This is a genomic window from Bradyrhizobium sp. Bra64 (assembly GCF_024519875.1).
GTDB lineage: Bacteria > Pseudomonadota > Alphaproteobacteria > Rhizobiales > Xanthobacteraceae > Bradyrhizobium > Bradyrhizobium japonicum_G.
In genome coordinates, this window is the sequence record NZ_JALJRD010000008.1 from 164,198 (window position 1) to 219,518 (window position 55,321).

Sequence of the window (55,321 nt, forward strand, 5' to 3'; positions counted from 1 at the left end):
GTGGGGGAGGCAGGACTCGAACCTGCGAAGCCATGAGGCGGCTGATTTACAGTCAGCTCCCTTTGCCACTCGGGACACTCCCCCGCTCGACGGCAGCACAATCGGCCGGACCTTGCCGGCGGACCGAAGACGGCCATGGAACGTGAAGGCCGCGACAGCCCGGATGGGGGCGCGACCGGGCGCGGTTATCGGCGAAGCCGTGGGGTAAAGTCAACCGAGGCGAACGGTTAAAATCGCCTTCGAAGCCACCCAAATTGCCATATTCGGGGACCCATGACACAAGCAAGCCCATGAAGGATCGAAAATTCATCCCCAGGGGGCCCCGTGGAGGGGCTAAGCCCTTCAACAGACCGGGTAAATCGGCCGGCCGGCCGGCTTGGCGCAATCGCGATTCGGACACCGACGGGCGTGTCATCCTCTATGGCTGGCACACGGTCACCATGGCGCTCGCCAATCCCGCGCGACAGATCCGCAAGCTGACCCTGACCGAGAACGCCGCAAGGCGCCTTGCGGACGAAAACATCGAAACCCGCGTCACGCCCGAAATCGTCCGGCCTCAGGAGATCGACCGGCTGCTCTCGCCCGACGCCGTGCACCAGGGCCTGCTTGCCGAGGCAGATGCTCTGCCCTCGCCCGACATCGAGGACTTGGAGCAGGACGGCATGGTGCTGGTGCTCGACCAGATCACCGACCCGCACAATGTCGGCGCGATCCTGCGCTCCGCCGCAGCGTTCGCGGTGAAGGCGATCGTCACCACCGCGCGCCACAGCCCGGAGGCGACCGGCGTGCTGGCCAAGGCCGCCTCAGGCGCGCTGGAGCTGGTGCCCATGGTGACGGTGCAGAATCTCGCCCGCGCGCTCACCGAGCTGAACGAACGCGGCTTCCAGACCGTTGGCCTCGATAGCGAAGGCAGCGCGGACCTCTCCGAGGTCGTCCTGCGCGAGCCACTCGCGCTGGTGCTCGGCGCGGAAGGCAAGGGCTTGCGGCAATTGACCCGCGAGACCTGCAGCGTCGTGGCACGGCTCGACATGCCCGGCGAGATCAAGAGCCTCAACGTCTCTAATGCCGCCGTGCTCTCGCTCTATGTCGGCGCGAGCCGCCTCGGGTTGATGAAGCGGTAGGGCTTTTTCGAGCGAAGTGGATACCGGTTCGCGCAAGGAAAACACGTCAAAGCAAGAATCTCAAACAAAACGCCCGTCCGCATCGCGCGGACGGGCGTTTCGTCATTCAAGCGATCAAGCGATCAGTAGTAGCGGCGCAGCACGCGGTGGCCGCCGTAATACGGCGCATGGCGAGGAGCGTAGCCATAGCGCGGACCGTAGCCGTAGTGCGTGCGCGGCAGATAGCCGGCGCGCGGGCCGTAGCCATAGCGATACGGACGATAGTACGGCCGACGATAGGGATAGGCCCCCGGCGCTGCGACCGCGGCGGCGCGATAGCCATAGCCGTTTCCATAGCCATAGCCGTGGCCGTAGCCGTAATTGGCCGGCGCGACGACCGCGTCTTCACGATAGGTCGGATACGGCGCGAAGGCGCCCGGGCCGGTGTAGGTCGGGCCCTGGTTGACGTAATAATACTGCGTGGTCGGCTCGGCGAGACGCTCATAGGCGCCATAGCCGTAGCCGGCCCCATAGCCGCCGCAACCGGTGTTGCAGCCGGAATAGACCGGGACAATCGGCTGGCACGGATTGAAGCCGCAGGCCGCGGCGGGCGCGGTGGCGACGAACATCACGGCAGCCGCCGCGACCAGTCCCGAAATCATCTGACGCATTACTCTCTCCTGTTGATTTCCGTTTGTTGGATTTTGTCGTTTCTTAACCCGGCGGCTTGCCGGGCATCTCTGCACGCGGCCGCGGCCGAGGACGCCGCGGATGGTCGTTGATCTCGGGCGCGAGGATCACCGGCGGCGGATCGACCGGCACATCCATCTGCGGCGGCAGCGGCGCGGATGACGCGCCCCAGCTCTGGTGATAGCTCTCGGCGGGCTTGGGCAATTTGCGCTTCGCGGGCGGCTCGACCTCGAGCCGGCCATAGCCGGGCCGAAGGCCCATGGTCGGATAATAATGGCCGACGTCCGTGGGCTGCCGCTCCTCGATATAGCGCCCGCCATAGATCGTCGGCTGCACCTGAACGTTCTTCCCCAGGCCCCAGGTCCCCTCGATCACGGCATAGGACGCGTCGATGTTGTTGATGATGATGGGCACACCCGGGCGGCCGGGAACGACGATATCGAAGCCGCCGCCGGCAAACGCCGTCGCTGGCAGTCCGATCACAAAGGCAGCAAGCGCCAGAGCGCGCATGAGAGGATCCCGGTTATCCGGCGACAACCTACCCGACCGCGACGCAGAGAGGGTTAAGGCCTGCTCACCAAATGCCGGTAAGCCTAATGCGCAAGGATCGCACGCCGCTCAAATGCTGCAAAGCGAACTAGCGAAGCATTAACACCGCCGGACTCTCTCGCCGGAACAATGCCGCGTGCTCACATCCGTTTGACCATCCAGCAGTGGAAATCAGCGGGTTTCACCGGAACGTCCGCGGCCCCCGGTATTTAGCCCCCGTCAACAAAACGGGAGCCAGACAACATGAACATCAAACTTCTCGGAGCCACGGCGATTGCGGCGACCATGCTGGCAGGCGCTGCCATGGCGCAGACGGTGACCACCAATCCCGGCCGCTGCGTGGCGCAATTTCCCAACGCCAATTGCCAGAACGCCGGGCCGGGAAATCCGTATGCCGATAGCGGCTATCGCCATCGCCGGGTGTCCTATCGCCAGACCAATGGTGACTGGGATAACGACTGGAACAGGAGCCGCACCGGCTTCTGGCCGACCGACGTCGCAGCCGGCGTGGCCGGCGCCGCAATCGGAACGGCGGGCGCGATCGCAACCGCTCCATTCCGCGGCTGGGACAAAAGCTACGCCTATGACAATTCGTGGGATAATCGCGGCTGGGACAATCGGGGGTGGGACAATCGCACCTACGCCCAGCGCAACGGCTTCGTCTGCACGCCCGGCACCTGGTTCAAGGGCGCAGACGGCCGCCGACACATCTGCCAGTAAGGCGATTTGAACCGAGCGCAACAGATCAGGCGGCCCTCGGGGCCGCCTGATTCTTGTCTATGAGAAGGACCGCGGGTTCTGGCACTTTCCAATCAAGTCTGGTATTGCGGCGCGCACGGGCGGACAGCCCCCGGCGGACGCCGGTCCCTGCCCGCTCCTCCAAGCCTCGCCGGCTTAGCTCAGCGGTAGAGCAGCGGTTTTGTAAACCGAAGGTCGGGGGTTCAATCCCCTCAGCCGGCACCACCGATTTAGCCGACACAACGGCCTTACCAATTGGGGTCGATTTGCCCTCAATAGATAAGGCCGCTTGAGCGGCCTCGGGCCGCCCCGAGGGCGTTCCAATCAATGCCGCCAGCCGTCCCCGGGTCTCCACCGTGTAAGGCTCCCCAGCCTTCCTAGGCATGACCACAACGCTCTCCACCAACTCTCGAAAGCTGGCAGAAATTTGGGGGTCTATCCGATCACCGGCCCCTGAGATTTGCTCCAAGTTCGCCCTGAAGCGCCGAAGCGCGGTCGGGTGCAGATCGTTCGTCGCGACAAATTCGTCGGCAGACGCTAGTTCCTGTTGCAGGCGCGCCTTTTCCAAACGCTGCGCCTGTAGGCGCGTCGCGACTTCACCTGATTCAAGTGTGCCGTTTTCGACGGCGTTAATCAGATTCTCTATTGCCCTCTGGCACGTCGCAATCTTGGCCGCGATTTTCACCTTGTCGCGTCGAGCGTCGGCCGACAGCGCCCGTCGTTCAGCAAGGTAAGCTTCGACGAATTGCCCCATAAGCTTCGGATTGTCGATTTGCGATTGCAGCCGGCTAAGAACAAGGCTCTCAATTTTCTCGATATAATACCTCACCCCGTTGTCGCAGGAACCGCTTTCCCGATTCTGGGTGCATTGGATGCGCGGGCCGGAACGATCGTGCCCCATAAGCGACATACCGGAGCCGCAGGCGCCGCACCGAAGAAGACCGGACAAGAGCCGCTGCGACTTCGGCCGCCTGCGAGCAGCGGGAGTTCCTGCGGCGAGCCTGCGTTCGTGCGCAGCACTGAATAGTTTATCATCGAGTATGCGCAACGCCGGCACGTCCTGTGTGACCCATTCGCTTTCATCGTTGGTGCGAGTCGTCCGCCGGCCCGTCTTTGGGTCTTTGACGGCGCGCCGCTTGTTCCAGACCACGCGCCCAACGAAACGTTCGTTGAGAAGGAGACCCTGCCCCCGCGCTGTGCTCCCGTTGATGGTGGACGCATTCCACTTGCCGCCGCGCGGAGCTGGAATGTCGTCTGCATTCAATCCTGCGGCTATAACGCGCGGAGACGAACCGGCCACGTACTCTTCGAAGATGCGCTTCACGACCGCGGAAGTCTCAGGGTTGATATCGAGTATTCCGGGCTCTCCCTTCCGCGGCGTATATCCGTACAGATCGCCACCGGGGTTTCGACCTTGGCGCACCACGCCGCCGAGTCCTCGCCTAACCTTCTGGGCAAGCCCCTTCAGGAACAGGGCGCTCATTGTACCTTTCACACCGATGTGCATTTCATTGATCAAGCCATCGGCGAGACTATGAATCTCAATCTCAGCGAAGTTCATCTGCTCGAAAAGTTGAGCGATATCCGATTGGCTCCGCGACAGACGATCTAAATCCTCCGACAAGATGATATCGAACGCACCAGCGTGGGCCTCGCTCACCATCTTGGCGAACTGTGGGCGCCCAAATAGCGAAGCGCCAGAGGCGGCCCGATCGTAAAAATTGCCCGCGACGCTCCAACCCTGCCGTGCTGCGAACTTCTCACAGGCGGCGATTTGATCTTCAATCGACCTGTCGTTTTGCAGGTCCGACGAATAGCGCGAATAGATGGCGACCCGCTTAGTGCATTGTGTTGTCATTTGCAGCACCGGTTGCTTCCAAGTGGTCGATACGCGCTTGATTGCGGGCCAAGGCAACGATGAAACCGCTCAACGCAGCCTCTGTGCCGGCGTCATCCGGCGCTAGCGCAATTTTTTCGGCGAAGAATCCGCGACGGGCAATGTTATCGTTAGCAATTGTCTGCAATTTCTCTCCCCAAAATGGAAAAGCCGCCCGCTAAATCGCTGACGGCTTTTGACGAAAACTCTTACGCGAACGTCTGCATCCGCAAAAACAAGTCCCGCTTGAAATTGTCCACAAAGTCTGGCCCGTCGTCATTCTCCAAGAGAATTTTCAAACCAGCCAGCTTACTCGCGATCGTATCGAACTCCGCCCGGGCAATCATTGCCTCTATGGCGTTCATTTTCTCGAACTGAGGCAGATCAACCTTTTCGTCGTCATGTCCTCTGCTGTTGAAATCATCCAGCAAATGCTTCCGTTGCGCGGCCAGTGCAGTGACGCTTTTCATGCATTCCCCCAATAAACGATTTTCGTTGACGATAAACATAAACCGCGAATCTTATGGGATGTCAACGAAAATCGTTTGTGATAGACGGTAACCAACAATGGGAGACATAAGTGACGCCTGCACAATCCAGAGCCGCCCGGGGACTCGTTGATTGGTCTCAATCGGAATTAGGACAGCGCTCCAATCTAAGCGAAAGCACAGTCCGCGATTTTGAGAAGGGACGCAGAATACCTGGCCCCAACAACCTTGCTGCCATGCGCGTTGCGTTGGAAGGCGCCGGTGTTCTCTTCATCGAAGAGAACGGCGAAGGCCCGGGCGTGCGGTTGAAGAAGGCAAAGACTAGCGGCCTATCTGCCTTAGGTACTTCGCCTTCTTGAGCCCTATCTTAGTAAGCAGGTACGCTGGCTTCCCTCGCTCCCTTTCACCTACCACTTCTAGCAGGCCCAGATCGGCCAGAGCCGCGTATGTCTTGGGGCCGCAACCTTCGGCGCGAAAGAATTGGCCCGCGCCGTGTTCGTACATGTGAGCCAACGCTCGCTCTTGAAGGTGCGGCAACGGGCGCGTCTCTATCGGCCACTCGCTGATCGGCGGGCCGGCCGCGAATTCATAAATGTGCTCCTCGCCATCATCGGTCGACGCATTCCCGCCTTCCAGAAGTTCAAACGCCTTGTCTACGGCCAGCCTGTCCCAGATGGTCCGGCCGTACACTCGCTTCGGCGGCGGCATGTCGCCGGCCGCAACCATCCTATCCCAAATGGCGTGAGACACCCCGACGTAGGTTGCGGCTTGAACGCGGTTGAGCCCGCGTGGCCAGTGGGGAGCGGGAGTCTCTTTCATGTCTCCTGCTTTCGGGATCAAACATTCCCTGCCGCTATCTTTGCCGAAAGCCACTCGTCAAATTTTGGTCTCTATCCACCTTATTCTATTTTCATCTAGCTCAACTCGCTTAGGAAATCGTTTTTCGTCTTCCAGCCGCTGTAGATGACGGCGGCTGAAGGTGAGTCCGCGAGCCGCACTCGGTTCGGCGTAGCCTAAAAGCCTTGTCGGTTTTTCCAAGCGTCCCACTCTCCCAAACTCCCTGTTCGCGGCAGATTGCGCCCTTCATTCTCGATTTCGCTAGCGCCCGGCGTCGGGCAGAAGATTGGGGCGCGAAAGAGTTGGCCGCAAGAGCGTTGGCGTCGCCAAATTCGGTAAATTACCTAGGTTGATCGCGAATTCTGTAGCCGTCTTCGGTACGAGACGCGACGCCTACTTGCCTTCAGCCTGTGGTTGCGAAACAATCCCGCGGGCTGGGGATCATTTTCATGTCAGATATATTACCGCCTAAGCCCGAACGGCGTTGGTACGCCAATGTCGATTCGAAGGTTTACGGGCCTTACAATCGGCCTGCGGTCGCCCAGATGGTCGAGCGTGGCCAGATATTGCCTAGTGACCTAGTTTTCGCAGAGGGCTCCTCCGAATGGATGGAGGCAGCCAAAGAGCCTTCCCTAGCGCCGTTGTTTACGCGCAGCCGGGACCTTGCAGAGCCGCCCGTTCGTCGCAAGCGCCGCGGATGGTCTGGGACCATCATGGCTGGGTTGGTCCTACTCGCACTGGCATGGGTTGCATGGCCTTACTATGCGGTCCTTAGCTTGATGCAAGCGGCCCGCGATGGCGACGTGTCGACGCTCCAGAAACGCGTCGACTGGACCACTTTCCGGCAGGGGTTGCGCGGCGACCTGAATGCACAACTCTTGCAAAACGTTAGAGGCAAGGACGCAAGCAACGCAACGGCCACCGGCTTAGCAGCGGTGCTTGGCCCAGCCGTAATCAATCAAATGATTGATGGTTACGTTACGCCTCAAGTTGTTGCTGCATTGGCTCGGTCAGAAGCCGACAAGTCACCAACAGGGGAGAAGACACCCGAAGGCATCGACAAATCAGCAAGTCTTGTTCGTCGAATACAATGGGATCAGGTCAAATACGCTTTCTTCGCCGGCAGTCCATTCAGTTTCCGGGTCGACGTACTTCCAAAGAATGACCCAGCCATTCATAGCCCTATCGGACTTGAGTTCGCATGGGGCGGAGATTGGCGTCTTACTCATGTCATCCTGCCAGATGACGTGTTCAAATCTGATAAAACTCCATCAAACCTAGCTGGCGCCACTTTATCAACTTCGACCGCGCCAAAGACTGCGGCTATCGATAGTGAGCCCCCTCCGATTACGGTTTCAATGCAGTCGAAGCGCTTCAAGCAAGCCGACGTTAGAAATAACGACTACGAAGCGGCAATCGTGTTTGAGCTCTCCATCGTCAACCGGTCTGGCAAGCAGGTGCGCGCGTTTGACGGCGTACTAACGTTTACCGATCTTCTCGACAACGAAGTTATCTCCAGCAAACTCGCTATTAACGACGTAATCAACAGCGGCTCTACTTACAACTGGACGGGGCAACTAAAGTACAACCAGTTCATGGATGACCACAACAGGTTCAAGAACGAACAGCTCGCGAACCTAAAAACGCGATTCGCAGTACGAAAGATTTTGTTCGCAGATGGCACCTCAAAGACTTTCCAGTAAGATTTTGCTCATTGCGGCCTGCGCCGTCACAGCGACGATACCAGCGCGTGCAATGGAGAACGTAATACGCATGATGACTCCTTCATCTGACGGAACTCTCATTGTTATTGCTGCATCGCAAGACGGCCTGACTATAGCGTCCGATAGCCGTCAGACTCTCGGCCAGGACATCTACTGTGACGACGCAGAGAAGGTATTGGTACCGTCGAAGCCAAACCGCTTCTTGGTTGCCGTAACAGGCCGCCGCGGATTCTATCCGATCGCGATCAACGCGCATGTTCACGACATTTGCGCCTATGTTGCATCTACTCAAAGAGAACTGGACATTGGAGAAATAGCGAGGACGTTCGTTGAGGAGACGGCCCCGGATGTCGACTTAAGAAAGCTGAACGCCAGAGAACTCGCCCAGCGCTGCATTGACGCGCTGATTGCGTACTTCACAACCAACCCATATTGGTCGCCGGCAATATCCGGTCAGGGGTTTAGTTCGTCTGTTGTGATTGCATCATACGATCCGGAAACCGCACAAGCATTCGTGCGCACAATAGAGATTTCCTCAAGCGCCGACCTGAAGCAATTGATAACAACTGACAAGCTAAACGAAGTCTTCGGACTCGACGATATCGCAGAACCAATACTCTGCGGTGAGGGTGATTACCTCCGCTTACACGTGCTTCCAACTATTAACGATCAATCAGTCAGCCAGACGACGAAAGATCAGGTGGGAGACTTCCCGCGCGTCAGTTTTCCAAAAGTGCGCGACGCCACCGTTGAAAACTCTATCTCACTCGCCGGTGACCTTGTTGCTTCGGCATCAAAGATGACCGCCTCAGTTCCGGCCGCGTCTGGAATCGGCGGCCGCACCATTATCTGGCGCATAGGAAGTGATCCACGCCCGTTTAAACTGAAAGGTTAGGCGCTTGCTTATCCTATCGAAACCTAGCCCTGCGTCGGCTTCTTGATAGGATGTCACGTTGTCGCGAGGGGGCGCTTTCATCCAGTTCGCCATGACGGGCTGCGCAGTCGCCCCGCGGGGCACGTAGCTGACCTGCTCCCCTGTTTGCCCTCGTTTATAAGTAGAGTCTGTTCTGGTTCTGCCCCTGAGTGGGGCGGGTTGCAAACTCGGTCGGTGTGAGCCCGTTGAGGCTCGTGCCCGCCACGCGGTGCTACGTGGCGGGGGTCAAGTTCAAATCACATTTGTCATTACATCAACACACCATTTCTAACTATACCCGGCGACCCCAGTACTGCGTAATTAAGCCGCTTTCCTATCTGAACCCGGCACACGCCGCTGTGTGTTGCTCTGTCGCGTCGCGTCTTCAACCCGCTTCACTCGCTCAGCCAAGCTATCGAGCTTGTCAGCGAGCACAGACGTTTGGTTGTTGAACCCTTGAGTCAGAACGCGAACAATTTCGGCGTTGCTGTCCTGCTTAGGAGCGCGTCCGGTATGATTGATGTACGAGAGCGCACCAATCGTAGCCGGGTTAACTGCAGCCGTACGAGTAACAAACTCGCCGCCTGCAAGCTGCGCCGTCACACTGTCGACGCCCCGCGTTCCGTTTGCGACCACGCCACCGCCTGCGTAGCCAAGCAGGCTCTGCGCACCCGAGTCGTTGTTGGCGAAGTTCAACGCGGCCGATACGGCCGAGTTATACGACTCTTGCGGCGTCTTGTTGTCAGCCTGCGTTGTCGCGCCAGCGTCGGGAGCAATTTGAATTATGTTCCCACCATCAACCATCGCTTGAATGGTCTTGGTCACGGTGTCGTAAATATCACCGTAGCCGGTGCCGGACGCATAGAACGCCTTCGCAATCGTTAGAAGGTCTTGTGCATCCTTGGTAACGCTGTTGATCGCGTCTTCGTCCCCGGTCTTTGCCTTTGCAACGTCAGTCGAAAACTTGTTCTGTGCGAACTTCAACTGATCTTCAGGCGATAGCGTCGACAGGTCTCCGGTCTTTACGGAGTCGAGAAAGTCCTGATACGACTTGATGACGGCCTTGTTAGCCTTGTCGACGATGGCCTGTCGATCAGCCGCCAGCTTCTTTTCAAGCTCTACAATCGCGTATCCGCCTGCGTTGAATTCGTCGGCGCGTTGCCGTTGAGCTTCAAGGTCGAATACCTGTAGCTGGCCCTTGATGGTGTCGGTGTTGATACTCGCCTCTTGCGTGGCGTAGTAATATGACCGCTTCTTTTCATCAATTTGTCTTTGAGTGTTCGCGCGGTCTTCGGCTTCTTGCTGCCGCTTCTTTTCCGCTTCTCCGTCATCTCCACCAAACATCTGCGATATGATGCCGATGCCGGTTTCGATGTAGCCAACCGGGCTAGTCGGGTCTTTGATGATATTGTTGATGCCGGCCGACGTGAGGCTTTTACCAAGATCGTTCACGGAACTCTTTAGAACGTCCATGGCGTTCTTGCCGCTCATGATCCCGCTTACGAAATTGTTAGCGAAGGCACCGGCAGCATTCTTGATATCGTCAACAACACCCTTCATGGCGTCTTGCCAACGAATAGTAGCCGCCTCCGCTGAATTCAGCGCAGCCGGAATGTCGTCGCCGTAGATGCCCTTCAGTTGGTTGGCAATCTTCACATCTTCTGCAGAGGCAAACATAAGCTGCTTGCCGCGGTTGATGTCAGATGCGAGCTTTGCCTTTTCCAAGGCTACGGCTGCCGAAGCAGCGGCGTCTTTCAGTTTGGCGAATCTGGCAGCTTGTTCTTCCGTTTCCTTGCCGCCGTTTGCCAATACCGCGGCAGTCTCTGCGGCTTCTGCCCTAAAGCGAGCCAACTGGCCCGAGCCAAGGCCAACAGCCTTTGCGTCCGCTTGCTGTTGCAAGTTGTGCTTCTGCAGCGAGTTTATCGCACGGTCGACAGCGTCGGTATATTCTTGTGTCGCCGCGGTAGCTGTCTTGATTTCGTGTGAAGAGTCCTTACGAAGAAAGTCCGAAATTCCGTTCGTTTGATTTCGGGCTGCAGCAACCGCATTAGGACTCGACAGGCCGGAGGCTAGACGGGATTGAGCATCAGACAATCCGCTTGAAACAGTAGCGGGAGCCGGATTCAGCGCACCGTATACCGCTCTTACGCCAGCGACCCCCGGAATCATATTAGCGGCGGCAGAACCCATCATCTTCAACCCGGCGACAAGCCCCGGAATATCAGAGATGATTTGCCCAATCTTGAGTGCAAAGTTCGTGATCGACGTTACCGCCGAAGCAAGCAACTCAACGATGCCAACCCACACGCGGTGAAGCTCCATCCCGCCTGCAATGATGGTGTCCTGAAATGGAATCCAACGCTCAGACAGAATTTTGACAGCGTCGTCATAGCGGTTCTTAAGCGCTGTCGCGTCGTCTATGTCCTGTTGATTTACAAGCTTCGTTGCCGCGATCTTGTCGGCCGCTTCCTGCATCTGCAGGAAGTAATCACTGTTCTGACGGAACGCTTCAAGCTGATCGGGAGAGGCGAACGTTGATGCAATATCGATTGCAGCAAGCTTCTTGCCCTCGTCTGTCATCTGCTTAAGCAGAGACAACACGGCGCGGTATTTGTCTTCAGTCCCGATCGCATCACTGAATTTGTCAACGCCCGTGTTCGTATCGAGGTTGTCAGCGTCGATATGGGCATCTATCTTTTTCTGAAGATCACTACCGCCCAATTTGTCGGCACTCACCGCATAGAACTTCTTCAGAAGGTCTGTGGCGTCCGAAATCTTTCCGCCTGCATCTTCGAAGCTCTTGCCGACGCGCTGCATGTACTCTGGCGTGACACCAACAGACAGAGCATCCTTGGAAATAGTGCTATACTGCTCTAGCTTCTCGCCGGCAGATGACCACGCAAATTCAATTAGCTTGATTGCGTCCAGCACCAACATGATTGGCCCGGCAACACTGAGCATCGCCGCACCAAACGAGAGCAAGCGGCCGGTCAATCCCAACACGGCGCCACCCGCTAGCCCGGTGAAGCCCGAAAACCCTGCCATCGCTGTACCGGTTGCGGTAACCGCCCCGGCGATGGGCGCGAAGGCCGGTCCTAGCCGGGCGATTGACGCCGCGCCGACCACGGTGGCCACGCCAAGCGCTTGAATGCCCGTCGTGGTGGCCGCGGCTGCGGTGCCGATCGCTGTTACGCCAGTGGCAACGCCAGCGTTCACGAGCCCGCGGAACGCGGGGGACAGCACGTAGGCGGCCTCTGCGGCCTGCTTCAGATGGTTCGCGACGCTCGCGGCCTCAATGCCGGTTTTGTTGAATCCCTGTCTGGCATGGTCATTGGCTGCCCCGACCTCCCCGTACTTCTCTTTGAGAAGCGCGAGATTTTCGTTGTACTTCGCCTGAGTGATCAACCCTTGCGCAAGGGCATCATTGAGTGTGCGCGTCCCGGAGGCTATTTTGGCCTGCGACGCAGCCGCACCGTCGATAGTGTTGGTCAACTTGGCGAGGGCGAATTCCGTGGAAAGGGCTCGCTTCGCATTGATGTCTGTAACCGTTGCAAGCTGTGTGCTTGCATCAGACAGCTTGTTGAGCTTCCCGGTCTGTTCGTCGATACCGGTAGAAGTGGCGCTGATGGTCAAGCGCCTTATAACTTCGTTCGCCACTACTTTTTGTCCTAGTGTACGGCACTTAAAATCAATTGTGCTCGGTGCTTTGAAATAGCCGAATGTATCCCTACGCCGTATCCAATCGAGAACTCGTCACGATGCCGCCTGGGAATGATAGTCAACGCGTCCGCTAGGTGCCGCTTAGTGTCTGCGGCTAGTTTCGCACACTGCGTATCATCAAAGCCGTCGGGGAATTGTTTGATGAAAGAGTCGGCTATGTCGCCGCCGTGTTTTTCCCCTGCCACGTATTGCCAGTATGCAAGCGCAGCCTTCTGTTTTGAGTTCATGAAAAATCCTTCGCGCCAGAAGAGGCGCGGTGAGCCTGTCGACAATGAGTTGTCCACAGGAAGGGCCTGTGAATAGCTGGGATAAGGTTCCGCTATTTGCGGTTGCACGCCGGGAAACGTGTTCCACTGATCGTGACGAATCGGGGGGAACCGCCAGCTTGCGACTGGCGGCCCCGATTTGCCCGCGCAACCCTTCCGGACTGCGGGCCAAACGCTGATGTTAGCAGCAACAGCATTACATTCGGTAAGGCCCGAGAGGTCAAGTCCGGTCTGACTGACGGAGACTGAGCTTGGCTTTGTATAAAGAGAGCAAATACCTGAGCCCAAGTAACGACGCTTCATTCGATGGTGATCATTCGCCCGGTAACGCAGCGCCCTTTGCAGGGATTTACCGTTGTATGGGTTGTCACCGCGAGATCGGAATTGCGACTGGGCATACCCTGCCGCCGCAGGGGCACCACTCTCACACGCCAGCGCAAGGTGCAATTCGCTGGCGCCTGATCGTGTGGGCAGATCACAACCCGAAGTGAGTTGCCGACGAAAAGAGGAGGTCCGGTTCAGCCGGGCTTCCAATCCCCGCGTTAAGTCCCCTGCACAACGCTGACTGTCGTGCCCAGGGTCGACCAAGCGAAAACCGGATCGGTTGGCGCGTCGAGTTCGCCGTACCAGACGGAGCCGCCCTGTCCGCCTGATGCGCTCGCGCCATCAAGGCTGATGCCATCCGTAGCGCTAATCGGCGCGGAACCAAACTTGATCGTGCATGGGTTCACGCCATTCACGACGATACAAAGGTGCTTTCGATCGTTGTTCGCGCCAACCAAAGGAGTCGGCGCTGCCGCTGAAACCGCAAGGGAAGTTGTTTTTATAGAGATGCCCATTTGAGGGGAGTCCTATGAATATGAGTTAGAAATACTTTTTGGACGGGTCGAACTCGTTAGCTTCATCGTCCGGCAGAGACACCTTGCTTGAATCGGTTGGCGTAGCTCCGAGTTGCCCTAGGCAAATTCGCAAAAGATTGTAGCCAGAAACGGGAAGCTCCTCCCCAACGATAATGCGGCCCTGCATTTCTGCGGCGATCGAGACGAATGCGCGGTGCGATCGATTCAGCCACGGCAAATCCTTCGCGAACGTATTCCATGCTTCAATCTGGCCTTTCCCCTTCATCCACTTTGGTGGCGAGCCAAGAGGTTGTGTGACCACCGGTTCGCGTCTCAGCTTGAACCGCTTAGGGTCATGGGCGGTTCGGCCAGTGGCTGCCGCCTTCATGAGCGGTGTTCGTGCCCGTGGCATTGATTTTCCTTGATTTTGAAAAAGTTTGAATTGCGGGAGTGCACGTGTTGGCCCATATCGGTTTTTGGGTTAGTCATTTTGGGCCTTTTTGACCCGCCCCTACCCCTAGGGATTACTCGCGGCGCGCCCCTGTCGGGAGCCCGTTCAAACCAGACAGGGAACGCAGCCGCAGCAAGCCGAGCTACAGGCTCGCTCTTGCTTGCTGTTGGAGCCGCTCAACCTCCGCCGTCTGGGCTTGGTTGGATTCTTCGACGGTAGGCCACCTGACTGGGCGCCTTTGCTCTCGATCACCATACGTTGCCGCAACACTTGCCTTGAGCTTACGTACCGTGCGGGAAACCTTGCTAAGAGTACGAGAGGTGTTGAAGAACAACGATCGCGATCCAGCTACCGGCTTCGGTGTTACAGTCTTATCGACAACCATCGCGAAAGCGTTTTCGCCAGCCGCGCCTTCCTTGCATAGCGTAATCTCCCTGAGACGCGCTCGCGTGATCACTCGAACTGACTGACCGGCGATCGTCTCACGATGCTCTGCGAGGATGTCTGAGCCATGGCTCATAGCCGAGCGGTTGTCCACTTCACACATTCGCGCGAGAACATGGCCATTCTTGCAACGCGCAAGGTCAAGGCGGAACTGAGCGCCGTCGTCATCAATCATCAGTTCAAGCGAATCTTCCGTGCTGCCAACTTCCGTTGAACCTTCGTGATCAACCCAGAAGCCGACACGTAGTTTAGCCACGTTGCCGAAGCACCCGGGCTTGAGCATCACGATATCGCTCTTGTACGGGAACGGCACGTTGAACGCCACGAATTGACCATCGAGAGCGAGGTCATCGACCAGGTCGAATATCGCGTTCATGGCGCCGCCGCATTGGATACGGCAAGCCCGCGCCTCGCTGCGGGCTAAAGCGCGAAGATCGGCGGAATCGATAGTAATCATCAACGAATAACCTGCGGCATATCTGATCGCGAAATGATTCCAGCGTCGACGAAGTCACGCAGGCTGTAGTGGTACCCACCGCATGGATCGCGAGGTGAACCGATGTGCGTGAGAAATACTCTATTCAGGCTGGATACGTTCGTGCCGGTGTTCTCGATTTCATCGAAGTAGCGGTCATATTCCAAGTGTGCTGCATGGAAGGCTAAGAGCGCATTCGCGAACGCTTTGGCCCGCTTGGTCACTTCCGGCCGGGTGGCTTCGCATACCAATCGAGAGCCGATGTTCCGCTCTTTCTGAATTTTGCTATCGAGCTGGCCCAATGCTGTGTTGAGGGTGTTCAACTCTAGGAGCAACGCTTCAAGGCGCGGCATATCGGGCGCGCTATCGGGAAGCAGCGGTTCGCCCAAGATTGCTCGTACCTTGTTTTCTGCAGCATTGCCGTTGCTAGGTGACTCTTGGACGCGAGAGCGAATGGCGGCAGCTTCCGCTACCTTGGCTGTTTTTTTGGCATGCAGGGCATTTCGTTTAGTTTCGAGTTCCGCGATCAGCGGATGGAGTTCAGTGGGTTTGGGAATCTTCATGACTTGCTCAAATTGGATAGAACCTTGGCGACGACGTACCCGCAGTCGCAGATGAATGCCGCGCTATCGTTGGACAGCACATCGCTAATTGATTTGTCGGGCGGGACGCAGATGACCTTGCTCTTTCCATCGTGAAGCCCAATAAGCAGCGTCTGGCCTAGAGGATAGAGTTCCCCCACAGGGCGGCCGGTGCTCCCCTTGTCGCTGAATTCGAAAGCGGCCTTGCCGGCTCTGGAGGGGGCGATGCCTAGCCGGGTTAGCTCCGTGGTTAGTGCGATCTGTATGAGACGCCGGAGCGAGTAGCCGCGGTTCTCGCCGCAACCACGGGACGGCACGTCGCAGGGCTGTAGAGTGATGTGAGAGCGTTGCAGATACCGTTGCAGCGTCGCCAACGGCGTTCCGGTCGCCTTTGCGGCAACGCCGGTCGGGTAAGTTTGCATGAAGTCCTCGTTGTGAGTGTGCATCTGGCCTTTCCAGCAGGCCGAAAAAGAAGCAGCCCGCGAGGGGTCACGGGCTGCTTGGGAGTTGTGGGGCTGTGAGGCTCCTACTTACTTACGGGCTCAAGTCGCATAAAGGGACATCAGGCGGCACACCTCTCCAGAATCAGTGAAAGTTCCTTAGCGGCTTCTTGGACGAGGCGCTTTCCCCTGCGTTCCGCATTCTTTCCGCTGTATCCGAAAGCCTGACCGACCTCCCCAAAGTTGCGAGCGGTAATTGCTATATCGAGAACCTTCCTGTGCGCAGGTTGCATATTGTCGTTAGCCGCCACGGCTCGTTCCATTGCGATCAAGCGTTCTAGCGGGTCGAGAAGCTGGCGGTCTGGCGGTCGGTGAAAGCTCTCCGATCCTCCCTTCTCATCTCCGGGCTCCTCTTGAGGAGCGACCCATCCAATTCTTGTCAGTGACGCTCTTGGCCGGGTGTCACTGCCATCAGCCTGCGAAAACCGAAGCTTTCCTATCCTGACAATTGGCCTCATCAAGCCAGAAAATAGTTTCGATTCGTATTCCTCTCCGAACTCGATAAGCCCCTCGTTTTCGGCAGCCATCAAATCTGGAATCACCTTTTCTCGTTTCAGGTAGGTCAACCTGCCATCAGTGCCAGTCGACTGGATACGGTCGAAACGAACCGTGAATTTTACTCCCTGGATAGCGCGCATTATCTCGCCGATTGTCGGCCGGCATTCCCACTCACTTTCGACATCATACTCTCGCACAGTCGGAAAACCGTCTTCAAAAATCTCATCGTCCCTGCCGGGTTGAATGAAGTTCGTTTGTAATGCGTCGTGCGATTCCTTCATCTCGCGCCATGCCCGCATGCTTTTTAGATCGTCGCACATCCCGGCATGGCGGGGGTGCTCCGCGATCCGCTTGTCGGTGAGAATGTCTGAATCGTTGGCGGGAGCTGATCTGCTCCACTCATCGTAGGATGTTCGAAATTCGGTTGGTGTCACTGATGGCCTCACAATAGCGCCGGCAAATCCGGCAGATTATCCCCACTGCCTTTCCGGCATGTCGTGGCGCAATGAATTAAAACAGTCCATCGCCCGCCAACGCGTGCGTTGTGTCTCCTTCAACGCGCGGCAAAGCGCTCGCCCAAGCGAGGCGCTGTCCGAACGGTTAGCTTGCTAGTGTCCCCGGGCCGCTATGGCGGCGAAATCAATTAATCAACGTTGGTAGGTGTAGTGAATTTCGCGACAGATTTCTAGACTGTTCAAGCTTTTGCAATTCGACCCTTGTAGCGCAGTTGCTGGCAAAAATCGACCCCGATTGCACTTTTGGATTGTGCCCACGGCTTAAGGGATGCGCGGGCCGATGATCGCTTTTGGTGGAGCCGGCCCGGCCACGTTCGGCGTTATAATATTCAAATCAAACCACCGGACATAAGGACAGGTAATAGATACCTGTCCTGTCCTGTCCGGTAGAATGGTCCCGGACAAAAACTCAATGTCCGGACATGTCCGCCAATGTCCGGCTATCCAGCCAGAACCATTGGCCCAATGAGCTGACGTTATTGCCTTCGGTAAGCTCAATAACAGCCCGACGAAATCGTTTGCTGAGCGTGTCTTCGGCCGCCTTGGGCTCCTTACCCCATGCGTCGGCAAGAAACCGATTACGCCAAGCGTCCCGCGTGACCGCCAGAACACCCTCTGGAAAGCCAGGGGAGCCCGCTGGCGGGCTTTCGCCGTCTGCCCCGATAGCCACCCTAAGAGACTCCAGCGCCTTGGCAGCGTTTCCCTTGAGGTTTGACCCATCAGTCTTGCACGGCAAGGCACCAGCCTGGACGACGACAGGTGCGGTGGTCACGTTGCCATCCGTGTCGGTGCCAAGTTCAACCGAGTCGAGGCGGAAGGAAGTCACTGCCCCCTCCTCCCCGTCGTTCGAACCCGTGCAGGCCAGAGTGAATACCTTAGACGGCCCCGACCCAGTAACCGTGACGCCGAACGACACATCAATTGCGCCGTCAAGGTCGATAGCCCCCTTACCGCGATCACCTTCCCAGCCGGAATGGTGGATAGCGGCAACGTGCGCTTCGGTGGCCCGCGTCAGTTCGTCAACAGAGGCAACGTATCGCTGCATATCCTTCGACTGATTTTGGTCGCCGGGTCCAAAGGTACGAGTGACGGTATCGAGAACGATCAAAATGCACTTGTGACGGCTCTTTTCCTCCAAACCCTTGATGGTCGCTGCCAACGCCCTAGCATCGATCGCGCCTGACGTAAGATCAAGCTTCCCGCCGACAACAACAAACGGAATGCCAGAGACGCCGTGCGTCTTGCGCCATGCCGCGACGCGCCTCTCCGTTAGCTTCTTGCGCTCTGCAGCGAAGAAAACGACGAGACCTTGCTTGACCTTGCGGCCGTGCCACGCCTTGCCGGCTGCGACGTGGCATCCAATGTCTCCCACCAGCACGCTTTTGCCAGTCCCAGGTTTGGCCACGAACAAGCTGAACTCACCGGCGCCCAAAACGCCCTGAAGGATTTCCTCCTTCGCTGTCGATTGGTCTACGTCATCAAACCATGTTACTTGGAACCTCTCTTTCTGGTCTCCTTTGACGGCTTCGGGTAGCTGCAGCGTCTTTCGCTGGTTGTCGTTCGCAGCCTTGGCGTGGGCATCGATTTCAGCTTTCGCCGCCTCGACTTCGGCAGCGAGGCGCGGATGGATGTCGGCTAGATTCACCACTAGCGTTCCCTTCTCATCTTCGCGGTGACAAGTTCGGCGTGCCAGCTAACTTGGCGTTCGTAGTACGCCTCGATAGCCTCACATTTGTCGTCCACTTCAAACCTAGCCAACTCGGCGTCGTCTGCTCCAAATGCCCAATCCCAAGCCTCTAACGCTGTTTCGATCTTGTTGCATTCGATGATGCCAGCGCCGGCAAGTTCGTTGAGGGCCTTCCGGCTCATCGGCGCGATGTGACAAGCGCCGGTACAGCCAGCCTTAAGCCAATCCATCGGCTGGGCGTGGAGCCGAACCACCGGTAGCGTTAGGTTTTCGCGACCAAGCCAGGCCGCCCGACACGTGACGGATGCGAAATGCAATTCGCCACTGATCACTAATAGATCGATGAATGTCCCGTTCTCGACAATAGGAACGGCCAACTCATGCGGGTGCTTCGGCCCGACATGTTCTGACCCGTAGATTACAAACCTGTACCGGCCAGTTTCGGGAGTCCACACCACGCCGTACTGAATGAGCGCGGTTTGCGGCGGTGGCGTTGTGTTGACGCCATGTTCAGCTAGCCACTTGATTGCGGCTGCCTTGTCACCGGCTCGTTCCTGAAACTCCTGCTCAACTTCTTCCGCTGTTGGCAGCGTGTCGTCAAAAATCGATTCCATTTTAGGCAGCAACGCTGCTCAAAGGCGACAGGTTGTGAACTAGCGCTTCAATGAAGAAGGCCAGATCACCGGAGCGATGATAGAAACCAACCTGCTTCGTCGACTGATTGAGACCGTTTCTCCAAACTTCTGATGCCCAGCTATAGTATGGCTTCAGGTCTTCCCATTGTGCATCTGTCAAATCGACAATGCCTGCGGCTAGTTCGTCCAGCCAAGCGGCGGCGCGAGCGTTTCGGGGATCATCTGGCCAGCGGGCCGTGAGCGACCGACGCCAAGCTGATGTACGTTCCAAGGTCTTGACAATCGATTCAATGCAATCGTTTTTTTCGTTCAGCATCATTTCTAGCTTCTGTTCTTGAGATGGAAGCCCGCCGCTAAAACGCGACGGGCCGTATTGCGCAATTATTCGGACGGCTGTGGCTGTCGTTTCGCCGGGGTCGTACCCAACGCAGTTACGAGCAACGCAATGTAGGCGTCAAAATTGGCTACGCTTTGGCCCGCTATAATGTTCGCATTCAACTGACCAACCGCGCGAAACAACTCAGGAGCAATCGGCCACGGCGATTGATAAGCAGGCGCGATCCTTAGCCAATAGCCATCTGAGATATTCTCGGCCGTTCGAACAATCTGATCGAGGCGGCCGGCTTTGGCGGTGTCGGTTGGATTGGCGGCAAGTAGCTTTGTGGAGGCGGCAGTGAGTGTCGAGGTGAGATATTTGATAAAGTCGATCTTGTCGGACATAGTTTCCTTATTAGGTTGTGCGCACAAAAAACCCGGCGTGCGCTGCCGGGCGGAATCACAGAATGCGATATGTAAAACGGGTCAATTGTCGCGCGGTAGCTTCGCAATGGCTCGACGAAGCATGATTTCGACGCATCGCCCGCAGATCAGTTCTCCGTCACCGGCCGGTGGCGCAAGAACCATCAATTCATCTGGTGCGAACTCTTCTTCGCAGTGATCGCAGCGGACGCTTTCGAGCATGCTCAGGATTCAGGTGTATTAGGTAATCCACCCAAACCCAACCGCTCATTGTGTTGCTCGCTCATTTCTCGCATCGCGACAAGCTCCGGACGGTTATAAATCCTCATGATGTCAGCAGCAGGAACAACACAGGTCATGCCACTTAGGCCCTCGACATAGTGGCTATCTGCTTGAAGAACTGCTTGCGTCACCGTCGATGTAGTCTGTTTAGCTTTTAATTCCCATGATTCTGGGAATTGAGCGTAGTGGATACCTAGCAATTTGATATAGTGACCGCCGCCCGTCAAAACTTTCCCCGGCTGCGGCTCGAAAAAATGCGATCCGATAGTTCGATAGACAAAAACAGGGCTGCCGGAAAACCCGCTTCTGCTGTGCATGTCCAGCACTATCGAACGCCCCTTGTAGTGGGTCGATTGTTCGATCCTTGCATCCATCATACTGACGTGCCCAAACCTTGCTGCTGGCTGGTTAGTCTCGACTCCATCGTAGTCTACAAACCGCCCGAGCATGAATACATCGTCCCCCGGACCCACGGCGTCCTTTATTTCCTGTGCCGTCGTCAGAACCCACGACGACACATCCAATAGCTGGATATCGTGCTCATCAGTTACGGTGACGGGCGGTGAAATCGCTACGTCCGGACCGCCGCCCTCGAAAATCCACTCAGTACAATCAAACTCGAAAATGTCCGGTTTTCCTGATTTCCGATTGATTCTAATCACCGGCGATGGAGGGCCGTCTTTAGGACAAACAGCAACGTGCCAGTTTGTGACGGCGTGGATGTGCGCATAGCCCGGCACGCGTTTCATCTCTTCGCCAAGTAGAAATCCGGTACCGCCTGACTTGACGCCTTTTTCGGCGGAAGCCCGGTCCGGATACAGAAAAAAGACAGCCTTCAGAATCGGGGCGTATTGACCAAGGTGAGGCATGCCGCAAGGTACCCAGCTATTGTAAGTCGTTCCTCCCGAAATCCGCCTACAACTAGGGTTTTCGGGACGCAACATCTAACGGACGTAGCAGATTTCCTTGGCCCGTGAGTGGACCCAGAATTGCCCTTTAATCACGCCACAACCGTGACTTGACGTCCAGGGTTAAAACCGCTCCTCGCCCAAGAGAACAGAACAGATGACGAAATCAGAACGTTTTAAGAGCGATAGAATCGGCTCTAACCGTGCCCCCTCGGCCGGTTCGGCGGTTCTAAATCTTCAGCACGGGCTTCCGTCCAAACTCCAAAGCTCACAATCCCCGGTAATTCCTGTCGGCTAAGCTGACCAATCCCCTCAGCCGGCACCAGCTTTGACCCGCAACGCTCATTCCGATGTCTTCGGCGCGCTGCTTTGCTGGAGATGCAGAGCGCCGGTGATCTCCACCCAGACATGTTTCGACTGTTCGAAAACCGATCGCATGGGAGCCGGATAGTTCGGAGCCGCGATCGCGCCGACCGCAACGCCGATCATCGCTGGCAGATTATCGGCCTTCCAATAGACTGTTGAACCACAGTCGGGACAAAAATAGTTGCGAACCTTGCCGCCGCTTGCGGCTGTACGGACGTATTCCTTCGGCGTTCCCGAGATCGTGACGGCCTCCATCGGATAGAAGGCGCCGACACCGAACGGCGCACCTGTTCGTCGCTGGCAGTCAATGCAATGGCAGGCAACGACGAGGCTTGATGGCCCCGGAAGCGACAGCGCAAGAGCGCCGCAATTGCATCGGGCGTCGATCATCGAAACTCCTTCCTCGTTCGTTGGCCGACGGGTGCTTCAGCCCGGATGGAGCGGAGCGCAAATCCGGGACGGTGTTCGCCCTCACTCCTTCCCCACCTCGAACGCCAGCAGCACATTGCCGGCAACACCGCTCCACTGGCCGTAGCCGGAATTGGTGTAGAGCATGCCGCCAGCGATGATCGGCCCGGGGCCGTCGATCGCGCCGCCGTGAGCGGGGACGCCGTTCACAGCCGTATAGTCTCGCGCGGTATCGAACTCCCACAGCAGCTTGCCGTCGGCAGTGGCGTAGGCGCGCAGGAAGCCGCTGACGCCGCCGGAGAACACGACACCGGGGATCAGGCTTACCGCCGCCGACAGCGCGGGGCTGCATTGGAGACGATCGCCGCAGGCGACGGGAGACACTTCCATCGCAATTTTCCCGCTGGCGAGATCGACGCCGAACAGGCCGCCACCTTGTGTAGAATCCAGTTGCCGCGTGCCGTCGCGCAGGAAACGCACGTCGGAGTTCGCGACATAGATGCGGTCCTGGTCGGCGGCCGAGCCCCATTCGCTGCCGCCGAGCGCACCGCCCTTCCCGATCCGCGTCTGCCACAGGATCTTGCCGCCATCGTCAGGGTCGAGCGCATGCACGACACCGGACTTCTGCGCGATGGCAAGAACTCGCCTGTCGTCGCGCAAGGTCACGAGGATCGGCGACTGGCCGAAATCGTGATCGGGCCCGTGATCCTCAGGACAATTGGTCTTGTCCGCGGCATAGCACGCCACGATGAAGGCGTCCTTCGGGGTCGCCTGCTGCTTCCAGAGCAGCTTTCCGGTCGCAAGCTCGAACGCGAGGATCGCATCGGCGGTTGCGGCCGGCGGATTCGAGTAGGAATTGCTGGTCGCGACGTAGACGGCGTTGCGCTTCGGATCGATCGTCGGTGCCGACCATACCGCGGCGCCGGACGGGCCGAACAGCTGCGTGCCTCTGGTATTCTTGCCGGTCGGATGCGGCACCTCGGGGATCGTGTAGGCCTGCCACACCAGCTTGCCGGTCACGGCCTCCAGCGCCACCACGCTGCCGCGGAAGGTGCAGCATTCGTAACTGGCTTGCGAGCCGGCGGCCTCCTCGAGCGAGGACACCGGCACGTAGAGCACGCCGGAGTGCAGCGTCGGCGCGCCGGTGATGCGCGCGGCCGGATGCTCCTCGACCTTCGTCTTCCAGATCAGCGCGCCGGTCAGCGCGTTCACGGCATAGGCATTGGCGCGCAAATCGCCGAAGAAGATCGCGAACTGATCGGTGCCGGGAACCGGCGCGAAGCTGATCGCGGCGCGCACCGCGGCATCGGTCGCCAACGTCCACAGCGTGCAGCCGCTTCGCGCGTCAAGCGCGTGCACCTTGCGGTCAGTGCCGCCGATGAACAGCAGGCCGCCGACGATGGTCGGCGGCGCAAAAGACACCGAGGCGCCGGGAAAGGCGTAAGCCCATTTCAGCCGCAGACGCGGCACCTCTTCCGCGGTCAACCCGGCCATGTCGGACGGCTGGAAGCGGCTGTTGGCAGCATCGACGCCCCATCCGTTCCAGCGTGGACCATCGAGCGGTTGCGGAAAGAAGCTGACCTGCTGCGTGCAGCGTCCTGCCGCGTCGGCTGCGACGCCGCCGGTCGCGGCCTTGCCGGTCACGAAGGCAGCAATCGCGCGGCGTTCCTCGTCGCTGCGCTCCTTCACCATCGCCGCCATGCCGCCGGAGGTCAGTGTCCCCAGCACGTGATCGAACGACATCGCCTGCATGGCACTGCGGGTCGGCACACGGCTTTGGGCATCACCGCCATCGTGACATTGGGCGCAATGGCTTGCGTAGAGCGCGCCGCCGTCCTGCTGCGCCAGTGCCGGCGCGCAGCACCAGATCAGCATGGCCACGACCACAACACTCGGTCTCATGGTGTGCTCCGGAATCGTCACGGCAACGCGAGACGGCTTGATGCAATCCAAAGTGTAGCGCAGCGGCGATCGCCGAAGCAACGGAGGCTCCGCCTGCGTCCGTCACATCCCCGTGGCAATGCGGACGCGATCGGGCAATTCATCGAGCCGCCAAAGCCCGAGGCTCTTGTCGCGCCAACCGCCGCCGCCCTCCTCGCACCCCTCATTGATCAGTTCGCGCGGCACCGGCCAGTTGAACGGCGCCGTCTCCATGTTCAAGGCACGCCAGTCGCCGTCCTCGCAATCGCGATTGCCGGTCCATTCGGGAAACGTCGTGACCAGCAGGAAGCGCGCGCCGCTCGCACGAAAATTCGTGATGGCGCGGGCAATGTTGTCGAAGCTCAGATGAACCAGGCAGTCACGGCACAGGATCAAATCGGCAGTCGGCAGCTCATCACGCGTGATGTCGGCGACGCGGAAGCGGCCGGCCAGTTCGCCCCGCGCCGTGCGCTCGCGATTGGCCTCGATCAGCGACGGCACGATGTCGATGCCGGTGTAGTCGAGATCGAGCTTCAGGCGGCCGATCCAGCCCGCATCGCCGCAGGGCGCATCGAGCAGCGAGCGCGCGCCGAGCCGTTGCAGCAGTGCGGGAAGCGCCTCGCCGATCGCGGCGGTCGCGCAGTCCTCCGAGCCGAGGCCCGACACCGAAGTGGCCGCGCCCCACAGGTTTGTCCGCTCGATCCGCTCGAACCGCGCGGCGAGATCGAGGCCCGCGAAATTGTCGCGGTCGGCGACGAACCGCTCATGGGCAAGCACGGGTGGACGATTGGCGGTCATTGGACAGGACGCGAGTCGAAATTCCGGCGCAGCCGCACTATACAGGCAAAGCGAGCTGTCCGAAATCGTCCGAAGCGAACTCGCTCAAATCACCCGTCTCGTCCGGACCACATGCGCCCCACCACAACAAAAGAAAAGGCCAGGATCGCCGCTGGCGCGGCGACGGCCATCATCATGACGGCCGTGCTGCTCGTCATCGCGCTTGCATTTCTGCTGGCGCGGTAGCTATTGCCGGCGCAACGGATGGCCGCCGCCGCGCAGACTACGCGGCGCGCACCGTGCGGAGGAATTTTCCAACTTCGTCCTTCAGCCGGTTGCTGTCGGTCGCCAGCATCTTGGCGGTGGAAAGCACCTGCGAGGAGGCCGAGCCGGTCTCGGCCGCGCCGCGCTGCACGTCGGTGATGTTGGTGGAGACCTGCTGGGTGCCGTGCGCGGCCTGCTGCACGTTGCGCGAGATCTCCTGGGTCGCAGCGCCCTGCTCCTCGACGGCCGCGGCGATGGTCGAGGACACCTCCGAAAGCCGCTCGATGGTCGCGGAGATGTCGCGGATCGCGTTGACGGATTCCTGGGTTGCGGTCTGGATGCCGGAAATCTGCTGGCTGATCTCGCCGGTCGCCTTCGCGGTCTGCTCGGCCAGCGTCTTCACCTCGGAGGCGACGACCGCAAAACCGCGGCCGGCCTCGCCGGCACGTGCCGCCTCGATCGTGGCATTGAGCGCCAGAAGGTTGGTCTGGCCGGCAATGGTGTTGATCAGCTCGACGACGTCGCCGATGCGCGTCGCCGCGACCGAGAGCTCGCTGACGCGCTCCGTCGTCGTGCGGGCCTGGGTGACGGCTTCGCCCGCCATCCGCGCGGATTCCTGCACCTGCCGGCTGATCTCGTTGACGGAGGAGGACAGCTCTTCCGTGGCGGTCGCAACCGACTGCACGTTGCCGGTGGCTTCACCCGAGGCGAGCGCGACGACCGACGTCAGTTCCTGCGCGCGCTGCGCCGTGGTGGCCAGTGTCGAGGACGATGCCTCGAGCTCGGTGGACGCCGAGCCCACCGTCTCGATGATCTCGCCGACCGCGCGCTCAAAGCCGTCGGCAAGGTCGACCATGTCGCGCTTGCGCTGCTCGGCGGCCTGTTTCTCAACTTCGACCTGCGCGGCCTTGAGGCGCTCGACCTCGAGTCCGTTGGTCTTGAAGATTTCGACCGTCCTGGCCATGTCACCGATCTCGTCGCCGCGGCCCTTCTCGGGCACCTCGGTCTTGAGATCGTTGCGGGCGAGCCCCTCCATGGCAAGCTTGAGCCGGGCGATCGGCTGCGACATCGCCTTGAGGCCGATGAACAGTGCAATCGCGATGCCGACGATCAGGCCACCGGCGCTGACGCCCATCACGGTCGAGGTCGCGGATTTGGCGTCGCGCTCGATAGCTTCCTTGCGCTTGGCGACCGCTTTGGCGGTCTCGCCCGTAAACTTGACGATGCGCGCCAAGGCCGCGTCGATCAACGGATCGCACTCCTTGTGCGCCCGGGCGGCGGCCTTTGCGTTCTCTTCCGGGTTGCTCGCTTGCGAGCCGGCCTGGAGCACCGGGTCGCAACCGCTGAACACACCCTTGAGCTGGTCGCCGATGCCCTTGATGTCGCTTGCGCGTGCCGGATCGTCCTGCTCCGCTGCGGCCAGGAATTGACTGATCTCGTCACGATTCTGGGCCGCGGTCTTGAGGCGGTTGGCGTTGCCCGCCTCCGTCGCCTCGGTGAAGACCGCATAGAGCGCGGCATGATAGGTCTCGGCACGGCGCTGGGCCCGCGTCAGGTTGAGCGCCGAGGATTGCAAGGCGGAGAGTTCGGCGAAGCCGTCGACGGTCGCGGAGAGTTGGCGCGTACCGAATGCGGCGACGGCGACGAGCGCGCATCCCATCACGGCCACGATCAGCGCGACCTTCCACACGATCTTCAGATTGTTCAAAAAGCTCATCACAGCCGTTCCGCCGACGCATAATCCCAGCAACGGGCATTGGAACCAGCGGACGTTAAGATTTGATGCCAAATGCCCCGGGTAGTCTTACGGAAAACTAACCAATTGGAGTTTTGGCGTAAGCTTTGCGTCAGCTTCAGCCTGTTTTCAGGGCGCAATCAGGCATCGGCGGCCGGAACCGGTCGCCGGCGTCGGCAGTTGTCGGCCCATGCGGATCAGGGAAGAAAACCGAAACATGTTTCTGCTGGCGACGGTGACGCTGTGCTGCGGCGCCTTGGCCGGCGCAGTTGCGCTGCTCGAACCGGCACCCGGGCCCGCTCCGGCAAGGCAGATGGCTGAGAGGGCGGCGATCGACGTGACCGCTCCGACGCCGGTTCGGGTGGTCGGGGCGCCGTTCGAGCCCAACCTCAATCCGCGAGAGCGGTAGCGCTCACCTCGGCGAGACTTCCGCGGCCTCATCGGGACGGCGTTGGGCGCGCGCCAATTCCTCCGCGAACGCGATCACCTCCGCCCGTTTGTCGGGCGACAGCAACAGGAACGCGCGGACGAGCCTCAGGCCCATCGCTTCGTCCGAATGGTCCGCTTTGGCATCCATCCCCCACTGTCGGGCGGGCGGGAAAAATATGCAATCCCCACCGGACATCTTCTTGATTTGGCCGGCCGGCTTTGCTGGAATAGCCACAGCAAAGGTGCACCAATGAAGTGGATCAGGGAACGCGACGAGCTGATCGCGCAGACGATGGCTTTCGTCCAATCGGTAACCGGCAAAAAGGATGACCTCCATCAGCTGGGGATCCCGACGGCTGCACCCGCCGCGCCGGTGGAGATCGTCTCCGCCAGGTCCGTCGATACCAAGTCCGTCGATACGAAGTCCGTCGACGAGTCCGAGCGGCCCGCTCCGCCGCCGCAGCCCTCGCTTCTCCCACCGCCGCGCGCGGGCTACGACTTCCGAACCGAGATGCAGGCCCGCATCGCCAATTTCCGCAAGCATCAGGAACGGTTCGAGCGCGAGCGCGAGGAATATTGCGCGGCCACCCTGACCAAGCTGCGCGCCGCCATCCTAGATGTCTCGCCCGGCCCGCCGGCCGAAAAGTAGAGCCGGACCGCCCGCCAGGGCCTACAGCCAGGACCACACCAGCCAGAGATTGGCCGCGCAGGCACCTAACAGCGCCAGCGTCAACGGCAGGAGCATGTGCCCGCAGGAGGTTTTCAGGTCGCTCGTCATGGCCGAAAACATCCGCTGATTCCGCCAAATGAGTCCCGGGGATTCTTTTTTTCGGGATTCAGGAGTCGTTAAGGACTCATAACCCACGCACTCCTGATCACGGCCGCGTGATCGGTCCGCCGGCCGGAACCCCAAGCCCTTTGAAGTCGTTAAGGGGCTTTCCGGGAGCGGGAAGAATGCCCTACGCCCTGTTCTGCAACGACGCCCAGATCAGCAAGGCCTATCCAAGCGAGTCCGACGTCTGGAAGATCGCGCAACGGAGCGGTCTGGTCGTGGACGTCATCGCCGACGACGACCGCGCCGGGCCACGCCGGGTGCTCGACAATGATTATGAGATCAAGCCCTGCCGCGCCGCGCAGGGCGAGGACCCCGCCAAGAACAAGGCCGAGGCCGATCGCCAGTCCCGGATGGAGCTTGAGCTGAATTCGTAGGATCCGGCCCGAAGCCGGAAGTCAAAGCCGACGGGGGCTCAGGGCGTCGCGGTCGCCAGCGAGGCCTGCTCGCCCGCCAGGGCCACGCAGGCCTTCCGCCGGTGCAGCCCACGGATCGCGCCGGTGACCTTCAGCACCTTCCCGGAGGGACAAGAGGCGTCCTTGACGAAGGCCACCTCATAGGGTGCCAGCATCAGAGGCTCGATTTTGAGGATTGTTTGGGCAGAACACGGCAGAGAGACAAAGCACAAGACCACCACTGCCGACACCAAGATACGCATGTCCGTCGTCCCACCAGCCCGGTTCTCATATAACGCGTTCCGGAGCGCGAGTTCCGTAAGCGGCAAAAATTATTTTTGCTTTACCCAAGCTCCATGACGCGCGTGAGAAAGCGCGCGCCGGAACGTTTGCTTGCAAATGACGCGCCAGATGGTTCACGCAATACAAACAGACGGCTGGCAAACCGGGCGGCAAGCCAAAGGCCGGTGTGAGCCGGCCTTTGGCAGATCGTGGTCGCTGGCGACGCGTCAGTAGCGCGATGCTGCCGGACCGCCCCAGCCGAAGCGGTAGTTCACACCGACCTTGACGGTATGTTCGTCCTCCCGGCCGCGAACGCCGATGACATCGGGCGGACCGGAGGTGGAGGTGAAGGTCGTGCTGCCAAAGTTGTAGTACTGGTATTCGGCCTTGGCCGACCAGCTCGGCGCAAACATGTACTCGAGGCCGGCGCCAACGGTATACCCGTCCTTGCTGTTGCCCGTGGTGGTGAATGTCTGCGGCACGCCCGCGACGTTGACGCCCAGGCTGTTGTTGCGCCAGGCGTAACCGCCCTTGGCGTAGACCAGCGCCGGTCCCCAGGTGTAGCCGATGCGGCCGGTCACCGAACCGATCTGATCGGTGTTGGACGTTACCTGCGTACCCAGCGGGAACGTGACGCCGTTGTTGTTGGTCGGCAGCCAGGAATACTGGGCCTCGATGCCCACCACCCAATTGGGCGCGAACTGATAGTCGAAGCCGCCCTGGACACCCCCCAGGAAGCGCGCGTCGCTCGACTGGAAGGTGCCGTCGCCGGCGAAGGCGCCGCCGACATGGCCGCCGATGTAGAAACCGGTCCAGTTGTAGATCACCTGAGGCGGCGTATAGGCCGGAGCCTTGGTGTAGGTGCGCGGCTGCATGTCGGCTGCTGCGGCCGGCGCCGCCAGCACAAGCAGGGCAGCTGCACCCAGCAAAATCGTTTTCATCATCATCCCCGTTCTTTCAATTACGACACTCAGGAAACAACGTGGCGTGAATTGGGTTGCTTCGCGGCGATGCCGGAACGTTGATCGTTCGTGACTGTGACGGAGCGGCAACAACGCGATTTTGTTCCATCACGTGGCCTTGTGCCGACTCATTTTGTCGTCCGCCCAAAACCTGCCGTAACAATTTGTCGCAAGGTCAAATCACCCCGTTCAAGGCTCGCCGAAATGTGATCCACGGCGCCGGCGGCCTCTGTCCTACCACCAGGCGATGAAGGCGGGCTTTGCGCTACCGCGTCATCTTTTCCAGTTCCGGAAAGGGTGCGTAAACCGCGCCCGCGCACTGCTCGCTCGTGCGATCGGCGACGCGGTCCGCCCGGCCGTTGACGAAGATGACCGCGCGCTCCCGCATGGCCTTGTAGGTGCCGTCAGTCTCGCGTGGCGTGAAGTGCAGGCAGCTGACGTAGAACTGCCGGCCGCCAACCTCGCGCAGCACCGGTTCGGCCATGCCGGCGTCCCGCACGCCGACGGGATTGTTCAGATAGCTGCGCATCAGGGCCAGCGTATCGCTGCGGAAATTGTCGGGGAACGGCTGTGGCCCGCCGGCCTGCGTCCCCTCCATCAGGGTTGGACGGTCCCCGTCGCTGCCGAAACATGCCGCGAGCGCCAACGGCAATACCAGGATCAATGCCAAGCTCACCGCACGTTTAGCCAATCGCCCCACCGGTCGCGCTCTCCGCTCAATCAGACTCGGAAGACGTTCTAGCCCCAAGGTTGCGGGAAGGGAATTCGCTCCTGCCGGCAGGGCTCGCGCACAACGCACCGGCCCGCCGCCGACGTCCGCTTTCGCACGGGCGCCGAGACGACGGGTCGGACCTGAATCCACACACGGCGGCGGGCAATGGGATGCCGCCGCGCGGGATCAGGCGTTAGCTGCGCTTCTCGACGGTCGCCGGCTTGGTCACGTCCGGCTGCGCCTTCGGCGACTTCTTGGCCGACAGATGCTTGTGGTGATGACGGTGCGCGCGCACGGTCTTGTGCTCGTCGGGCGTGACCGCGGCATTGGCGTTCATCGCCTTCGACTTGGTATCCACCTTGGCGTCAGCCTTGACGCCGGCGTCGGGTTTCGCGGCGGTGGTCGACATCTTGGCCTGGCTCTGGTCCGCCTTGATCACCGGCGCGGTCGTGGTGGTCTTGCCGGCCTCGGCGGCGAAGGCCGGAGCTGCGATCACGGAAACTGCGAGCAAGGCTGCGGAAATGGTCTTCAACATGGTTCGTCTCCTCTTGGAAGGATCTTGAGGCGGGCGCCCTCTCGCCTACCCTTCGATCGTAGGTCGGAGCCTAGAGGGCACGCACTGAACCCAATCTGAAGCCCGCAGCAGGCTTCCGTTCATCTGGATGACAAGTTTGTCATCCGCCCGCAGGGCGAATAGGCCGGGATGCCGGGAATGTTTTTGCCCGACGGGTGTTCCGGTCTTTGGGCAATCGTGTAGGATCGCCACGTTCCATACGGGAGAACTTAGATGCGCAAACTCTCAATGCTTCTTGTGCCGGGACTTGTCGCCGTGTCGTTGGCAGCGGCGCCGGTGCTGACCAGCGCTTATGCCGCGGGCAGCGACGAGCCCTCTTCGCCACCGAAATCCGATACCTCGACCAAGAAGGGCAAGAAGAAGAGCTCCTCCATCAGCGATCCCAAATTCCTCGCGGCCTATCGCACCGCCTACACCACGATCTACGACAGCCACGACTACACCGGCGCGATCAACCAGTTGAAGTCGCTCAAGCGTGACGACGTCGCCGACGTCGCCAATTTGATCGGCTACTCCTATCGCAAGCTCGGCGACTACCAGTCGTCGAAGGTCTATTACGAGCTGGCGCTGAAGGACGATCCGAACCACGTCCGCACCTGGCAGTATTACGGCCTCTGGCAGCTCGAGCAGGGCAACCGCGAACAGGCGCAATATCATCTGAACAAGATCGCCTCGCTCGCCGGCGCCGACAGCTCCGAGTATCGTTCGCTCGCCGCCGCGCTCGACAAGCCGACCGGTGCGACCCTCGTCTACTAGACGTCACATCTTCGAACGAAGCGAACGGGCACAACCTCGGGGTTGTGCCCGTTCTGCTTTCTCGGCTAGCCTCTCGCATCAATCTTCTCGCAAATTGGTGCGCAATGGACCCGTGGCTGCGATCCGCGATCGACTACATCGGCTCCTGGATCGAATTCCAGTTAACGACAATCCAGCAGCCGGGCGTCATCGTTGCATTCGCCCATCGCGGCGAGGTCGTCGCCGAGCATGCGTTCGGCCTCGCCAATCTCGACACCGGCGAGAAGCTCACCCCGCGCCACCGCTTCCGCATCGCTTCGCACTCCAAGAGCTTCACCGCCGCCGGAATCGTGAAGCTGCGCGAGCAGCGCAAGCTCAGGCTCGACGACACGATCGGCCAATATGTCGGCGGCCTGCATCCCCGCGTCGCCGAGACGACGATGGCACAGGTGCTCTCGCACAGCGCGGGACTGACGCGTGACGGCGCCGATTCCGGCCAGTTCATCGACAGCCGTCCCTATCTCGACGCCAAGGAGCTGCTCGCAGAGCTGAAGCAACCCACCGCGATCGAGCCCGGTACGCGCTTCAAATACTCCAATCACGGTTTTGGCCTGATCGGCCTCGTGATTGAAGCGGTGACGAAAGAGCCCTACCCGGTCTGGATCAGACGCGAGATCATCGAGCCCGCAGGGCTTCGCGAGACCGAGCCGGACGCTCCGCTGCCCAAAGGCGCGGCTTTCGCGCGCGGCCACACGCGAAAAGTGCCGCTGGGAGAGCGATGCGTCATCCCCGGCGACAATCCCGCGCATGCCATGGCGTCAGCCGCGGGCTTCGTCGCCACCGCCGGCGACACGGCCCGCTTCTTCGCGCAGCTCGCCCCCAATGCGAAAAAGAGCGTGCTGTCGGTCGCGAGCCGCCGCGAGATGACGCGAAACCATTGGCGCATCCCGCAAACCTTCGAAGGCTATTACGGCCTTGGCGTCAACGCCGGCAAGACCGAGGGCTGGGATTGGTTCGGCCATGGCGGCGGCTTCCAGGGTTACATCTCCCGGACCTGCTCCATCCCGTCTTGCGAGCTCGCGATCAGCATCCTCAGCAACTCCATCGACGGCGCGGCGCCGTTCTGGATGGATGGCGCGATGCAGATCCTGCGCGTCTTCCAGAGCCGCGGCGCACCCGCCCGGCGCGTGCGCGACTGGACCGGACGCTGGTGGACGATCTGGGGCGCGAGCGACCTCGTGCCGATCGGCAACCGCGTGCTGGTCGCCAATCCCCAGTTCAACAATCCGTTCATGGATGCCGCCGAGATCGAGGTCACCGGCCGCGACACCGGCACGCTCGCCTGGGCCGCCGGCTACTCCAGCCACGGCGAGCCGGTGCGCCGCGTGCGCGACCAGCGCGGCAAGGTCAGCGACATCTGGATCGCCGGCGCCAATGTGAAGCCGGCCAAAGTCGTCGCGCGCGAGATCGCGCGGAGATATCCGCCGCGCAAGCGTCGGCCTACTCCCTGATCAGCGCCTCGACCTCGCTCCGGAACTCCTGCCGCGAACCGTCGCGCGAATAGAACATGTGGCCGCCGGGATAGACGACGAACTTGACCCGCTGGGTCGCGAAGGCGGGCAACTGGTCGAGCACGCGCTTCGATCCGAAATACGGCGTGGCAAGATCGAACAGACCGTGCGCGACCAGCACGTTCAGCTTCGCATCCGTCGCGAGGATCTGGCGCAGCTCGGAGACCGACTGCGGCGGGTTGATGCCGCGGCCGAAATCCCAGTGGCCTTCGACAGCGCCGTTCAGGACCTCGTAGGAGCCGTCCGGCCGCCAGTTGAGCCTGCGCGTCAGCAAATCGACCGCGGCACTCGTCAGCGGCGCCTGGAGCGCATCGCCCGAGGGATCGCCGAACCGCGAGCTGCTCGAATCCGGATAGGGGTCGTAGCCGCGCACCGAGGCGTCGTAGCGTCCAGTCACCTTGCCCTGCTTGCGGTCGAACTCGCGGCGGAATTCACCGACGTCGAAGCGGCCGGCAAGCCGGCGGCTCACCGCCTGGTCGATGCCGGTGAGCCCGGCGACCTTGTCCGCGAGGCGATTGGTGGCCTCCTTGTCGGCTTCGCCCTTGACGAGGTCGACCAGGAATTCGCCGCGCGCATAGGCCTCGACGTCGGCGAGATCGGCGCGCTTCACAGGTCCCGTGACCAGTCCTTTGGCTTCACGCGCGACCGCCACATAGCTCGGCAGCGTCGCGACATATTGCAGGAGGCTGGTGCCGGTGAACTCGCGGAAGTCCAGCAGCGGCGACACCAGGATCAATCCCCTGACACCGACGCCGTGCTGGATCTGCAACTGGCGCACCACTTTCGGCCCGCGAATGCCGCCGTAGCTTTCGCCCGCGACGTATTTCGGCGAGGTCAGCCGATCGTGCTTCTCCAGCCAGCGGCGGATCACCAGCGCGATCGAATTGACGTCGCCGTCGACGGAGTAGAACGATTTTCGCGCGTCTTCGCCGCTCGCGACGAAGCGGCTGTAACCGGTGCTGACGGGATCGATGAAGACGAGATCGGTGAAGTCGAGCCAGGTCTCCGCGTTCGGCTTCACCTCGGGCGAGGCCGACGGCGACAGAGCCTCGCCATCGAGCGGCAGCCGCCACGGACCCGCAGCGCCGAACTGGAGCCATGCCGAGGAGGCGCCAGGCCCGCCGTTGAACAGGAACGTCACCGGACGCGTCGCGCGGTCGGCGCCGTCGAGCTCATAGGACGTATAGGCGATGTCGGCGAGCGGCTCACCCTTGCCGTCAAACACGCGGATAGAGCCGGCGGTCGCGGCGAAGCTGAGGGTGCGGCCGGGCAGTTCGAGCGTCTGCTTCGTGGTCGAATCCGGGGGGAGACGATGCAGCTCGGCGGCCGACGATGAAGTCGGTGCCGCGTTTTGCGCGCCGCCGCCACGTCCGCCCTTTTGTCCGGCTGACGCGGCCGCCTCGGCGCGCGGCTGCGGCGGATCGTCCGCGTGCGCAAATCCCGCGAGGGCGAAAGCCAATACCGCCAGCACCAGGGTGGCGCGGCGGAGCATGCTCGTGACCATGTTCGTTCTCCCTGCCCGGCTGCGAGAACCGGTGCGGATCGTAAGGCTAGCGCAGAATTGCGACTGTTTGGCGGATCGCCGGTGCTGCGGCGCCCGGAGAGGCTCATCGGGCACAAATCGGCCCGGTTCTGCTCCTGAATCGGGATGGGCAGTCGCCCGTTTGCCTTGACCGGTGGTCATCCTCGACAATCGAGGCCCAGGTCGTATAGACGAGCGCGGCGGAACTTTCTCCAGCCAGCGGCCCTGCCCGGAAGCCATGACAAAGCCAGCGCGATACGACCGGATCGCCTTCGTCGCCAGCCCGAGCAGCGAGGCCCAAGCCGCCTTCGGCCAGCTCACCAGGGACTTCGGCAATTGCGACCCGAAGCAAGCCGACGTCGTCGTCGCGCTTGGCGGCGACGGGCTCATGCTCCAGACGCTGCACCAGAACATGCACTCGGGAAAGCCGATCTATGGCATGCACCGCGGCACCGTCGGCTTCCTGATGAACGAGTACTCGACGGTCGACCTACGGGCCCGGCTCGAGGCGGCTCAGGAATCCGAAATCCACCCGCTCCTGATGCGCGCGACCGACGTCAACGACCGCGTCCATTTGCATCACGCCATCAACGAGGTCGCCCTGTTCCGGCAGACCTACCAGGCCGCGCGCCTGCGTATCCTGATCGACGAGCGCGAGCGCATGTCCGAGCTGATCGCCGACGGCATCATGGTGGCGACGCCGGCCGGCTCGACCGCCTACAATCTGTCCGCCCAGGGCCCGATCCTGCCGATCAACGCCGCTCTCCTGGCGCTGACGCCGATCAGCGCCTTCCGGCCGCGCCGCTGGCGCGGCGCGCTGCTGCCGAACACCGCCTATGTCGTCATCGAGGTGCTGGAGGGCGACAAGCGGCCCGTGGCGGCGGTCGCCGACCACGACGAGGTGCGCGACGTCCGCCGCGTCGAGGTGCTGTCCGACAAGACCATCTCGATGCGCATGCTGTTCGACCCCGGTCACAGCCTGGAAGAGCGCATTCTGCGCGAGCAGTTCGGTTCCTGAGCGCCTGGCCAGGCGGCCAATCGCAACCCTTCATTAACTCCCGGCGAGATATGGTTAACGAAACTTGACCGCTTCGGCCCGGGCTCAATGTTCCGCATCGATTTCAACAAGCTGCGCTTCCTCGTCTGTGACGACAATCCGCACATGCGCCGCATCCTGCGGACGCTGCTGCATTCCTTCGGCGCGCGCGAAGTCTACGAGGCCGAGGACGGCGCGACCGCACTGGAAATGTACAGCCATTACGTGCCCGACATCGTCATCACCGACTGGGCGATGCCGATCTTCGACGGGCTCGAGCTTGCGCAGATGATCCGGCAGCCGGAATCCAAGGGCAATCCCTACGCGCCGATCATCATGCTGACCGGCCATTCCGAGAAGCGCCGCGTCACGGTGGCGCGCGATGCCGGCGTCACCGAATTCCTGGCCAAGCCGATCTCGGCCAAGGGACTCTACCAGCGCATCCTCAACGTGGTCGCCAGTCCCCGCCCCTTCATCAAGACCAAGACCTATTTCGGCCCGGACCGGCGCCGCAACACCAACTCCGCCTATATGGGCCCCGAGCGCCGCGTCGGCGAAAAGCACGAGGTGCTGCAGCAGCCCTCGCTGCTCGACAAGGCCCGCTCCTCCATCTAGCGCAACGTCTCTCACGATCGAGGCCGACATCATGGCGAAGAACAGCGCAAGGGACATCGAGGTCACGGCCTTCGCCACGCATCAGGTCATCACGCAGCCCAACCCGCTGCGCAAGGTCATGCGCCGAGTCGAAGAGAAGGACATGGACGATCCGGTCGGCCACGCCGAGCAGGCGCTCGCGGGCCTCTCCAGCGAGTTCAAGGACTGGATGGCGACCGAGGTCGCCCGGCTGTCGGCCGCCTACGTCGCCGTCCGGCACGACGGCTTCAGCAAGGACAGGCGCGACGAGCTGTTTCGCGCCGCGCACGACATCAAGGGCGATGCCGCGACCTTCGGCTACCCGGCGGCGGCGGGAATTGCCGAGAGCCTGTGCCGCGTCATCGAGCACGCCCCCGACCTCGAGAAGGTGCCGGCCGAGCTGTTCACGCACCACATCAACGCCATCCTCGCCATCGTGCACGAGAACACCAAGCTCGACAGCATCAGCGTCTCCGCCGAGCTCAGCCGTCGCCTGCGCAAGGTCGCCGACGACTATCTCGCCCACGTCAATCGCGACCGCCCCGAGCATCTCGAGGCGATCCTGGCGCCGAGCATCATGCCCGCGGCATAAGGGCCCGACTTTCTCCTCGCGTCATTACGAGCGTAGCGAAGCAATCCGGACTGTCCCCACCGAGGGATTCTGCATTGCTTCGCTGCGCTCGCAATGACGGAGTTTGTATCTTCCGGCCTGCCCCATCGCAGACGTTGTATTATGCCGCGATCAGATCGCCGTATACCGGGTCGATCGCCTCGTCCGCGGCGAGCTCGTCGCAGAACACCCTCGCCTCGTCGCGCGCGGATTCGGTGGCGAAGCGGCGCAGCAGGACCATCAGCGGTTCGGTCGCGCCGTGGTCGGTCTCGCAATGGGTGAGCACGCGCTCGACCATGCGGCGGCGCAGCCGCGCCGCGCCGTCGTCGGTATCGACAAAACCTTGCTCGTGGCAGGCATCGAGCGCCACCTGGAACGCCGCAAACGTCGCCTCGGGAAGGCCGGCGCGTCGGAGCAGCGCGTGCAGGCTGCTGCCGCCGCGATCGTGCAGCAATGCGGACACGCGCGCCAACGGCAGATCGGCGAGTTCGGCCAGGGCCGCGTCGAACAGGTCGAGATTACTCGACAGCAGCGCGCGCAGGATAAGCCCCGCGGTGAGCTGGCCGGTGATGCGCAGGTGGCGCACCAGACCCTGCATGTCCTCGCCGCGCGAGCGCGCCGCGATGTTCATGGTGGAGCGGTCACGCGCCTCGATCGCTATGCGCTCGGCCCGATCCGCGCTCAGCCAGTTCCGCGCCACGACGAACTGCGCCAGTGTCTCGGAGAGTTTTGCCACCAGCGCGGCGCGCGTGGCAGACGGCAGATCCTCCAGCACCAGCATCGCCTCGCGGATCGCGGCAAGATGGCCGTGACGCTCGACGATACGGTCCCATGAGAACGGCGCGAGCTCGGCGTGGGGATTTTCGATCAGCTCGAGCGCTGCCGCCGCGCAGCCGACTTCGGCGATGGCGGCGCAGACGGAAACCGGTAGCGCGATGCGGCGCGCGACCGCGCATTGCACCTCGTCGTTGCCGGTCGCGACGATATCGACGAGATCGGCGTCGATCAGCAGCGGAGAATGTTCGAGCACGGGCAGCGCGACGGTCGGCTGGTCCGCCGAGAGCGCCCGCACGATCGATGCCGGCGCGTCGGTGCTGCGCGCGAACGCCTCGGCCATCGCCTGCCGCACCAGCGGCGAGGGATCGTCGAGCAGCATCAGCAGCGCGCCTTCGGCGGCGATGCGGTCGTCTGTGGAAAGATCCGAGATCAGCCAGGCCCGGGCCAACGCCCGTGTTGCCTCGGCCCGCTCGCCGGCGGGCGCCGTCCTGATCCAATTGATGAACTGCCGAACGATCATGGGGCTTCCGGCTTACGCAACCCAACGAAAACGGTGACGGCTTGTCACCCGCAACACAAAATAAACCACGACGCTTAACAAAGCGTTCACCATAACTGGCTGGTTTTATTGACGTTTTGTTAAGGGAACAAAAGCGCTTTCACTGGCCCGGCTCGGTCCCGCGGTGCCTGCGAGACGAGAGCATGGACTAGCTTGAGAACGTCCCGCTGCGATCGCTGAAGAGATCGAGCGGCTGCGGCGGCCGCACATCCGGCGTCGCTGATGCGGCCGCGGTGAGCGAGGCATTGTTGCCCCACAATGTCTGCACAGTCGTCGAGACCGGCTGCGTGGCATCGCCGGGCTGATAGATCGAGCGAAACGCCGGCGTGCTCGGCGCATTGTCCGCGACCGTCGTCGACGACACCGCGCTGACGGGCGTCACGGCGCGCGTGTTCGGAAAGGTCTGGAGATAGGCGGCATTGTCGATCACCGGCGCTGCAGGCTGCACGCCGTTGGCACTTGCGACCTGCGTGGTCGACGGAGCGCCGCCGTACATGGCCATCGCGCTTCGGGTGGTTTTCGAATTTGCCGCACTGGCGTAGCGCGCGTCCAGCACCGAATAGACCTCGGACACGCTGCGCGCGCGGCCGTCCTTGGCGTAGAAGATCGAGCGATTGGCGGATGCAGCGTTGGGAAACAACCGCGCGCCGACCGCTTGCGGATTGTCCTCGGCATTGGCGATCAATTTCGCCGCGCCTCCGACGCCCATGAAATGCGCCATGTAGAGTTCGCTGTCGCTCGGCCTGCGGCCGAGCAGCCCGGTGAGCTTGAAGCTGTTCGACTGCGTCAGCGCTGCCGCCATGCTGGAGGCCGCTTCCGGGTCGTCGCGCAGCTTCATGATCGACCGCTTCATGGCGGGATCATCGACGGTGTAGCCACCCGACGAGGTCCTGGAGATGGCGTCGGAATAATTGCCGTAGCCGAGCTGGGTGCCAGCCTCCTTCACCGTGCCGAGCCAGGTCTGGTCGATGAACTGGTAGAGCCCGTGCGCCGACGAGGTAGTGGCTCCCGCCGCGGCATCGAAATCCGATTCCATCTTGGCGGTGGTCAGCATGTACTGGAAGCTGACGCCGGTGATGTTCGAGGCCTGCTTGATCGCACCGGCGACGCGGGCCCGCGACGGATCGAGAACCGCCGTCTGAGAGGCACTGGAATTGTCGACCGACATGATGAAGTGCCCGCCCCGCGCGGCGTTGAGAGCGCCGGCAATTCGGCGCCTGTCGTCTCTCACCGTGGGACAGGTATGGTTAATGCGGGGTTAATTCGGCTCTCGCACCCGTTCCGGGCGCGCGAAGCACGAACCCGGATGACGGCAGGGCTATTTCTTGTAGACCACGTCCGGATCGAACAGCCTGCTCGCATCGACAAAGACAAGCCTGGCACCGCCGCCATCAGCCTCGACCTTGCGATAGAAGCATGACCGCCGCCCGGTATGACATGCCGCGCCGATCTGCTCGACCCGGAGCCAGACTGCATCCTGGTCGCAATCGGTGCGGATCTCGACCACGCGCTGGGTCTGACCCGAGGTCTCACCTTTTCGCCACAAGGCATTGCGCGAACGGCTGAAGTACCAGGCTTCGCCGGTCGCAATCGTCTTGCGCAGCGCCTCATCATTCATGTGGGCAACCATCAGCACGTCGCCGGTAGCGACGTCGGTCGCAACGACCGTCACGAGGCCGCTTGCGTCGAACCGCGGCAGGAAGGAAAGCCCTTCCTCGGTCTCATGGGAGTGAGCGGACACAGTAACCTCGCCAATTTATTCGCGAGGTCAGCGCTGCAGGCCTCGCACGAGGGACAGGAAGCGGGCCTGCTCCGCCGGATTGTCGCGGAACATTCCGGTGAATCGGCTGGTGAAGGTGGAGGCGCCATGCTTGGCGACGCCGCGCACCGACATGCAGGTATGCTCGGCTTCGATCAGCACGGCAACGCCGCGGGGCTTCAGCACCTCATCAATGGCGGCCGCGATCTGCGCGGTCAGATGCTCCTGGGTCTGGAGCCTGCGGGCGAAGATGTCGGTCAGGCGGGCAAGCTTGGACAGGCCGACCACGCGTTCCACCGGCGTGTAGGCGATGTGCGCCTTGCCGTAGAACGGCATCATGTGATGCTCGCACTGCGAGGTGAACTCGATGTCGCGCACCAGCACGAAATCGTCGTAGCCGGCGGTCTCGCCGAACGTGCGGTCGAGCACCTCGGCCGGACACTGGTGGTAGCCCTGATAGAGTTCGTCGAAAGCCTCGACCACGCGACGCGGCGTGTCCAGCAAGCCTTCGCGCTGGGTGTTCTCGCCGATATAGGCGAGCAGCGTCTTGACCGCCTGCTCGGCTTCGGCGCGCGCGGGGCGCGGCTGGTCGGCGCGGACGGCGGCGGCGAGGAATTCGGCAGGATCAAGCTCCGCGGGGCGGCCCTCGGTCTGCTTGTCGGAAGGTTTGTTGGGGCGGATGGATTTGATTGCAGCGTCCATATCGACTCCGTTCGACGGCCTTGCGGCCGGAGTGTCACCGGCAGACGGGGCGGCGAAGCCGCCGGACGCCTGAACAGAACAATATCGGCGAAAAAGGCCTGCTGGTAACGCCAGCCGCGAGGTTCTGGATCACCGCCGGCACGCCGCTGGACTGTTTTTCCGCCAGTTCCGTCCCTATATAGGACCGTGGACGCCGCCCGCCAAGGCCGATCGGGCGAGGAAGTGCTGGACTCCATCACATGCTGAACGACATCTATAACAAGCGGATCATCGAGCTGGCCGGGAATATTCCGCGCCTCGGGCGGCTGTCGGATCCCGACGCCACTGCGACCGCCCACTCCAAATTGTGTGGCTCGACCGTGAAGATCGACCTCAAGATGGAGGGCGACAGGGTCACGGACTTCGCGCACGACGTGAAGGCCTGCGCGCTGGGACAGGCCTCCTCATCCATCATGGCAAGTCACGTGGTCGGCTCGACTGCGAGTGAACTCCGTGAGTTACGCGAAACCGTTCGCAAGATGCTGAAGGAGAACGGCTTGCCTCCTCAAGGCAAATGGGAAGAGATCAAGTTCCTCGAGCCGGTTCGCGACTACAAGGCGCGCCATGCCTCGACGCTCCTGACCTTCGATGCCGTGGTCGATGCCATCGGCCAGATCGAGGCGAAGGCCAGGCAGCCGGCCTCGGCACAAAGCTGATTCCGGGGGCGTCGCTTCAGCGCCCGAAAATGAAATCAGGGATCTGAGGCTACTTCTGCGACGCCGCCCCCGGCGTCGCCACCACGCCACCCGTCGGCACCAGGGCTTCCGCCGTCTTGGTCGACTTGGCCGGATGCTCCGGTTCCGAACCGAACCTGGCCTGCGTCTTCGGTGCAAGCTCCACCATGGCCGGGGCGGAGATATCCACATGGGGCAGCACGTCGGCCACGAGATCGGTCGTCACGAGATTGGTGAGCTTGAGCTCGCCGGTGTCGAGCTCGTGCAGATCTTCCCACGGCGGGATGCTGAGCGCGAGCGACAGCAGGTCGCCGGCGCCGCCCATGTCGAAGGTGTATTTGGCAAGCCGGCCGATGTCGCGCTCAACGATCATCAGGTCCTGCGCGCTGTAGCTCGCCGCCTTGGCGTCGTCGGCGCGATCGCCCATCCAGATCTGGTGGACCCGCACATGCGCCGCCTCCGGCACGTAGCGCTTCTTGCCGGCCAGCAGCAGGAACACGCACATGGATTCGCAATAGGCCTCAGGCGCGACCGCCGCACGGACCGTCTGCCCGCCGCGGCTCTGAACGCTGACCCCGACCGTGGTCAGAAGTCCGAGATTGCGGAAGCGGCGGCCGAGCGTGATGGCGTCGTTGACGGAACCGCCGCTGGAATCGAGCACCACGGTGGCGCCGCCGAGCTGGCGTCCACGCGAAAACTCCTCGAAATCTCTGGGCGTATCAGCGGTGATGATGCCGACCGCGCTGACCCAACCGCGGCAATTCGGCTCGCAGGCGATCCAGTTGAACTTCATCGGCAGCTTGCGCTCTTCGAGGGCAGCACCGGCTCGGGCTGACGACCCGAGTGTCGCGACGGCGCCAGCCAACACGACTCCACAAGCGGCGGTTCCCACCAGCAACCAGCCGCGAAGATTGAGCGACTTCAGAAGTTTCAAACTGGTCCCTTCCCCAAGCCCCAAGCTTTAAGCCCAAGCCTTTAAGTTCGAGCCGATTCAGGCAAGTCCCGCTCTGACGTTCCAGTGAGTCTCACATGAACGTCACAAAAATGGTATCCGTGGGAATACAGATCGTCCATAGGTACTTGCTGCACTGCTCCCAAAAACCATGCAAAATATGGCGCGCAAACAACAGCTTAAGGTTCCCTGCGCCGGAACCGCGCAAAACCTCGCCCACGATCGCAGCAAAGCGCCCATGAAGCATTCAGCCTGCGAGCATTGCTCCAATCCCGTCGCGGGTGCGCTCCGGCTGCCGCGCAGATTCGGCCGCGCTCTGATCTGGCTCTACCGCCACACGCTCTCGCCGCTGGTTGGCTACAATTGCCGGCACCTGCCGACCTGCTCGGTCTATGGCGACGAGGCGATCGAGCGGTTCGGACTGTGGGCCGGCGGCTGGATGACGCTCGCGCGCCTGCTCCGCTGCAACCCCTTCGGCACCTCGGGCATCGACAACGTACCCCTGACCGGGCCACAGGGTGCACGCTGGTACTTGCCCTGGCGTTACGGCCGGTGGCGCGGAGTCAACGCCGCGTAAGCATGCTGCAGTGCTTTGCGCATGCTTACGCGGCGTTGAGTGGAACCTGAACTCACCGCGCGCATTGTTCTGATGCTCCCCCGGGAGGAAACAACAATGCGCTGGAAAATCAGCCCTCATTTCCGCTTCAGGCCTGGCCCAAATCTCGGCTCCAGGGGGCATCACGACCCCAGGACCCTCGACATGCTCGCCATCATCGCGCTGCTGGTGCTGGTTATCGGTTCCGGCTGGTATCTGGCGATGAGCTTGGCCACGCCGCCAAGCACGACGGCGTTCATCGTGCCAAGCCAGAGCGTGCACTGGTAGGCCAGACGTCAGAGATCCAGCACCAGCCGATCAGCGTCCGATCCGCCGACGCAGACCATGAGATAGCGTTCGCGCTCGTACGGCGACAGGATGCGGTCGCGGTGTACGGGCTTGCCCTCGAGCCACCCCACCTTGCAGGCACCGCAGATGCCGCCGCAGCACGACGTCGCGATGTCGACACCTGCTTCCTGCAAGGCGGCCAGCATGCTCTGGCCCGCGCGAACCGGGATTTCGGTTCCCGAGCGCGCCAGAGCCAACGTGAACGGCTTCGCGTCGGGGTCGACGGCCGGTGGCTTCGCGACGAAGCGCTCGATATGAACATTCGCCGCCGGCCACGCTGCGGTCACGCGCTCGAAATCGCCGATCATGCTTTCCGGCCCGCAGCAGGCCACCAGCGTCTCGGCTGCGCTCTCCCCAACCAGCGCCGCAAGATCCGGACGTCCTCCCCGGGACGTGCAATGCACGACGATGCGACCTTGATCGATCAAGGGCGCCAGGTGAGACGCAAGCGGCACCTCCTCGCGCACGATCAGATGCAGCGTGAAGTCGGCATCCCCCGTTCGTGCGAGGTGCCGCGCCATCGACAGGAACGGCGTCACGCCGATGCCGCCTGCGACGAACACATGGCGCACAATCTGCCCGCCCGGCTCCAGCCCGCCGCGCGGCAGCGAGACGCCGATGACCTCGCCAATCCTGATCTCGTCGTGAAGCGTACGCGAGCCGCCGCGTCCATCGGCCTCGCGCTTCACCGCGATGACATAGCGCGTGTTGTCGGCGGGCTCGTTGCACAGCGAATAGGTGCGGACGAGACCGTTCGGCAGGTGCAGATCGATATGCGCTCCGGGCTTGAAGGGCGGCAATTCCCATTGATCGGGATCCGTCAGCGTGAACAGCTTTATCCCGGCGCCAGCCTCTTCGATGCCGGCGACCACCGTCTTGATCGTCGTGATCGGACGCAACTTCATGCTGCGTTCCGCACGGTGTCGCCGAGCCTGACGGCGCCCCCTTGCAGGATCCTGCAGTTGAGGCCCGAGCGATTGATCAGGGGATCGAAGATCGCCTTGCCGGTGATCTCCTCGATGTGCCGGCACGGCACCGACAACCGGGTCGCTTCCAGCAAGGTCTCGCCCAGCCAGAAGCGGCGCCCGACCAGATGGTTCAGCGGCACGCCCTCGACCGTCACGTTGCGGCGGTGCTCTTCGGGGCCGAGCTCAATGCCGGCATCACGCTTGAGCGCGATCAGCGTCTCGAGCTCGAACAGGGTGACCTGGCGGCCCTCCTCGGGCTTGTGCGAGTAAAAACCTTCCTCGCGGCCGACCATGTAGCGGTCGCCTTCAATCCCTCTGCCGGCAACAAGCGTGATCGATTCCGCTGCGCGCATCGGCAGGAACGCGCGCGGGGCAAGATGAAGGAAGCGGACCACGCCGGTCCAGCCGAGCTGTGCTGCGCCGCTCTGCGCCGGGCCGGCGCTGACAATATCAAGCATGACAATTTCCCCTCGAGAGGTGATGGGTGCGCCGCAACAAGCGGCGCGCCGCGGGATCAGGTCAGTTCCTTGTTCGCCATCTCCGGCGCAAACGCGGTCGCGGTCGCGGTGACGACGGCGCAGGCGATCAGCAGCAGCGACACCGGCCAGGTTGCACCGCCGCTCCAGGCCATCAGAGAGGCCGCAATCAGCGGCGTCAACCCGCCGCTGAGGGCCGCGCCGACCTGAAACCCGAGCGAGGCGCCGCTGTAGCGCAGCCGCGCGGAGAAAAGCTCGGAGTACCAGGGCGCGCCGATGCCGAACATCACCATCTGGCCGAAGGTGATCACGATCACGATGGTGCAGACGACGATGGTGGGATTGCGAGTGTCGAGCAGCCAGAACAGCGGGAAGGCAAATAACGCCGAGAACAGGCAGCTCGCATAGAACATCGTCTTGCGTCCGAGGAGATCGGACAGCCAGCCGAATAAGGGAATGGCGATCAGCGCAACCAGCGAGGCGGCGAACGCGCCGTTCAGCACCACCGAGCGCGACAGGCCGAGATTGGCGGTGGCGTACGACATCACGAACACGCCGCCGATGCTGGCATAGGCGATCTCCGAAATCTTCAGTCCGACCGCGGTAAAGAAGGGCCTGCGATGGTGCTTGAAGATCTCCACCACCGGCAGGCTCGCGACCTCCTTCTTGGCCTGGACCTGGCGGAAGGCGGCGGTCTCCTCCATGTTGAGGCGGATGTAGAGGCCGACGCCCACCAGCAGGATCGACAGCAGGAAAGGAATGCGCCAGCCGTAAGCCATGAACTCGCTTTCCGGCAGGCTCGCCACCAGCGCGAACATGCCGATCGCGGCGAGATTGCCGATGGGATTGCCGACTTGCACCATGCTGCCGAGCAGGCCGCGGCGATGCGTCGAACAATTCTCGACCACCATCAGCACCGCCCCGCCCCATTCGCCGCCGAGGCCGATGCCCTGGAGAAAACGCAGGCCGATCAGGAGCAACGGCGCCGCGATGCCGATCTGCTGATAGGTCGGAAGCAGGCCGATCAGGAAGGTGCCGATGCCCATCACCATGATCGTGATCGCGAGCATCGCCTTGCGGCCGACCCGGTCGCCGTAGTGGCCGAAGATTGCCGCACCCAGCGGCCGCGCCAGGAACCCGACCGCATAGGTGCCGAAGGCCGCGATGGTGGCGAGCGTGGGGTTGCCCGCGGCGAAGAAGACCTTGTTGAAGACCAGCGCGGTCGCCGTGCCATAGATCAGGAAGTCGTACCATTCGACCGCGGTGCCGATCACGCTCGACCACACGATCCGTCGCAAGCTCGCCGCTTCGTCCGGCGCTACATTCAGGGTGACGTCGTCTGCTACGGTCATCGATCTCTCCAAAAAGTACCGGCGCCAGGGAAAGCAGTTGGTTCTGTCCGTGGAGCCCATCGGCAGCCAAGGCGGTAAAATCGATCATGTTTACTGTTGGAAATCAACGACGCAGAACGCGGCAGATGCTGCGGATCGCGGCAATACGCATCATTTGCACCATTTTTCGGCGATCTTCTGCAAAATACCAGCCTGTCTGCTCACAATATCCGCGGCTGTGCTCGAAATTTCTGCGCATAAGTTTTCCATTGGAATACAGGTGTCGGGGGACCCGCGCCCGCGGTGCGGACCGCCGGGCTGGCAGTCGGCCGGCATCTGTTGCAAAAGAGGCATCAGCAGTTCAGGAGACTCATGCGTGCTTGACGTCAGCAAAGCGACAGCCGTCGGGGCCAATATCCGTCAGGCGCGGATCGCCAAGGGCCTGACGCTGGATCAACTCGCCAGGCAGAGCGACCTCACGCGCGGCTACATTTCGCTGGTCGAACGCAACCTGAAGATCCCCTCGCTCGCAGCGCTGCTGCGGATGGCGGCCGCGCTCGAGGTCAATGTCGCGAACTTCTTCGACCCGAACGCCGAGCCCGCACCGCGCTATACGCTGTTCCGCCGCGAAGGCGGCAACGTGCCGCTGTTTCAGGACACGTTCGGCGTGGTCCCGCTGGCGACCGGCCGCACCCGCAAGATGATGGAGCCGTTCCTCCTCAGCCCGCCGCACAAATCGGCGACGCGCGCCTCGCATGCAGGCGAGGAACTGCTGTTCGTCGTCAACGGCAAGATTGCGATCAAGCTCGACGGCGAAGATCTCGTCCTCGGCAAGGGCGACTGCCTGTACTTCTCAGGCGAGACCCCTCACGAGGTCAGGAGCCTCGGCCGGCAGAAGGCCGAGGTTCTGGTCGTCGTGGCCCAGAGCCCGGTGGGCTGACGTCGGCGAGTTCTACCGTAACCAGAAAAAGCGTGCCGGCGGCGGCACCGGTTCGGGCGGACGCGGCCGCTTCGGACGCTGTGGTTTGGGCGCCGGTTCGGCGGATGAGGTGGTCTCCGCACCCGGCGTCGTCTCGGACCCCGGCACCCTCACCAACAGCAACAGGTTCGACTCGTGCATGCGCCAGCGGTAGCCGACGCCGAAATCGATCGGCTGGGCGCGCGTGAACAGCTCGGCGTAACGCTCCTGGTAGCGGCCGGGGAATTCATTGATCGGTCCGAGGTAGCGGCCGAACGGAAAGAACCGCCACTGCCGCGTATTGTAGTTCGCGAGCGGAATGCCGGAATCGTCCTGGATGATGGTCGCACTGTTGGCGAGCAGCCAGTCGCGCGCGACGGTGAAGTTGCCGGAGTGCAAGAGATAGGACGCACTCTTGATCAGGCTGTTGCCGGGACCGAGCGTCCCGCAGAACTTCAGGAAGCCCGCCGCGCGCGCACCTGGGTTGGAAAGATCGGTCGAGAAATAATACAGCGTGCGCGCTTCGCCGTCGCTGCCGGCGAAGGTGATACGGGCGCCGCGCGTCGCGTTCGGTCCCGGATTGTCGTTGCCGACATGGATCCCGCCCTTGTCGTCGAGCGCGACCATCTCGACATTGCGGATGGTCTTGCCGGAGCGAACCAGGAAGACATAGAGGATCGGCAAGGTGCCGTTGACCTGGTTGGTGTGCAAATCGACCTTCATCTGCTTGGTGATGAAGAAGGAAAAGCTCAGGATCGAGCCGAGCGAGCGCTCGACATTGTAGAGCGCGGCACCGACCGAGCCGCGCGGCAGCCGTGTCAGGTCGGGCACCGCGCCGACCGGCTCCAGCGCGCCGAGCACATAAGTGCTCGCCTTGGAATAGAAGGCATTGGCATAGAGGAAATCCGGACCGCTGAACATGTAGAACATGGTCGGACGGGGTGCGGCCAGGTTGACGTCGGCCCAGCTCCGGATCTTCGAGAGCTGGCGCTGCTCGAGCTGGGCGAAGGCGCCATCGAAGAATTTCGCGTGGCGCTGCCAGCCCGGATCCTTCGTGAGCGGCACCAGCGGCGAATCCGCCGAAGGCTGCATGCCCGCAAGGAAGCGCGCGGAGTCATCGAAGGTTGCGTCGGCGGCGTGCACGGACGAGGCGGCCGCAGCCAGCAGGGCGAGAGCGACGGCCGCAATTCTCATGGGTCGAAACATGTCTATTCGCGATTGTGTGACGTGCCGGCGGCGACCGGCCGCCTGCGGAAAACGGCATAAATCAACAGGCCCGAGAGCATGACGAGCATCCCCGCCAGCGACTGCACCGGCCGCTCGGTCAACAGGTAGTACATCATGAACGCGGTCACGAGCAGGAAAATGAGCGGCGTGAACGGGTATCCCCAGGCGTGATAGGGCCGCGGCAGGTCGGGATCGGTGATGCGCAGCTTGATGACGCCGGCGACCGTGAAGAACGAGCAGAACAAGAGCGCGAACTGGATGAAGTCGAGCACCGCCTCGAAGCTGCGCGTGAACAGCAGCAGATTGGCGACCGCGAGCTGAAACAGGATGGCATAGGCTGGCGCACCGCCCACCGATCGCTTCGAGAACACGCGCAGGGCCGGAATATCCTCCCCCATCGTCATCATCACCCGCGGACCGATCCACATCATCGCGCTGATGGAGGAGATCAGGCCAAAACAGATCATCGCGCCGACGATCCGACCGCCGAGGCCGCCGAAGATGGCGCTGCCGGCGACGCTGGCGACGTCGAGCTGGCCGGCGAGCGAGCTGACCGGCGTGGAATAGAGAAACACCGCATTGAGCACGACATAGAGGACGAGCACGATCAGCGTGCCTGCGAGCAGCGCGCGCGGCAGGTCCCGCTGCGGCATGTTCATCTCGCCGATGATGTAGGTCGCGGCATTCCACCCCGAAAACGAGTACATCACGAAGACCAGCCCGATCGCGAAAGGCGCGCTGACGATGTGCGCGAGGTCGCCGGGCTGCGGCGTGAAGGCGATCGGCTGCGGCACGCCGATGATGAAGCCCGCGACCAGAAAGGCCACGATCAGCACGACCTTCAGGATGGTCGAGATCAACTGGAAAGTCGAGGAGTGCCTGACGCCGGTCAGTTGCACCAGCGACACCAGCCACACCACGCCGATGGCAAGCGGGATCGGCGGCAGATCAGGCACGACCGACTTGGCATATTCGCCGAAGGCCATCGCGGCGAGCGCGACCGGCGCCGCGAAGCCGACCGTCGCCGAGACCCAGCCTGCGAGGAAGCCGAAGGCGGGGTGATAGGCGCGGCCGAGGAAATTGTACTCGCCGCTCGAGCGCGGAAACATCGCCCCGAGCTCGCTGTAGGAGAACACCCCGCACAGCGCGACGATGCCGCCGACGGTCCACAGCAACAGGATCGAGAAGCCGGACGGGATGTCCTTGACCTGGAAACCGAGGCTGGTGAAGACGCCGACCCCGATCATGTCGGCAACGACGATGGCGGTTGCGACCAGAACGGAAACCCCGGAGCCGCTTCCGGTCAGCCGGCCAGTCCAGGGCGGCGTACCCGCATCTGATGCCGTCATCGGGGTCCTCAACCTTAGGCGTACGCCTCGTGGGAGCATCGTGCAGTTTGGTCCAGTCAATTCAAGCAGGGTTAACAAGGGTTAAATGAGGCGGGCCGGATAGGTATTCAAACACCCCTTGCGCATGGCCTCGGGCAATAAACCCGCGGAAGCACCGGAGAAGCCCGTTTCCCTTCCCCACAATCAGGACACGATTGCGTGGTCCTTTTGAGCGTTCCGGATGTGGGGAAGTTTGTCCGGACACTTAACGTCGCCTAAACGCCTGTCGGCTCAATTAGCCTAAACATTGCCGCTGGGCTTGTGGACATGACTTGGGGTCATGGGTGGATGATCGGGGCCGTTCCGAACCTGAGAGCTGACATTCGTGCAGACCGGACGACGTCCGGTCTGCACGGTCGTGCGCTCCGTTTCGTCTTGATCTCAGCCTTGGTGCCGCTGTCGCTGACGCTGGTTCAATGCGGCAACCCGCCGAATCCGGCAGCGCTTGCGGCGAACTCGCAGGCCAACGTGCAGGTCGTTGCGAAGACGAACCAGCAGGTCGCAAGCAGCGACACGTTCGAGGATCGCTTCCCGGCCCCGCAGTTCAGGGAGCGCTTCCCCTTGGCCAGCGAGAGTTTCCTGCAACGGCAGATGTCGGACTTCTCGCCCAAGCGCGCCGTGCAGCAGCAGCCGGAGCAGGCGCCCTACAAGGTGGCCTCGCTGGCACCGCAGGCTCCCTATCAGCGTCCGCCGCGCGAAGACCTGACCACGCTCGTCAGCATGAAGTCGTCCGCCTTCCCCTATTTCGGCAACAACCCCGCTTCCGACGCCCCCTTCCTCAACATCTCCAAGGGCGAGCGCCGCGGCCACCGCAGCTATTCGGGCCGCGTGTTCTGGCAGGACGAGACCTACAATGACAGCCGCGTGCTGATGCACGTGCCCGAGCATTTCGACGTCCGCAAGCCGGGCGTGATCGTGGTGTTCTTCCACGGCAATGGGGCGACGCTGGAACGCGACGTCCGCGACCGGCAGCTGGTGCCGCAGCAGATCACCGATTCCGGCGCCAATGCCGTGCTGCTCGCACCGCAAATGGCGGTGGATGCCGCCGATTCCAGCGCCGGCAAGTTCTGGCAACCCGGCGGCCTCAAGCGCTTCATGGCGGAATCGGCCGACCATCTTGCCCGCCTCACCGGCGATCCCAACAGCGCCCGCGCCTTCGCCAGCATGCCGATCGTGATCGTCGGCTACAGCGGCGGCTTCCTGCCAACGGCCTGGAGCCTCGAGGTCGGCGGCATCAGCGACCGTGTCCGCGGCGTCGTGCTGCTCGACGCCGTCTATGGCGAGATGGACAAGTTTGCCTCCTGGATCGAAAGCCACCGCTCCGGCTTCTTCGTCAGCTCCTACACCCGCTACACCGCTCGGCGCGACCGCGAGCTGATGAGCATGCTGCGGCAGAAAGGCATCAGCGTCTCCGAGGACATGGACGGCCCGTTGCGTCCCGGCAGCGTGGTGTTCGTCGAAACCGGTGACGGCATCACCCATCGTGATTATGTGACGCGCGCCTGGACACGCGACCCGCTCAAGGACGTGCTGGTGAAGATGTCGGCGACGCCGTCACTCGCGTTGACGCGCGTTGCATCCACCAATCCATCCGCGTCGAGCCGCTAGGCTTGCAATATTGCGCCAGTCGGTATTTGGCCAAGCGTGCCTGCAACTGACTCGGACCTTGATCAAAATGTGATGTTGATGACCGACATCCCCGGGAGCCACCGGATTGTTTCCGCTGGCAACGAACATAGTTTGCCGGCCAAGCTGCCATAGGAATTCTGCGGGGACAGGTCGTGCGTCAAGGATTGTACAAGGTCGACTTCCACACGGTTCACGGCACCGGTTGCGGCGTCGTCTATGTGACGGACGGCAAGATGCGCGGCGGCAATTCCGCTTTCGCGTTCGTCGGCACCTACACGGGCAAAGGCGACAGCATCAAGGTCAAGATCTCGACCGAGCGCTACAATGACGACCCGTCCTTCAAGGCGCTGTTCGGCATCGACCGGATCACCCTGACGCTCGCCGGCCGGGAGGATGGCGAGACCGCGGAATTCGAGGGCACCGCACTGCAAGTGCCTGGCGTTGCCTTCAGGGCCGTGCTGAGCCGGATCAGCGACTGACCGTCCGGCTCCCGGATCTCAAGACTTGGGCTCAGATCCTGGCCTCAGACCTTGGCCTCAGATTTCGGCTTTAGGTCTTGGGCAGTTTCGGAATGCTCTCGGCAAAGCCGTTGAAGCAGGCCAGCCGCTCGTCCTCTTCCTTGAAGAAGCGGCAATCGGCGTAGCCCTTGGCCTTCGCCGGCTTCGGCTTCGGCGTCGGTGGAATAATGGCGTCGTAGCAATTGAGCCGGTCCTTGGTGCCGTCATCGAGGTCGAGGCAGGCCTGGAGTCGGGCCGCGATCGATTGCGGCTTGCCCTTCGGCGCCGCGGCCGGCTTGGCCGTTGCCTCTTTGGTGCCCGCCTTAGTCCCCTTGGGCTTGACCTGCACCAAGGGCTTGTCCCCGACCATCGGTGGCTTGTCGGCTTGCGCGAACGCGGAGGCTGAATAGAGCACCGCGGCAACCGCCAGAATCATCCTCATCTCAGTCAACTCTCTTTGGTCCCCATGACCGGCCTTCTAGCGCCCCGGCGCGCGGTTTGCCAAGCACCTTGCGCACGCGAAAAGGCGGGATTCAGGCGGGAGCTGCGGTTGCCGGCCGGGGCCGGGTCAGGACCACCAGGATCAGCGCGAGCACGACGAAACCGACCGCAACGAAGCCGAGCGCATGCAGCAGTTCGCGGGCGAACAGCAATCCGCCGACGGCAGAGCCGACCGCCTGGCCGACATAAAGAACGGAGGTGTTGAGTGCGACGGTCGCCGATGCGAGTTGTGGCGCGGCCGCGACCAGCCGCACCTGCTGCATCGAATTGGTCGAGGCAAAGCCGAGGCCCCAGATCGCGACTGCACCCGCCATCAACACGAGCGTGCCGGCGCCGAGCGCCCAGCCCGTGATCCCTGCCAGCAGCAGGCAAGTGAACAGCAGCGAGGTGCGATAGGGTCCCGAGGTGTCGACGATGCGGGTCGCGATGACGACGCCGAGGAAGCCGCAGAGGCCGTAGAGAGCGAATACCATGCCGATCGCATCGGGCCCGGCGCCGGTCAGCCTCTTGAGCAGCGGGCCCATAAAGGTGAACACCACGAACTGCCCGGACATCTGCAGCATGGTGATCGCGAGCAACAGCAGGATCGTCCTGCTGCGGCTGACTGCGCTCCAGGTCTTCAGATCCACCGGAGTGCCCTTCAACCCCGCCGGCAGCCGCAGCAGCAACAGCACGAAACTGACGCAGCCGAGCACGCCGATCTCGCCATAGGCCGCGCGCCAGCCGTAGCGGCTGGCGATGAAAGTGATCAGCGGAAGGCCGACGGCGGCGGCGAGCGACCAGCCGAGAAAGATATAGGCGATGGTGCTGCCGCGCCGCTCCACCGGCACGATCAGCGCCGCCGTGCCGGCGGCCTGCGGCGTATAGAGCGCGCCGACCGCAAGCATCACCAGGCGGATAACGAGGAGGCTCGCATAGTCGGGTGCAAAGGCCGAGGCGAGATTGCCGAAAGCGAGCACCGCCAGCGTCGTGGTGAGCAGCGTCCGCCGCTCGATACGACTGGTGAGCCAGGCCGTCAGCGGCGAGCCGATGCACAGGATGATCGCGCCGAAGGTGATCAGAAGACCGGCTGCATCGATGCTGACGTCGAGCCCCGTCGCCAATTCCGGCAGCATCCCCGCCGGCGCCAGCACCGAGCAGCCGGTGACGAGGTTGCCGAGCATCAGGGCGGTTGGCGTGAAACGGCCGGCGAAAGGCGACTTTTCCATGCAGCTGCATGTAGAACACGTCTCCGGCCGGTTAAAGGGCGCCGTGCGAAATAGTTGGAGCACCGCCCCGGCTTTTGCGCGCCACTTTCTTGGAAATGCCGGATTGCGCAGGCCGAATCGCCTGATATATCGCTCGTTCCCGCTTACCTGCGCTCGTTCGCAGGAGTGAGCCTCAGGAGAAAAGCAATGACCGACCAGCCCAAGGACCAGCCCAAGTCCGAGCAGCCCAAATCCGAATCCGGCTTTCAGTACAGCCTCAGCAATCTGAGGCCCGTGACCCCGCTGGAAAAGATCACCCTCACCTTCCCCGACGGCGCCCGGCGCGAATACGCCAAGAGCATCACCGGCCTCGAGATCGCCAAGGGCATTTCGCCGTCGCTGGCCAAGCGCACGGTCGCGATGGCGCTCGACGGCGTGGTCTGCGACCTCGACGATCCCATCGAAGCCGATGCCGGGATCGAGCTGATCAACCGTGACGATCCCCGCGCGCTCGAGCTGATCCGCCACGACTGCGCCCACGTGCTGGCCGAAGCCGTGCAGACGCTGTGGCCGGGCACGCAGGTCACCATCGGCCCCGTGATCGAGAACGGCTTCTATTACGACTTCTTCCGCAACGAGCCGTTCACGCCGGAAGACTTTGCCGCGATCGAGAAGAAGATGCGCGAGCTCATCGCGCGCGACAAACCTTTCACGAAGGAGGTTTGGGATCGCGAAAAGACAAAGCAGGTGTTCCGCGACAAGGGCGAGGCGTTCAAGGTCGAACTGGTGGACGCCATTCCCGGCAACGAGCCGATCAAGATCTATTACCAGGGCGACTGGTTCGATCTCTGCCGCGGCCCGCACATGACCTCGACCGGCAAGGTCGGCAACGCCTTCAAATTGATGAAGGTGGCCGGCGCCTATTGGCGCGGCGACAGCAACAACCCGATGCTGACCCGCATCTACGGCACGGCGTTCGCCAAGCAGGAGGACCTCGACGCCTATCTCAAGCAGATCGAGGAGGCCGAAAAGCGCGACCATCGCAAGCTCGGGCGCGAGCTCGACCTCTTCCATTTCCAGGAGGAAGGTCCGGGCGTCGTCTTCTGGCACCCGAAGGGCTGGACCATCTTCCAGCAGCTGATCGCCTATATGCGCCGGCGCCTGACCGGTGACTACAACGAGGTCAACGCGCCGCAGATCCTCGACAAGTCGTTGTGGGAGACCTCGGGCCATTGGGGCTGGTACCGCGAGAACATGTTCGCGGCGCAGTCGGCCGGTGACGAAGCCGAGGACAAGCGCTGGTTCGCGCTCAAGCCGATGAACTGCCCCGGCCACGTGCAGATCTTCAAGCACGGCCTGAAGAGCTACCGCGACCTGCCGCTGCGGCTCGCCGAGTTCGGCGTGGTGCATCGCTACGAGCCGTCCGGCGCCATGCACGGGCTGATGCGCGTGCGCGGCTTCACCCAGGACGACGCCCACATCTTCTGCATGGAGGACCAGCTCGCCGACGAGTGCCTGAAGATCAACGAGCTCATCC

At 61.9% G+C, this 55,321-nt stretch carries 57 protein-coding genes, 2 tRNA genes and 1 pseudogene (1 of these 60 only partly in view); 21 read left to right on the forward strand and 39 right to left on the reverse strand.

The genetic code is table 11. The features are described 5' to 3' along the window. Nucleotide 1: 1 nt before the first annotated feature. Nucleotides 2-84, reverse strand: a tRNA-Tyr gene (locus NR187_RS23165). A 206-nt stretch (nt 85-290) separates the two neighbouring features. Here NR187_RS23165 and rlmB point away from each other — a divergent pair. Continuing rightward, on the forward strand, nt 291-1,121 hold the full coding sequence (rlmB, locus tag NR187_RS23170) for a 23S rRNA (guanosine(2251)-2'-O)-methyltransferase RlmB (RefSeq protein WP_256807786.1): 831 nt from the start codon (nt 291-293) through the stop codon (nt 1,119-1,121). A 122-nt stretch (nt 1,122-1,243) separates the two neighbouring features. Here the strand turns inward: rlmB and NR187_RS23175 are convergent, their stop codons facing one another. Further along, the gene (locus tag NR187_RS23175; protein ID WP_256807787.1) at nt 1,244-1,771 is read right to left on the reverse strand and encodes a hypothetical protein; all 528 of its coding nucleotides are present in this window, start codon (nt 1,769-1,771) and stop codon (nt 1,244-1,246) included. 43 nt (nt 1,772-1,814) lie between these two features. Further along, a complete protein-coding gene (locus NR187_RS23180; RefSeq protein WP_211386877.1) occupies nt 1,815-2,300 on the reverse strand; it encodes a hypothetical protein in 486 nt (161 codons plus the stop codon). A 282-nt stretch (nt 2,301-2,582) separates the two neighbouring features. Between NR187_RS23180 and NR187_RS23185 the strand changes: the two genes are divergently transcribed. Continuing rightward, nucleotides 2,583-3,059, forward strand: coding sequence for a hypothetical protein (locus tag NR187_RS23185; protein WP_256807788.1), 477 nt, complete (start codon nt 2,583-2,585; stop codon nt 3,057-3,059). A 168-nt stretch (nt 3,060-3,227) separates the two neighbouring features. Next, a tRNA-Thr gene (locus tag NR187_RS23190) sits at nt 3,228-3,302 on the forward strand. Between the two features lie 568 nt (nt 3,303-3,870). Here the strand turns inward: NR187_RS23190 and NR187_RS35025 are convergent. The 3 genes and pseudogenes from NR187_RS35025 to NR187_RS23200 form a co-directional block, all read right to left on the reverse strand. Beyond that, a pseudogene (locus NR187_RS35025) lies at nt 3,871-4,935 on the reverse strand (recombinase family protein); the annotation flags it as partial. Beyond that, a complete protein-coding gene (locus NR187_RS23195; protein ID WP_256807789.1) occupies nt 4,916-5,101 on the reverse strand; it encodes a hypothetical protein in 186 nt (61 codons plus the stop codon). The pseudogene NR187_RS35025 and the gene NR187_RS23195, both read right to left, overlap by 20 nt. A gap of 61 nt (nt 5,102-5,162) precedes the next feature. After that, entirely contained in the window at nt 5,163-5,462 is a 300-nt protein-coding gene (locus tag NR187_RS23200) for a hypothetical protein (RefSeq protein ID WP_256807790.1), read from the reverse strand. Nucleotides 5,463-5,533: 71 nt separating this feature from the next. Here NR187_RS23200 and NR187_RS23205 point away from each other — a divergent pair, with 71 nt between their 5' ends. Next, nucleotides 5,534-5,800 (forward strand): helix-turn-helix transcriptional regulator, encoded by a 267-nt coding sequence (locus tag NR187_RS23205; RefSeq protein ID WP_256807791.1) that lies wholly within the window; start codon nt 5,534-5,536, stop codon nt 5,798-5,800. On the opposite strand, the gene NR187_RS23210 is transcribed toward NR187_RS23205, so the two are convergent. Further along, entirely contained in the window at nt 5,763-6,260 is a 498-nt protein-coding gene (locus NR187_RS23210; protein ID WP_256807860.1) for a hypothetical protein, read from the reverse strand. The two genes, NR187_RS23205 and NR187_RS23210, sit on opposite strands and share 38 nt — an antisense overlap. Nucleotides 6,261-6,727: 467 nt before the next feature. On the opposite strand from NR187_RS23210, the gene NR187_RS23215 reads away from it, so the two are divergent. After that, entirely contained in the window at nt 6,728-7,981 is a 1,254-nt protein-coding gene (locus tag NR187_RS23215; protein ID WP_256807792.1) for a DUF2939 domain-containing protein, read from the forward strand. A gap of 70 nt (nt 7,982-8,051) precedes the next feature. Next, nucleotides 8,052-8,897: a hypothetical protein gene (locus tag NR187_RS23220; protein ID WP_256807793.1), complete on the forward strand. Its 846-nt coding sequence runs from the start codon at nt 8,052-8,054 to the stop codon at nt 8,895-8,897. 339 nt (nt 8,898-9,236) lie between these two features. On the opposite strand, the gene NR187_RS23225 is transcribed toward NR187_RS23220, so the two are convergent. The 15 genes from NR187_RS23225 to NR187_RS23295 all read right to left on the reverse strand — a co-directional run bounded on the left by NR187_RS23225 (nt 9,237) and on the right by NR187_RS23295 (nt 26,906). Continuing rightward, nucleotides 9,237-12,572 (reverse strand): hypothetical protein, encoded by a 3,336-nt coding sequence (locus NR187_RS23225; RefSeq protein WP_256807794.1) that lies wholly within the window; start codon nt 12,570-12,572, stop codon nt 9,237-9,239. Between the two features lie 1,193 nt (nt 12,573-13,765). Next, nucleotides 13,766-14,128 (reverse strand): hypothetical protein, encoded by a 363-nt coding sequence (locus NR187_RS23230; RefSeq protein WP_256807795.1) that lies wholly within the window; start codon nt 14,126-14,128, stop codon nt 13,766-13,768. Nucleotides 14,129-14,333: 205 nt separating this feature from the next. Beyond that, a complete protein-coding gene (locus tag NR187_RS23235; RefSeq protein ID WP_256807796.1) occupies nt 14,334-15,092 on the reverse strand; it encodes an HK97 family phage prohead protease in 759 nt (252 codons plus the stop codon). After that, nucleotides 15,092-15,673: a hypothetical protein gene (locus NR187_RS23240; protein WP_256807797.1), complete on the reverse strand. Its 582-nt coding sequence runs from the start codon at nt 15,671-15,673 to the stop codon at nt 15,092-15,094. The genes NR187_RS23235 and NR187_RS23240 overlap by 1 nt, the downstream gene beginning before the upstream one ends. Continuing rightward, nucleotides 15,670-16,137 carry a hypothetical protein gene (locus tag NR187_RS23245; RefSeq protein ID WP_256807798.1) on the reverse strand — a complete coding sequence of 156 codons (468 nt, stop codon included), beginning with the start codon at nt 16,135-16,137 and terminating at the stop codon, nt 15,670-15,672. Before NR187_RS23245 ends, NR187_RS23240 begins: the two co-directional genes overlap by 4 nt. Before the next feature lie 116 nt (nt 16,138-16,253). Continuing rightward, entirely contained in the window at nt 16,254-17,123 is an 870-nt protein-coding gene (locus tag NR187_RS23250) for a hypothetical protein (RefSeq protein WP_256807799.1), read from the reverse strand. 490 nt (nt 17,124-17,613) lie between these two features. Then, nucleotides 17,614-18,849, reverse strand: coding sequence for an AAA family ATPase (locus NR187_RS23255; RefSeq protein ID WP_256807800.1), 1,236 nt, complete (start codon nt 18,847-18,849; stop codon nt 17,614-17,616). Nucleotides 18,850-18,851: 2 nt separating this feature from the next. Beyond that, nucleotides 18,852-19,505 carry a hypothetical protein gene (locus NR187_RS23260; RefSeq protein WP_256807801.1) on the reverse strand — a complete coding sequence of 218 codons (654 nt, stop codon included), beginning with the start codon at nt 19,503-19,505 and terminating at the stop codon, nt 18,852-18,854. Between the two features lies 1 nt (nt 19,506). Further along, entirely contained in the window at nt 19,507-19,845 is a 339-nt protein-coding gene (locus tag NR187_RS23265; protein ID WP_256807802.1) for a hypothetical protein, read from the reverse strand. A gap of 62 nt (nt 19,846-19,907) precedes the next feature. Then, the gene (locus tag NR187_RS23270; RefSeq protein WP_256807803.1) at nt 19,908-20,246 is read right to left on the reverse strand and encodes a hypothetical protein; all 339 of its coding nucleotides are present in this window, start codon (nt 20,244-20,246) and stop codon (nt 19,908-19,910) included. A 242-nt stretch (nt 20,247-20,488) separates the two neighbouring features. Then, the gene (locus tag NR187_RS23275; RefSeq protein WP_256807804.1) at nt 20,489-21,415 is read right to left on the reverse strand and encodes a trypsin-like peptidase domain-containing protein; all 927 of its coding nucleotides are present in this window, start codon (nt 21,413-21,415) and stop codon (nt 20,489-20,491) included. A 381-nt stretch (nt 21,416-21,796) separates the two neighbouring features. Then, entirely contained in the window at nt 21,797-22,210 is a 414-nt protein-coding gene (locus tag NR187_RS23280; protein ID WP_211386875.1) for a GFA family protein, read from the reverse strand. A gap of 81 nt (nt 22,211-22,291) precedes the next feature. Beyond that, a complete protein-coding gene (locus NR187_RS23285) occupies nt 22,292-24,130 on the reverse strand; it encodes a PQQ-binding-like beta-propeller repeat protein (protein WP_211386874.1) in 1,839 nt (612 codons plus the stop codon). Nucleotides 24,131-24,232: 102 nt separating this feature from the next. Further along, nucleotides 24,233-24,946: a class I SAM-dependent methyltransferase gene (locus NR187_RS23290; protein ID WP_211386873.1), complete on the reverse strand. Its 714-nt coding sequence runs from the start codon at nt 24,944-24,946 to the stop codon at nt 24,233-24,235. Between the two features lie 262 nt (nt 24,947-25,208). Next, nucleotides 25,209-26,906 (reverse strand): methyl-accepting chemotaxis protein, encoded by a 1,698-nt coding sequence (locus tag NR187_RS23295; protein ID WP_256807806.1) that lies wholly within the window; start codon nt 26,904-26,906, stop codon nt 25,209-25,211. A 235-nt stretch (nt 26,907-27,141) separates the two neighbouring features. Here NR187_RS23295 and NR187_RS23300 point away from each other — a divergent pair, with 235 nt between their 5' ends. From NR187_RS23300 to NR187_RS23310, 3 genes are all read left to right on the forward strand, one after another. Then, complete coding sequence (locus NR187_RS23300) at nt 27,142-27,333, forward strand: hypothetical protein (protein ID WP_256807807.1); 192 nt, start codon at nt 27,142-27,144, stop codon at nt 27,331-27,333. A 270-nt stretch (nt 27,334-27,603) separates the two neighbouring features. Next, nucleotides 27,604-28,002: a hypothetical protein gene (locus NR187_RS23305; RefSeq protein ID WP_211386935.1), complete on the forward strand. Its 399-nt coding sequence runs from the start codon at nt 27,604-27,606 to the stop codon at nt 28,000-28,002. A 305-nt stretch (nt 28,003-28,307) separates the two neighbouring features. After that, complete coding sequence (locus tag NR187_RS23310; protein WP_256807808.1) at nt 28,308-28,562, forward strand: hypothetical protein; 255 nt, start codon at nt 28,308-28,310, stop codon at nt 28,560-28,562. A gap of 38 nt (nt 28,563-28,600) precedes the next feature. Here NR187_RS23310 and NR187_RS34915 read toward each other — a convergent pair whose 3' ends face one another. The 4 genes from NR187_RS34915 to NR187_RS23330 form a co-directional block, all read right to left on the reverse strand. Further along, complete coding sequence (locus tag NR187_RS34915) at nt 28,601-28,843, reverse strand: DUF6719 family protein (RefSeq protein ID WP_211386869.1); 243 nt, start codon at nt 28,841-28,843, stop codon at nt 28,601-28,603. A gap of 246 nt (nt 28,844-29,089) precedes the next feature. Next, entirely contained in the window at nt 29,090-29,803 is a 714-nt protein-coding gene (locus tag NR187_RS23320; RefSeq protein ID WP_211386868.1) for an outer membrane protein, read from the reverse strand. A gap of 286 nt (nt 29,804-30,089) precedes the next feature. Then, a complete protein-coding gene (locus NR187_RS23325) occupies nt 30,090-30,485 on the reverse strand; it encodes a hypothetical protein (protein ID WP_211386934.1) in 396 nt (131 codons plus the stop codon). A gap of 244 nt (nt 30,486-30,729) precedes the next feature. Beyond that, on the reverse strand, nt 30,730-31,071 hold the full coding sequence (locus NR187_RS23330) for a His-rich protein BRANT (protein WP_211386867.1): 342 nt from the start codon (nt 31,069-31,071) through the stop codon (nt 30,730-30,732). 252 nt (nt 31,072-31,323) lie between these two features. Between NR187_RS23330 and NR187_RS23335 the strand changes: the two genes are divergently transcribed. Next, complete coding sequence (locus tag NR187_RS23335; protein ID WP_211386866.1) at nt 31,324-31,866, forward strand: lipopolysaccharide assembly protein LapB; 543 nt, start codon at nt 31,324-31,326, stop codon at nt 31,864-31,866. A 104-nt stretch (nt 31,867-31,970) separates the two neighbouring features. Continuing rightward, nucleotides 31,971-33,356 carry a serine hydrolase gene (locus NR187_RS23340; RefSeq protein WP_211386865.1) on the forward strand — a complete coding sequence of 462 codons (1,386 nt, stop codon included), beginning with the start codon at nt 31,971-31,973 and terminating at the stop codon, nt 33,354-33,356. On the opposite strand, the gene NR187_RS23345 is transcribed toward NR187_RS23340, so the two are convergent. Then, entirely contained in the window at nt 33,346-34,920 is a 1,575-nt protein-coding gene (locus tag NR187_RS23345) for a S10 family peptidase (protein ID WP_211386864.1), read from the reverse strand. The genes NR187_RS23340 and NR187_RS23345 overlap by 11 nt on opposite strands. A gap of 256 nt (nt 34,921-35,176) precedes the next feature. Between NR187_RS23345 and NR187_RS23350 the strand changes: the two genes are divergently transcribed. From NR187_RS23350 to NR187_RS23360, 3 genes are all read left to right on the forward strand, one after another. Continuing rightward, entirely contained in the window at nt 35,177-35,956 is a 780-nt protein-coding gene (locus tag NR187_RS23350) for an NAD kinase (protein WP_211386863.1), read from the forward strand. Nucleotides 35,957-36,043: 87 nt separating this feature from the next. Beyond that, the gene (locus tag NR187_RS23355) at nt 36,044-36,589 is read left to right on the forward strand and encodes a response regulator (protein ID WP_008133731.1); all 546 of its coding nucleotides are present in this window, start codon (nt 36,044-36,046) and stop codon (nt 36,587-36,589) included. Nucleotides 36,590-36,620: 31 nt separating this feature from the next. After that, the gene (locus NR187_RS23360) at nt 36,621-37,199 is read left to right on the forward strand and encodes an Hpt domain-containing protein (RefSeq protein ID WP_256807811.1); all 579 of its coding nucleotides are present in this window, start codon (nt 36,621-36,623) and stop codon (nt 37,197-37,199) included. Nucleotides 37,200-37,338: 139 nt separating this feature from the next. On the opposite strand, the gene NR187_RS23365 is transcribed toward NR187_RS23360, so the two are convergent. The 4 genes from NR187_RS23365 to folE all read right to left on the reverse strand — a co-directional run bounded on the left by NR187_RS23365 (nt 37,339) and on the right by folE (nt 41,014). Continuing rightward, on the reverse strand, nt 37,339-38,514 hold the full coding sequence (locus tag NR187_RS23365) for a DUF2336 domain-containing protein (RefSeq protein ID WP_256807812.1): 1,176 nt from the start codon (nt 38,512-38,514) through the stop codon (nt 37,339-37,341). A gap of 187 nt (nt 38,515-38,701) precedes the next feature. Then, nucleotides 38,702-39,763: a lytic transglycosylase domain-containing protein gene (locus tag NR187_RS23370; protein WP_211386933.1), complete on the reverse strand. Its 1,062-nt coding sequence runs from the start codon at nt 39,761-39,763 to the stop codon at nt 38,702-38,704. Nucleotides 39,764-39,871: 108 nt separating this feature from the next. Then, nucleotides 39,872-40,294, reverse strand: a complete 423-nt coding sequence (gene hisI, locus NR187_RS23375) for a phosphoribosyl-AMP cyclohydrolase (RefSeq protein WP_256807813.1) — start codon at nt 40,292-40,294, stop codon at nt 39,872-39,874. Between the two features lie 27 nt (nt 40,295-40,321). Next, nucleotides 40,322-41,014, reverse strand: coding sequence for a GTP cyclohydrolase I FolE (gene folE, locus NR187_RS23380; protein WP_211386859.1), 693 nt, complete (start codon nt 41,012-41,014; stop codon nt 40,322-40,324). Nucleotides 41,015-41,253: 239 nt separating this feature from the next. Between folE and NR187_RS23385 the strand changes: the two genes are divergently transcribed. Further along, entirely contained in the window at nt 41,254-41,709 is a 456-nt protein-coding gene (locus NR187_RS23385) for an iron-sulfur cluster assembly scaffold protein (RefSeq protein ID WP_211386858.1), read from the forward strand. Nucleotides 41,710-41,758: 49 nt separating this feature from the next. On the opposite strand, the gene NR187_RS23390 is transcribed toward NR187_RS23385, so the two are convergent. After that, nucleotides 41,759-42,661 (reverse strand): hypothetical protein, encoded by a 903-nt coding sequence (locus NR187_RS23390; protein ID WP_256807815.1) that lies wholly within the window; start codon nt 42,659-42,661, stop codon nt 41,759-41,761. Nucleotides 42,662-42,917: 256 nt separating this feature from the next. Here NR187_RS23390 and yidD point away from each other — a divergent pair, with 256 nt between their 5' ends. Beyond that, nucleotides 42,918-43,256, forward strand: a complete 339-nt coding sequence (gene yidD, locus NR187_RS23395) for a membrane protein insertion efficiency factor YidD (protein WP_256807816.1) — start codon at nt 42,918-42,920, stop codon at nt 43,254-43,256. A gap of 96 nt (nt 43,257-43,352) precedes the next feature. Then, nucleotides 43,353-43,562 (forward strand): hypothetical protein, encoded by a 210-nt coding sequence (locus tag NR187_RS23400; RefSeq protein WP_256807817.1) that lies wholly within the window; start codon nt 43,353-43,355, stop codon nt 43,560-43,562. Nucleotides 43,563-43,570: 8 nt separating this feature from the next. On the opposite strand, the gene NR187_RS23405 is transcribed toward NR187_RS23400, so the two are convergent. Genes NR187_RS23405 through NR187_RS23415 form a run of 3 tightly spaced genes read right to left on the reverse strand, consistent with a single transcriptional unit; the run spans nt 43,571 to nt 46,418 of the window. Further along, entirely contained in the window at nt 43,571-44,527 is a 957-nt protein-coding gene (locus NR187_RS23405; protein WP_256807818.1) for a PDR/VanB family oxidoreductase, read from the reverse strand. Then, nucleotides 44,524-45,048 carry an MOSC domain-containing protein gene (locus tag NR187_RS23410; RefSeq protein ID WP_211386853.1) on the reverse strand — a complete coding sequence of 175 codons (525 nt, stop codon included), beginning with the start codon at nt 45,046-45,048 and terminating at the stop codon, nt 44,524-44,526. Before NR187_RS23410 ends, NR187_RS23405 begins: the two co-directional genes overlap by 4 nt. A 56-nt stretch (nt 45,049-45,104) precedes the next feature. Next, nucleotides 45,105-46,418, reverse strand: a complete 1,314-nt coding sequence (locus NR187_RS23415) for an MFS transporter (protein ID WP_256807819.1) — start codon at nt 46,416-46,418, stop codon at nt 45,105-45,107. Between the two features lie 355 nt (nt 46,419-46,773). On the opposite strand from NR187_RS23415, the gene NR187_RS23420 reads away from it, so the two are divergent. Beyond that, nucleotides 46,774-47,337: a helix-turn-helix domain-containing protein gene (locus NR187_RS23420; RefSeq protein ID WP_211386851.1), complete on the forward strand. Its 564-nt coding sequence runs from the start codon at nt 46,774-46,776 to the stop codon at nt 47,335-47,337. A 12-nt stretch (nt 47,338-47,349) separates the two neighbouring features. Here the strand turns inward: NR187_RS23420 and NR187_RS23425 are convergent, their stop codons facing one another. Together NR187_RS23425 and NR187_RS23430 are read right to left on the reverse strand one after the other, a co-directional pair. Further along, nucleotides 47,350-48,549: a hypothetical protein gene (locus tag NR187_RS23425; protein ID WP_256807820.1), complete on the reverse strand. Its 1,200-nt coding sequence runs from the start codon at nt 48,547-48,549 to the stop codon at nt 47,350-47,352. Between the two features lie 14 nt (nt 48,550-48,563). Continuing rightward, on the reverse strand, nt 48,564-49,931 hold the full coding sequence (locus NR187_RS23430) for an APC family permease (protein ID WP_211386849.1): 1,368 nt from the start codon (nt 49,929-49,931) through the stop codon (nt 48,564-48,566). Between the two features lie 327 nt (nt 49,932-50,258). Here NR187_RS23430 and NR187_RS23435 point away from each other — a divergent pair, with 327 nt between their 5' ends. Next, nucleotides 50,259-51,578, forward strand: coding sequence for an alpha/beta hydrolase (locus tag NR187_RS23435; RefSeq protein ID WP_256807821.1), 1,320 nt, complete (start codon nt 50,259-50,261; stop codon nt 51,576-51,578). A 173-nt stretch (nt 51,579-51,751) separates the two neighbouring features. Further along, the gene (locus tag NR187_RS23440; RefSeq protein ID WP_211386847.1) at nt 51,752-52,078 is read left to right on the forward strand and encodes a GrlR family regulatory protein; all 327 of its coding nucleotides are present in this window, start codon (nt 51,752-51,754) and stop codon (nt 52,076-52,078) included. Between the two features lie 70 nt (nt 52,079-52,148). Here the strand turns inward: NR187_RS23440 and NR187_RS23445 are convergent, their stop codons facing one another. Then, nucleotides 52,149-52,538 (reverse strand): hypothetical protein, encoded by a 390-nt coding sequence (locus NR187_RS23445; protein WP_211386846.1) that lies wholly within the window; start codon nt 52,536-52,538, stop codon nt 52,149-52,151. A gap of 91 nt (nt 52,539-52,629) precedes the next feature. Continuing rightward, on the reverse strand, nt 52,630-53,805 hold the full coding sequence (locus NR187_RS23450) for an MFS transporter (RefSeq protein ID WP_256807822.1): 1,176 nt from the start codon (nt 53,803-53,805) through the stop codon (nt 52,630-52,632). A 186-nt stretch (nt 53,806-53,991) separates the two neighbouring features. On the opposite strand from NR187_RS23450, the gene thrS reads away from it, so the two are divergent. Then, nucleotides 53,992-55,321 carry the 5' portion of a threonine--tRNA ligase gene (gene thrS, locus NR187_RS23455; RefSeq protein WP_256807824.1) on the forward strand. It continues 740 nt past the right edge of the window, so only the first 1,330 of its 2,070 coding nucleotides appear in the window; it begins with the start codon at nt 53,992-53,994; its stop codon lies beyond the right edge, outside the window.

Excerpts from the sequence above, each read along its gene's own strand:
- NR187_RS23335 (WP_211386866.1), top strand. The coding sequence starts at position 31,324 with ATGCGCAAACTCTCAATGCTTCTTGTGCCGGGACTTGTCGCCGTGTCG.
- NR187_RS23450 (WP_256807822.1), bottom strand. The coding sequence starts at position 53,805 with ATGGAAAAGTCGCCTTTCGCCGGCCGTTTCACGCCAACCGCCCTGATG.
- NR187_RS23365 (WP_256807812.1), bottom strand. The coding sequence starts at position 38,514 with ATGATCGTTCGGCAGTTCATCAATTGGATCAGGACGGCGCCCGCCGGC.
- yidD (WP_256807816.1), top strand. The coding sequence starts at position 42,918 with ATGAAGCATTCAGCCTGCGAGCATTGCTCCAATCCCGTCGCGGGTGCG.
- NR187_RS23385 (WP_211386858.1), top strand. The coding sequence starts at position 41,254 with ATGCTGAACGACATCTATAACAAGCGGATCATCGAGCTGGCCGGGAAT.
- NR187_RS23405 (WP_256807818.1), bottom strand. The coding sequence starts at position 44,527 with ATGAAGTTGCGTCCGATCACGACGATCAAGACGGTGGTCGCCGGCATC.
- NR187_RS23320 (WP_211386868.1), bottom strand. The coding sequence starts at position 29,803 with ATGAAAACGATTTTGCTGGGTGCAGCTGCCCTGCTTGTGCTGGCGGCG.
- NR187_RS23300 (WP_256807807.1), top strand. The coding sequence starts at position 27,142 with ATGTTTCTGCTGGCGACGGTGACGCTGTGCTGCGGCGCCTTGGCCGGC.
- NR187_RS34915 (WP_211386869.1), bottom strand. The coding sequence starts at position 28,843 with ATGCGTATCTTGGTGTCGGCAGTGGTGGTCTTGTGCTTTGTCTCTCTG.
- NR187_RS23185 (WP_256807788.1), top strand. The coding sequence starts at position 2,583 with ATGAACATCAAACTTCTCGGAGCCACGGCGATTGCGGCGACCATGCTG.
- NR187_RS23240 (WP_256807797.1), bottom strand. The coding sequence starts at position 15,673 with ATGAAGATTCCCAAACCCACTGAACTCCATCCGCTGATCGCGGAACTC.
- NR187_RS23235 (WP_256807796.1), bottom strand. The coding sequence starts at position 15,092 with ATGATTACTATCGATTCCGCCGATCTTCGCGCTTTAGCCCGCAGCGAG.
- NR187_RS23215 (WP_256807792.1), top strand. The coding sequence starts at position 6,728 with ATGTCAGATATATTACCGCCTAAGCCCGAACGGCGTTGGTACGCCAAT.
- NR187_RS23245 (WP_256807798.1), bottom strand. The coding sequence starts at position 16,137 with ATGCACACTCACAACGAGGACTTCATGCAAACTTACCCGACCGGCGTT.
- NR187_RS23400 (WP_256807817.1), top strand. The coding sequence starts at position 43,353 with ATGCGCTGGAAAATCAGCCCTCATTTCCGCTTCAGGCCTGGCCCAAAT.
- NR187_RS23180 (WP_211386877.1), bottom strand. The coding sequence starts at position 2,300 with ATGCGCGCTCTGGCGCTTGCTGCCTTTGTGATCGGACTGCCAGCGACG.
- NR187_RS23210 (WP_256807860.1), bottom strand. The coding sequence starts at position 6,260 with ATGAAAGAGACTCCCGCTCCCCACTGGCCACGCGGGCTCAACCGCGTT.
- rlmB (WP_256807786.1), top strand. The coding sequence starts at position 291 with ATGAAGGATCGAAAATTCATCCCCAGGGGGCCCCGTGGAGGGGCTAAG.
- NR187_RS23260 (WP_256807801.1), bottom strand. The coding sequence starts at position 19,505 with ATGGAATCGATTTTTGACGACACGCTGCCAACAGCGGAAGAAGTTGAG.
- folE (WP_211386859.1), bottom strand. The coding sequence starts at position 41,014 with ATGGACGCTGCAATCAAATCCATCCGCCCCAACAAACCTTCCGACAAG.
- NR187_RS23340 (WP_211386865.1), top strand. The coding sequence starts at position 31,971 with ATGGACCCGTGGCTGCGATCCGCGATCGACTACATCGGCTCCTGGATC.
- NR187_RS23345 (WP_211386864.1), bottom strand. The coding sequence starts at position 34,920 with ATGGTCACGAGCATGCTCCGCCGCGCCACCCTGGTGCTGGCGGTATTG.
- NR187_RS23430 (WP_211386849.1), bottom strand. The coding sequence starts at position 49,931 with ATGACGGCATCAGATGCGGGTACGCCGCCCTGGACTGGCCGGCTGACC.
- NR187_RS23410 (WP_211386853.1), bottom strand. The coding sequence starts at position 45,048 with ATGCTTGATATTGTCAGCGCCGGCCCGGCGCAGAGCGGCGCAGCACAG.
- NR187_RS23445 (WP_211386846.1), bottom strand. The coding sequence starts at position 52,538 with ATGAGGATGATTCTGGCGGTTGCCGCGGTGCTCTATTCAGCCTCCGCG.
- NR187_RS23360 (WP_256807811.1), top strand. The coding sequence starts at position 36,621 with ATGGCGAAGAACAGCGCAAGGGACATCGAGGTCACGGCCTTCGCCACG.
- NR187_RS23270 (WP_256807803.1), bottom strand. The coding sequence starts at position 20,246 with ATGTCCGACAAGATCGACTTTATCAAATATCTCACCTCGACACTCACT.
- NR187_RS23425 (WP_256807820.1), bottom strand. The coding sequence starts at position 48,549 with ATGAGAATTGCGGCCGTCGCTCTCGCCCTGCTGGCTGCGGCCGCCTCG.
- NR187_RS23305 (WP_211386935.1), top strand. The coding sequence starts at position 27,604 with ATGAAGTGGATCAGGGAACGCGACGAGCTGATCGCGCAGACGATGGCT.
- NR187_RS23355 (WP_008133731.1), top strand. The coding sequence starts at position 36,044 with ATGTTCCGCATCGATTTCAACAAGCTGCGCTTCCTCGTCTGTGACGAC.
- NR187_RS23285 (WP_211386874.1), bottom strand. The coding sequence starts at position 24,130 with ATGAGACCGAGTGTTGTGGTCGTGGCCATGCTGATCTGGTGCTGCGCG.
- NR187_RS23330 (WP_211386867.1), bottom strand. The coding sequence starts at position 31,071 with ATGTTGAAGACCATTTCCGCAGCCTTGCTCGCAGTTTCCGTGATCGCA.
- NR187_RS23350 (WP_211386863.1), top strand. The coding sequence starts at position 35,177 with ATGACAAAGCCAGCGCGATACGACCGGATCGCCTTCGTCGCCAGCCCG.
- NR187_RS23415 (WP_256807819.1), bottom strand. The coding sequence starts at position 46,418 with ATGACCGTAGCAGACGACGTCACCCTGAATGTAGCGCCGGACGAAGCG.
- NR187_RS23200 (WP_256807790.1), bottom strand. The coding sequence starts at position 5,462 with ATGTTTATCGTCAACGAAAATCGTTTATTGGGGGAATGCATGAAAAGC.
- NR187_RS23280 (WP_211386875.1), bottom strand. The coding sequence starts at position 22,210 with ATGATCGACGCCCGATGCAATTGCGGCGCTCTTGCGCTGTCGCTTCCG.
- NR187_RS23230 (WP_256807795.1), bottom strand. The coding sequence starts at position 14,128 with ATGAAGGCGGCAGCCACTGGCCGAACCGCCCATGACCCTAAGCGGTTC.
- NR187_RS23220 (WP_256807793.1), top strand. The coding sequence starts at position 8,052 with ATGATGACTCCTTCATCTGACGGAACTCTCATTGTTATTGCTGCATCG.
- NR187_RS23175 (WP_256807787.1), bottom strand. The coding sequence starts at position 1,771 with ATGCGTCAGATGATTTCGGGACTGGTCGCGGCGGCTGCCGTGATGTTC.
- NR187_RS23310 (WP_256807808.1), top strand. The coding sequence starts at position 28,308 with ATGCCCTACGCCCTGTTCTGCAACGACGCCCAGATCAGCAAGGCCTAT.
- NR187_RS23435 (WP_256807821.1), top strand. The coding sequence starts at position 50,259 with ATGATCGGGGCCGTTCCGAACCTGAGAGCTGACATTCGTGCAGACCGG.
- NR187_RS23295 (WP_256807806.1), bottom strand. The coding sequence starts at position 26,906 with ATGAGCTTTTTGAACAATCTGAAGATCGTGTGGAAGGTCGCGCTGATC.
- NR187_RS23265 (WP_256807802.1), bottom strand. The coding sequence starts at position 19,845 with ATGATGCTGAACGAAAAAAACGATTGCATTGAATCGATTGTCAAGACC.
- NR187_RS23275 (WP_256807804.1), bottom strand. The coding sequence starts at position 21,415 with ATGCCTCACCTTGGTCAATACGCCCCGATTCTGAAGGCTGTCTTTTTT.
- NR187_RS23290 (WP_211386873.1), bottom strand. The coding sequence starts at position 24,946 with ATGACCGCCAATCGTCCACCCGTGCTTGCCCATGAGCGGTTCGTCGCC.